The sequence below is a fragment of the Streptomyces tremellae genome, assembly GCF_039540215.1.
Taxonomy (GTDB): domain Bacteria; phylum Actinomycetota; class Actinomycetes; order Streptomycetales; family Streptomycetaceae; genus Streptomyces; species Streptomyces tremellae.
In genome coordinates, this window is record NZ_BAABEP010000017.1 from 1 (window position 1) to 57671 (window position 57671).

Below are 57671 nucleotides of genomic sequence, written 5' to 3' on the forward strand. Positions count from 1 at the left end.
GTGTGCCTCGCCGGCACGACGCGTCCCGGCCGTGCCTCAGGCCGGGGAGGTGCGGGGCGCGTGGGGGGCCGTGCCCGACTCCAGGAGGGCGACCGCGCGGGCCAGCCGGGCGGCCGCCTCCGTCGCCACCGGACCCGTGACCGTGAACGGCAGCCGTACGTACCCCTCGAACGCGCCGTCCACGCCGAACCGCGGCCCGGACGGCACCCGGACGCCCACGCGCTCACCGACCTCGGCGAGCCGCGAGCCCGAGAGGCCGCCGGTGCGCACCCAGAGCGTCAGGCCGCCGGACGGGACCTCGAACTCCCAGCGGGGCAGCGCCGCGCGCACCGCGGCGACCAGCGCGTCCCGGTTCTCCCTGGCCTGCGCGCGCCGCAGCCCCAGCGCCTCCTCCCAGCCCCCGGTCTCCATCAGCCAGTGCACGGCGAGCTGTTCGAGTACGGGGGTGCCGAGGTCGGCGTAGGCGCGGGCGGCGACGAGCGAGCGGACCACGTCGGGCGCTGCCCGCACCCAGCCGATCCGCATGCCCGCCCAGAACGCCTTGCTCGCGGAACCGACCGTGATCACCGTGCTGCCCGCCGGGTCGAAGGCACAGACCCGGCGCGGCATCGCGACGTACTCGTCGAGCGCGAGCTCCGACATGGTCTCGTCGACGACGAGCACCGTGCCGGCCGAGCGCGCCGCCTCCACCAGCTGCCTGCGCTGGTCCTCGTCGGCGAGCGCGCCCGTGGGGTTGTGGAAGTCGGCGACGACGTACGCGAGCCGCGGGGCCGCGTCCCGCAGCGCCTGCCGCCAGCGCGGCACGTCCCAGCCGCCCAGGCCCTCGGCCATGGCGACCGGCACCAGCCGCGCGCCCGCCTCTCGCATCAGCTGGAGGATGTTGGCGTACGAGGGCGACTCGACGGCGATCCGCTCGCCGCGCCCCGCGAAGAGGTGGCAGATCGCGTCCATGGCGCCCATCGCGCCCGTCGTGACCATGATCTGCTCGGGCATGGTGGGCACGCCGAGCGCCGTGTACCGCTCGGCGAGCAGCTGCCGCAGCACCGGCAGCCCCGCCGGATAGTCGCCGTGGGTGTGCGCGTACGGCGGCAGTTCGCCGAGCGCGCCGCCGACCGCGCGGGTGAGCCACGGCTCCGGCGCGGGCAGGGCGGCCGTGCCGAGGTCGATGAGGGAGCCGAGGGACTCGGGCGGCAGGGGTTCGAGGCCGCGGGCGGGCAGCGGGTTGCCCGCGGGCACCGCGGTCCAGCTGCCCGCTCCCCTGCGGGACTCCAGGAAGCCTTCGGAGCGCAGCGCCTCGTAGGCGGCCGCGACCGTGGTCCTGCTGACGCCGTGCGCCACGGCGAGCTCGCGCTCCGCCGGCAGCCGGGCGGCGACCGGCACGCGGCCCTCAAGCACGAGCAGCCTGATGCCGTCGGCGAGGGCGCGGTAGGCGGGCGGCCTGCGCCCGCCCGCGGGCGCCGCCGCACCTGCCGTGCGCTGCGCGGCGAGCTGCCTGGCGAGCTGGGTCGCGCCCACCGCGGACGTCCACTGGGCCATGACTGCGGTCCACCTTCCCCGAATTGGCCATGGTTGGCCCCGGCCGACCTGCCACAGGCTGGCGCTCACCGGTCCACCGATGCCATGGAAAGGGTACGCCGTGCCCCTTGCGCCTTACCGAGGCCGGCGGCTGCCGCGCCGCCTCGTCCAGCTGTACGCGGGTCTCGCCCTGTACGGCGCGTCGTCCGCGCTGATCATCCGCGGGAACCTCGGCCTCGAACCGTGGAACGTCCTGGGCCAGGGCGTCGGCGACCTGCTCGGCCTGCCGATCGGCACGGCCTCGATCGTCATCGGCGCCGCCGTACTGCTGCTGTGGATCCCGCTGCGGCAGCGGCCGGGGCTCGGCACCGTCTCCAACGTGTTCGTGGTGGGGCTCGCCATCGACGCGACGACCGCCGCGGTACCGGGGCCGCACTCCCTGGCCGCCCGGGTCTGCCTGCTCGCGGCCGGCATCGTGCTGAACGGCGCGGCGACGGGCCTGTACCTCGCGGCACGGTTCGGCGCGGGTCCGCGCGACGGCCTGATGACGGGGCTGCACCAGGTCACAGGGCGCTCCGTCCGGCTGGTGCGCACGGCGATCGAGGTCGCGGTGGTCGCCGCCGGGTTCGCGCTTGGCGGCTCGCTCGGCGTGGGCACGGTCGCGTACGCGCTGGCGATCGGCCCGCTCGCGCAGCTGTTCCTGCGCGTCTTCGCCCTCCCCGCGGCGGGCTGCCGCCCACCCGCGGTCGCCGGGACGACACCGTAGGGCGCCATACTGCGCCCGTGACCCGCACGCGCCCGCTCCACCCGTACCTCGACCGTCCGACGCCGCTCGCGTTCGCCCACCGGGGCGGCGCGGCCGGCGGCATCGAGAACACGGCGGCCGCGTTCCGCCGCGCCGCGGAACTCGGCTACCGCTACTTCGAGACGGACGTGCACGCGACGGCGGACGGCAGGCTCGTCGCCTTCCACGACGCGACGCTCGACCGGGTCACCGACGCGCGCGGCCGGATCGGGGCCCTGTCGTGGGCCGAGGTGGCGCGGGCGCGCGTCGCCGGCCGCGAGCCGCTGCCGCTCCTCGCCGACCTGCTGGCCGAGTTCCCGGACGCCCGCTGGAACGTCGACGTCAAGGCGCCGCCCGCGCTGCTGCCCCTGCTCGACCTGATCAGGTCGACGGACAGCTGGGACCGGGTCTGCGTCGGGTCGTTCTCCGAGGCGCGGGTGGCGCGCGCCGCCCGGCTCGCGGGCCCGCGGCTCGCCACCTCGTACGGGGTGCGCGGCGTGCTCGGGCTGCGCCTGTCCTCGCTCGGGGTGCCGTTCCCGGTGCGCCGCGGCGCGGTGTGCGCGCAGGTCCCGGTGGAGCAGGCGGGGGTGCGGGTGGTGGACCGCAGGTTCGTGGCGCGGGCCCACGCCCGGGGCCTCCAGGTGCACGTCTGGACGGTCAACGAGGCGGATCGGATGGAGGCGCTCCTCGACCTCGGCGTGGATGGCATCATGACCGATCATCTGGAGACGCTCCGGGCGGTGTTCGAGGCACGCGGAGTGTGGCGCTGACCGGAGGCGCGGGGCACAGGGGACGGAGAGGTGACGCAGGTGACGGTCGGGCCCGCGCACGAGACGGCAAGGGCGGACAGGTCGGCCGCCGACGAGGGCCCCGGGGCCCGCAGACGCGAGCAGCGCGGCTGGTACTTCTACGACTTCGCCAACTCGGTCTACTCGACGAGCGTCATCACGGTCTTCCTCGGTCCTTACCTCACCTCGGTGGCGCGCGCCGCGGCCGACGCAAGGGGCTTCGTCCACCCGCTGGGCATCCCGGTGCGCGCGGGCTCGCTGTACGCGTACACGATCTCGGCGTCGATCGTGCTTGCGGTGCTGGCGATGCCGCTGGTGGGCGCGGCGGCGGACCGTACCGGCCGCAAGAAGCCGCTGCTCGCGGCCTCGGCGTACGTGGGGGCCGCGGCCACGGCCGGGATGTTCTTCCTCAACGGGGACCGCTATCTGCTGGGCGCGGGGCTGCTGATCGTGGCGAACGTGGCGCTGCCGGTGTCGTCCGCCCTCTACAACGCGTATCTGCCGGAGATCGCCGGGCCCGAGGAGCGCGACCGGGTCTCCTCGCGTGGCTGGGCGTTCGGCTACACCTCGGGCGCGTTCGTCCTCGTCCTCGACCTGGTGCTCTACTCGGGCCACGACTCCTTCGGCCTCTCCCAGTCGACGGCGGTGCGGATCTGCCTGGCCTCCGCGGGCCTGTGGTGGGGCGCGTTCACCGTGGTCCCGCTGCGCAGGCTGCGCGACCGGCGGGCGGCGTCCCGCGGCGCGGACGGCGGGAGGACGGCGGCAGGGACGGCGGGCACCGGCTGGCGGCAGCTCGCGGCGACGCTGCGGGACATGCGCCGCCATCCGCTGACGCTGGCGTTCCTGCTCGCGTTCCTCATCTACAACGACGGCATCCAGACGGTGATCTCCCAGGCGTCGGTCTACGGCTCGGAGGAGCTGGGCCTCGGCCAGTCCACACTGATCGTCGCGGTGCTGCTCGTGCAGGTGCTCGCGGTCGCGGGGGCGCTCGCGATGGGGCGGCTCGCGCGGCTCTACGGCGGGAAACGGACGGTCCTCGGGTCGCTCGGCGTATGGGTCCTCATCCTTGTGGGGGGTTATTTCCTGCCCGCGGGGTCCCCCGTCTGGTTCTTCTTCCTCGCGGCGGCCATCGGCCTGGTGCTCGGCGGCAGCCAGGCGCTTTCGCGGTCGCTGTTCTCGCACATGGTGCCCGCGGGCAAGGAGGCCGAGTACTTCTCGGCCTACGAGCTCAGCGACCGGGGCCTGAGCTGGCTCGGGCCGCTCGCCTTCGGCCTCGCGTACCAGCTGACCGGCAGCTACCGGGTGGCGATCGTCTCACTTCTGGTGTTCTTCGTGGTGGGTTCCGTGCTGCTCGCGCGGGTACCGGTGAGGCAGGCGGTGGCCGACGCGGGCAACACCGTGCCCGAACGGATTTAGACGCCGGGGCGAAAGGGCGGTAGTGTACGCGTTTGGCCTGCCAGCCGTACCGTTCCTGCGTGGTTCAGTACGGAAAACCCCGGGGTGACATCTCACGCGAGAGGTGACGAAACGGACCACGGCGGGTACGCGAAGACCTAGTGAGGACCAGCGGTACGACGGGCGACGCAGCACCGGAACGGGAATCTTTACCGCCGACCGGACGTTGACCGGAAGACGACGACAGCGACATTTTGTCCTGTGGGCGACAAGCCCGGGAGGCACGATTCATGAGTGAGCGAGCTCTCCGCGGCACGCGACTCGTGGTGACCAGCTACGAGACGGACCGCGGCATCGATCTGGCCCCGCGCCAGGCGGTGGAGTACGCATGCCAGAACGGACATCGATTCGAGATGCCGTTCTCGGTAGAGGCGGAGATTCCGCCGGAGTGGGAGTGCAAGGCGTGCGGCGCCCAGGCACTCCTGGTGGACGGGGAAGGACCTGAGGAGAAGAAGGGCAAGCCCGCCCGTACGCACTGGGACATGCTCATGGAGCGGCGTACGCGCGAGGAGCTCGAAGAGGTCCTGGCGGAGCGGCTCGCCGTGCTCCGGTCGGGCGCGATGAACATCGCGGTGCATCCGCGGGACAGCCGGAAGTCCGCCTGATTCCGGACCGCTCCCCGGGCAGGGCACCGGGCGGCACAGACGACAAGCCGCGGGCTGCGACACGATCTCGGTGTCGCAGCCCGCGGCTTTTCCCTGCCCACGGCTTACCGTGCTCGGCCGGTCGGCGGGCCCCGGAGGTCCGGGAGATCTCCCGGCGCCCGGGTCTCCCGTCCGCGCCCCGGTCGTCAGGGGCAGGCCCCGGTCGTCAGGGACCCTGATCGTCAGGGACCCGATGTCAGAGAGGTCCCGTTCGTCAGGGGGTGAGGGGCGGGCGGGGTCCCTCGTCGTCGCGGCCGTCGCGGCGGCCGGAGCCCGGGGCGTCGTCGTCCCGCACGACCTCGCCCTGGACCACCGTTCCGTCCTGGGCCATCCGGGCCCGCTGGGCCTGCTGGAACGTGTCCCGGAGATCGCCGGGCACCGCGGCGCGCATCCGCCGCTCCACCGACCGGTCGGCGACGCGCCCCACGACGGCGCGGACCGGCGGGATCAGCAACAGCAGACCCGCCGCGTCGGTGATCAGCCCCGGGATCATGATCAGCAGACCGCCCAGCATCAGGAAGCCGTTCCTGCTGGAGTCGGCGCTCCGCTCGGGGGTCACCCCGCCCCGCTGCGCCTGCTGGAGGGTCGAGCGCAGGTTCTGGAAGGCGCGCCGGCCCGCCGTCTTCACAACGGCGGAGCCGAGCACGATGCCCGCCACGATGATCAGGAAGACCACGAACCCGTTCGTGGCGCCGCCGACGAGCGTCAGCAGCCAGATCTCCAGGGCGATCCAGACGAGGACGGCGAGCGGCAGCAGCCCCCGGGCGCGCGAACGCTTGGGGGCCGTCCCCTGCGGCATGGCGGTGGTCATGTCTCCAGTGTGCCTGGCGTCACGTCCGTACGGCATAAGGGGTGGGCGGGGGCGTACGGCGGGCGTGGGCGATCAGGAGGACTCGGCGGGCCGCGACTCGGCGGGGGACTCCCCCGCGGTGCGCGCGCGGCCGACGGCCCGTCTGCCGAGCAGCCGGTTGGCCCGGGTCTCCACGCCCCACGCGGTGACCCGGAAGAGGGCCTCCACGAAGATGTCGCGGCTCATCTTGGAGTCGCCGACCTCGCGGTCCACGAAGGTGATCGGCACCTCGACCACGTGGTAGCCGGCCTCGACGGCGCGCCGCGCGAGGTCGACCTGGAAGCAGTAGCCCTGCGAGGCGACGTCGTCGAGGCCGAGCCCTTCGAGGGTCTCCTTGCGGAAGGCGCGGTAGCCGCCGGTGACGTCCTTCATCGGGACGCCGAGCAGCAGCCGGGAGTACGTGCTGCCGCCGCGCGAGATGAGCTCGCGGGTGCGCGGCCAGTTGACCACCCGGCCGCCGGGCATCCACCGGGAGCCGAGCACCAGGTCGGCGCCCTTGAGCGCGGTGAGCAGGCGGGGCAGTTCCTCGGGCTGGTGGGAGCCGTCCGCGTCCATCTCCACCAGGACGCCGTAGCCGTGGTCGATGCCCCAGCGGAAGCCGGCGAGGTAGGCGGCGCCCAGCCCTTCCTTGCCCTCGCGGTGCAGGACGTGGACGTTGCCGTCGGCCGCTGCGAGGCCGTCGGCGATGCGGCCTGTGCCGTCGGGGCTGTTGTCGTCGGCGACCAGGATGTGGGCGTCGGGCACCGCGGAGCGCACACGCTTGACGATGGCCTCGACGTTCCCCGCCTCGTTGTAGGTCGGGATGATCACCAAGGCCGAGCCGAGCGGGCCGAACCGCCTCTGACCGCCGTCGTTCACTAGTGCCCCTTCGTCGTCCTGCGCCGGGGCACCACCATAGCGAGCACGGGCGCGGGGGTCGCTTCCACGGTGGCATGTCGGCGTGCGGCGCCGCCCCGCTCCCTCGCGGAGGGAGCGCTCGGCGGCACCGGGCCGGGGCGCCGGCTGCGGACCGGGACCCGGCGTCCTTCGGGCCGACCTGGGGCCCGCTGGCTGCGGGCCGACCGAAAGCCGTTGTCTACTGAACGCCGGGGCCCCGCCCGGGTCGCACCCGCCGACCGGCTGAAACCTTCCCGCTCCGCCGCCGCGCCGGGGCTGGGCCTGGCTCCCAGTGGAGGTGCGCCGGTGCGGCACGCCTCCCCTGACCCAGTGGCGTTCGGCGAGGGCGCGGGGAACGCCGGACGGTCGTCCTGTGGTGGACTCGCCGAACCTACCCGCCCTCGGCGCCCGGCTGTCAACACGCGCCCCACCTGCCCCGTCGCCGGGAACCAGCAGGTCAGCGACGAAGATCCGCAGGTCGCCGGGGAGCGCGGCGGCCCGGGTGGCGCGGCGCGGCGCGTCCCCACGTCACTCGTTCGGTCGCCTGAAGACGGTTTCCCCGCCGACGACGGTCTCCAGGCACTCCGGCAGGACGTGGCCGGGCGTCAGGTCGGGCAGCCCGGGCGTGCCGGAGCGCGGGTCGGTGGACCAGCGCGCCACCCGGTCGTCCGGCGCCTGGACGACGAGTTCCCCGGTGCGCCAGATCGCGTAGTCGGCGGGCGCGCCCGGCGCGAGGACCCCGGCGTCGTCACGGCCGAAGGCCCGCCAGCCGCCCCGGGTGTGGGCGGTGAAGGCGGCCCGTACGGAGACCCGGTGGGCGGGGGTGCGGTGGAAGGCGGCGGCCCGCACGGTGCCCCACGGGTCGAGCGGCGTGACCGGCGCGTCGGAACCCAGGGCGAGCGGCACGCCGGCCTTCAGCAGGGCCGCGTACGGGTTGAGGGTGCCGGCCCGCGCGGCGCCGAGGCGCGTCGCGTACATGCCGTCCTCGCCGCCCCAGGCCGCGTCGAAGGCGGGCTGCACGGAGGCGGTCAGGCCGAGTTCGGCGAAGGCCGCGACCGTCTCGGGGGTCATCATCTCCGCGTGCTCGATCCGGTGGCGCGCGGCCCGTACCCGGGCGGTCCCGAGGCGCTCCGCGACGGCCCGTACCCCGGCGACGACCGCGGCGAGCGCCGCGTCGCCGATAGCGTGGAAGCCCGCCTGGAGACCTGCTTCGGTGCAGGCGGCCACGTGCGCGGCGACGGCGTCCGCGTCGAGCTGCGGCTGCCCGGTGCCCGGGGCGTCCGCGTACGGCTCGCGGAGCCACGCCGTGTGGGAACCGAGCGAGCCGTCCACGAAGAGGTCGCCCGCCGCGCCGAGCGCGCCGAGTTCCCGCACCCGCCGCGCGCCCTTCTCGTCGGTGACGGGCTCGGCCCAGTACCCGCGCACCCGGGGTCCCGGCTCGGTCTCGGCGAGCGCGAGCAGCGCGGTGAAGTCGTCCTCGTCGGAGATCTCGGGGCCGCCGCACTCGTGCAGCGAGCCGATGCCGAGGGAGGCGGCGCGGGCGAGCGCGGCGCGCTGCGCCTCCGCGCGCCTGGCCGGGGTGACGGCGGCGTGCGCGGCGGCCCGTACGGCGTGGTGGGCCTCGCCGGTGACGGGGGCGTCGTGGGCGTAGCCCGGGCTGCCCGTGACGCCGGGGACCAGGTCGAGCAGGGCGGTGGTGACGACGGCGGAGTGCACGTCGGCGCGGGTCAGGTAGAGCGGCCTCCCGCCCGTGGCCTCGTCCAGCTCCGCGCGGCTCGGCGGCCGCAGGCCCGGCCAGCGCGAGGCGTCCCAGCCGTGTCCGAGGAGTACCCGGTCGGCGGGGCGGGCCGCGGCGTAGGCGCGCACGGCGGCGAGCGCCTCGGCCAGGTCCCGCGCGCCGGTCAGGTCGAGGCCGGTGAGCGCGAGCCCGGTCGCGGTGGTGTGGACGTGCGCGTCGGTGAAGGCGGGGGTGACGAGCGCGCCGTCGAGGTCCACGACCTCGTCCACGCCGCTCGCGAAGGAGTCGGCGGCGCCCTCGGAGCCGACCCAGGCGACCTGTCCGCGCTCGATCACCATCGCGGTGGCGAACGGATCTGCGGGGCTGTGGACCTCGCCGCGGCGCAGCAGCACGGTGCGGGAGTGGCTCTGGGGGGCGGTGCTCGGGTTCATGGGGACAGTCTCCCGCCTGTCCCACCGCGCTCAGATCCGGGGCGGCCGCGACTCGTAGGGCGTGGAGAGGACCACGGTGGTCCTGGTGGAGACGCCCGCGAGGGTGCGGATGCGGGTGAGCAGGTCCTCGAGTTCCACCGGTGCGGAGACCCGGACCTTGAGGATGTAGTTCTCTTCGCCCGCGACGCTGTGGCAGGCCTCGATCTCGTCGATGCCGGAGAGGCGCTCCGCGATGTCGTCGGGGGCGCTCGGGTCGAACGGCTTGACCGAGATGAACGCGGTCAGCGGCAGTCCCACGGCCTCGGGATCCACGACGGCGGCGTAGCCGCGGATCACGCCGCGCTGTTCGAGCCGCCTGACCCGCTGGTGCACCGCCGACGTGGACAGGCCCGTGGCCTTGCCCAGGTCGGTGTAGCTCATCCGGCCGTCCTTGACGAGCAACTCCACGATGCGGCGATCCAGCTCCTCCATGCGGGTCAACCTATTCCCCCAGGTCGCTCCCGGCACAGCCGGAACGGGGGTGGGATGATCCACGGACACCTCGTGTGACGAAGACCACAGCATCCGCCGGTGGCTCCGGCCGGCCACCGCGGTTACCCGGCGCACGCGGCGGGAAGTGCTTGCTGTGGTCGAGACCACACGATCCTGGTCGGCCCGTCCAAGGGGGAATGACTCCACATGCAGAGCCTCAAGCGCACCGGTACGTCCGGGGCCAAGTCCGCCGAGTTCGACGATGTCGCCGCGGAGGACGGCGGGTTCGACGACACCTTCGAGATGTACCGGGTCGTCTGCCCCTCCTGTGTGCAGCCGATCGCCCTGCTCGCGGACGAGGACACCCTCCCCGAGCACGCCCTGTGCCCCACCCGCTGGAGCCCGTTCACGCTCTCCGTCTGCCCGGGTACGGGCACTCCCGCCGCGGACGCCGGGTCGGCCGACGCGGGCGCCGGGGCCCAGGAGCAGGAGGCGGGGCTGCTGTTGACGCTGCCGCAGGGGCTCGACTGGCGCACCCAGCCCTTCTCGCACGTGGGCGGCCCCGGCTCGCGTCCGGTGCGCTGGACGGCGCCGGCGGGCGTGCGGGCGCTGCACGCGGCGCCGCGGGCCGCGGCTGCCTGACGCACCGTCAGGAGGCGTGTGCGCGGGCCGTGTCAGCCGTCCGTGCGCGCCGTGTTCAGCCGTGCTCGGGCCGCGCGCCGGGGTCCTGGCCGGTGTCCGTGTCCGTGTCCGTGGCCTGCCCCGTCTCCGTGTCCTGTCCGCCGTCCGCGGGCTCCCGGCCCGTCACGGGGTGCCAGTCGGGGTCGGGTGGCGGTGAGGGGCACTCGGGCGCGAACTCCTCGATGGTGTCGAGCGTGTGCCTGAGCATGCGCACCAGCAGGTCGCGCGGGATCTCCAGGGCGAGTTCCTGGTGCCCGAGCCATTCGAGCGTCAGCCACTCGACACTGCTGAGCCAGCCGAGGAGCGCGAGCCTGGCGATGGCGGGGATGTCCTGCGTACCGTAGGCGCCCTCGGCCAGGGTGAGGACGAGCCCCTGCCGCACGGCGTCCCTGATGGCCTGCACCTGCGTGTCGAACCCGACCCCGCCGTTGATGATGGTGCGGTAGGCGGACTCGTTCTCCTGCGCGAAGCGGAGGTACGCCTCGACGGTGCGCTGCACGCGTACCGCGCGCGGCAGCCCCGGGTCGCTCACGGCGAGTGTCACCAGCTCGTGGACCGAGTCCTCCACGATGGCCAGGTAGTAGCCGCGCTTGCTCTTGAAGTAGTAGTAGATCAGCCCCTTGGCGACCCCCGCGTGGCGGGCGATGTCGTCCATCGACAGGGCGTCGTAGGAGGTGTTCGCGAACAACTTCCGCCCGGTGGCGATGAGTTCGGACCGTCGAGCCTGCGACCGGGACGAAGCGCCGCTCTGCTGACCACGATTCACCTGCGCGTCCCGCCCTCCGGCCGTCACGGAACTGGCAGTATGTCAGAGACGGCAGCGCCGCAAGGCCCCAGGGGTTACCGGGGGACACCGCAGGTCGTACCGGGACGCGCACACCACTCGGTGTGTTCCGGCACACCGAGTGGTGTGCCGGAACACACCGGTTACGCTCAGAGCAGGCCGAAGGATTTCAGGGCGCGCTCCTGCGCCCGCGTCGGCCGGGGCGGCCAGTAGAGGTAGACGACACCGCCGGACCCGGAGGCCACGGCGCCGGTGTCGGTGTGGCGCTTGGTGCGCAGCCAGATGGTCTCGAACTCGGACCGCCGGTAGACGTTGCGCACGGCCGCGTCGTCCTCGGACGCCGGGTCGTTGGCGATCACGTCGCCGTCCGCGGTGAAACCGACGATCGCCATGAGGTGGCCCGAGGTGCCGTAGCCGGCGCCGGTCAGCTCCGAGGCGAGGAAGGACTGCGACGTGATGACCGGCATGCCCGCGGCGACGAAGGTCTCGATGTCGCTGAGCGAACCCAGCCTCGTCACGGCCGCGTTCATCCCGCGGCTCGCCGCGTAGGCCGCGTTGAAGGGCCAGTTGCCGCAGCCCTCGTACTGGTAGTCGTAGGTGTAGCGGGCGGCGGTGTCGACCTGCGGGTCGGCGTACGAGGGATCGACCCAGGCCGTCTCCGCGCGGGTGGGGCCGTGGCCCCAGTAGTCGAGGACCATCGAGGTGGAGGTGGGGCTGCACCAGGCCTCCCCGCCGTTGTCGTACTGCGGGTACTGGCCCTTGTGGATGTCCTGCGAGTAGGCGGGGACGCGCAGTTCGTGCGCGAGGCCCGGCTTCGAGGTGGGCACGGTGAAGCGGGCGGGCACGGCGGAGGCCATGGCGCCGAGCCGCCGCACGACGGGCGTCCCGCGGGTGCCCGGCTTCCGGTAGAGCGTCAGCCGCAGCCGGTACGCGGCGACGCGCAGCGCCCCCGCCTCGTCGTCGAGCGCGAAGGTGTCGGTGGAGATGGACGAGTGGCCGTCGGACTGGCCGTCGACCGAGGTGCGCCGGATGTCGCCGTCTGCGTCGCCCGCCGTCCAGCGGCCCATCACGTACCAGGGGGTGCGGGTGCCGTCGGTGTAGTGGCCCTGGAGTTCCACCTGGAGCCAGGTGCCGGCGGGGGTGTCGGCGTTCCAGTGGGCGACGATCTCGGTGGCGGGCACGGCGGGGCGGTGGAGCGGGCCGGTCCAGGTGGCGTACTCCCAGGTGGCGGTGGTGCCGGTGTGCGGGTCCGCATAGTCCGTGCGGCCCACGGCCTCGCCGAGGGTGATCCCCTGGGCGCCGCCGGGCGCGACGCGGGTGCCGCGGCCCGTGCCGGCGAGCCAGCCGTGGCGGCCGGACCAGAACGCGTTGTCCACGGTGCCCGCCGGGGGTGCGTCGCGGCCCGCGGCGGGGGCGGCGGACGCGGCCTGGGTTCCCGCCGCGGCTGCCGCCGCGATCGCTGCGGCAAGAACGGTTCTGCGCGAGGTGTGCATGGTCATACGACTCCTGTCGGAGTGGGCGCGACGAACGCGGTGACGACTGATCGAACAGTGCGGCTCGGGCCCACTATCGCCTCTCCCCCGGCCGTGAGGCCACACTTCCGGGGCGACTCGCCCCGACCGTCATTGGCATGGACCACTGACGCTGCCTGCGGCGATGCGGCGGCGCCGCCGTGCGCGGGGGCCGGTGGCCGCCGCCCGTAGGCTGGCCGGATGGACGACCTTCCCGCACTGGCCGACGCGCTCGCCGCGCTGCCCCCCTCGTGCGGGCCGGTGCGCCTCGTGGCGGTGGACGGGCACGCGGGCTCGGGAAAGAGCACCTTCGCCGGCCGGCTCGCGGCGGTGCTGGGCGGCGCGCCGGTCCTGCGTCTCGACGACCTCGCGAGCCACGACGAGCCGTTCGGCTGGCTGCCGCGGCTCACCCGGCAGGTGACCGGGCCGCTGGCGCACGGGCAGGAGGCGCGGTACGCGCCGTACGACTGGAGCGCGCGCCGCTTCACCGCGCCCCGGAGCCTGCCGCCGGCGCCGGTCGTCCTCGTCGAGGGCGTGGGCGCGGGCCGGGCGGGGCTGCGCCCCCTGCTCGCCGCGCTGCTGTGGATGGACCGGGGCGCCGAGGACGCGTGGCGGCGCGGCAGGCGCAGGGACGGGGCCGGCCTCGCGGACTTCTGGGACGGGTGGGTTCGCGCCGAGGCCGGGCACTTCGCCGCCGACCCGTCACGGCCGTACGCGGACGCACTGGTGCGGGAGGTTCCTGAGGGGTATCGCGTGGCACGAGTGAGCGGTGGGGCGCTCACAACTCATCGCGCGGGCGGCCCACTCACCCCTCCTTCTCACACACCGTGACGGTGTGTCGCGTCAGCGCGACGGTCTGCCGGAGCGGTCCGTGGCCGCCTCCGGCGCGGCTTGACCGCGGGGCGGTGGTGGTCTTACGTTCTCAATGTGCGGCTTCTCGAGCGGCCGCCCCAGACACGAAGCCCCCGGTCGTTCCCCCGTGACCGGGGGCTTCGTTCTGTCCGCGCACGACCGGGGCGCCTCCCACCGGCCGTTTTCGTCACGCGCCGTGACCGCTCGGCGGTCTGCCGGTGATCACGCCCGGCCGCTTGGAGCCCCGCCGTACGTGGGTACGATGCACTGCGGTGCGGTCAGATTCCGTCCGCCCAGAGGTGGTTGAGCAGGGGCTGGTGGGCAGCCGCCCGCCGGGACACCACGGGGCACGGCGTGTGTGGGGGACCTGGATGGACATCGGTACGCCGGGCATGATGGCCCCGGCCGACCTCGCGTGGGTGCGGGGCGTCGACGCGTACACGATGGGCGCCTACCAGCAGGCCGAGGAGGAGTTCAGGACCGCGGTGCGGCTCGACCCCGGGATGGCCGACGGCTGGCTCGGACTGCACGCCCTGCGCGCGGACACCGCCACCGCCCTGCTGCGGATGCACGCGGGCCGCGACCGCTTCGGCGAGCAGCGGGCCCGGCACGGACGCACCCTCAACTCCTGGTACTGGCTCGGCTGGTGGGTCCAGCCGATCCTGGAGACCGAGCGGGACCTGCTGCTCGCCCACGCCTCGCACTGGCTCGACAGCCGCCGGGTCCCCGAGCTCGACCAGGCGCTCGCCGCGCTGCCGCCCGCCCAGGCCGACCCCCAGGTGCGGTTCCTCCACGCCTGCCGCGCCTACCTCGTCAAGGACTGGGAGCTGCTGGCCCGGTGCACGGACCCGCTGCTCGACGACCCGCAACTCGGCACCGAGGCCGGTCTTTTCGCCGGCATGGCGCGCATCAGGCTGGAGATGTACGGGCAGGCGGAGCCGCTGCTCGCCACGGCCCTGATGCGCTGCCGCAGCGAGCAGCCGCAGCGCAAGGAGCTGCGCTACTGGCTGGCCCGCGCCCATGAGGGCACCGGGCGCACCGCCGCCGCCTTACCGCTGTACCGGGCGGTGCACCGGATGGACCCGTACTTCATGGACACGGCCGCCCGGCTGGCCGCCATAGCCGACGCCGACGGCTACGACCCGGAGGACGGCGGCCCCTACGACCCGGCGGACCCGGCGGGCGCGGTGCCCGTCGCGCTGGCCGGCCCGGGGATCGACGCCGTCTCCGAGCCGCAGGGCGAGCAGCAGGACGCCGCGTTCCCCACGGACCCGCGCTTCGGCTCCGCGGTGCCAGGCGCCGCGGGACCGCCCGCCCCCGCGCGCTCCCCCGACGAGATACGCGAGCGCACGGACCCGCCGCCGCGGCAGCCCTCCGCAGGCTCCGCCGTCCCGCTCGCCGCCGCCAACCCGGCCCTGCTCGCCGAGGCGCTCGCGGAGCTGGAGCGGATGGTGGGCCTGGAACCGGTGAAGCGTCAGGTCAGGGCGCTCTCCGCGCAGTTGAACATGGCCAGGCTGCGGGCCGGCGAGGGACTCCCGGTCCAGCCGCCGAAGCGGCACTTCGTCTTCCTCGGTCCCTCGGGCACCGGCAAGACCACCGTGGCGCGGATCCTCGGCCGGGTCTTCTACGCGCTCGGGCTGCTCGGCGGCGACCATCTGGTGGAGGCGCAGCGGGCCGACCTCGTGGGCGAGTTCCTCGGCCAGACGGCGGTCAAGGCGAACGAGCTGATCGACTCCGCGATCGGCGGGGTCCTCTTCGTGGACGAGGCGTACAGCCTCTCCAACGCGGGCTACAGCAAGGGCGACGCCTACGGCGAGGAGGCCCTCCAGGTGCTGCTGAAGCGGGCCGAGGACAACCGGGACGACCTGGTGGTGATCCTGGCCGGCTACCCCGAGGGCATGGAGCGGCTCTTCGCCGCCAACCCCGGCCTGTCGTCCCGGTTCACCACCCGGGTGGACTTCCCGAGCTACCGGCCGCTCGAACTGACCGCGATCGGCGAGGTTCTCGCGGCCGAGGGCGGCGACCACTGGGACGAGGAGGCGCTCGACGAGCTGCGCTCGCTCAGCCTGCACGTGGTGGACCAGGGCTGGATCGACGAGCTGGGCAACGGCCGCTTCCTGCGGACGCTCTACGAGAAGTCCTGCGCCTACCGGGACCTGCGGCTCGCCGGGTACGCGGGCACGCCGACCCGCGAGGACCTGTCGACGCTCCGCCTGCCCGACCTGATGCAGGCGTACGGCGAGGTGCTCGCGGGGCGCCGCGGGGACGGGCAGCCGGGCTGACCCCTGGCCCGGGCCGCGGTTCCGCGCGCCCGCCGCGGGGCCCGTTCGGTACGGGCCCCGCGGCGGGCGCGGCAGGTCACGGGCGCGGACTCAGCGCCAGGCCCGTACCGCCGCCCGTGACGGTGTCCTGGGTGGGCAGCGGCGCGGGCGCCTCCCGGTGCGACGGGTCGCGGACCTCGCCGACCAGGGTCTCCAGCACGTCCTCCAGCGCGACGAGGCCGATGACCCGGCCGGACGCGTCCGCGACCTGCGCGAGGTGCGTCGCGGCCCTGCGCATCACGGTGAGCGCGTCGTCCAGCGGGAGTTCCGCGCGCAGCGTGGTCATCGGGCGCCACAGGTACTGGGGCACGGCACGCTCCGGGTCCTCCAGGTCGAGGACGTCCTTGACGTGCAGGTACCCCATGAAGGCACCGCCCGCCGCCGCGCACACCGGGAAGCGCGAGTAGCCGGTGCGCACCGTCAGCTCCTCGATCTCCCGGGGTGTGACGGCCGCGGTGACCGTCACCAGGGACGCGCGCCGCAGCAGGACGTCGGTGACGGGCCTGCTGCCCAGTTCGAGCGCGTCCTCAAGCTGCTCCTGCGCCTCGGGTTCGAGCAGCCCCGCCTGGCCCGAGTCCTCGACGAGGCGCACCAGCTGCACGCTGGTGTACACCGCGTCGATCTCGTCCTTGGGTTCCACCCGGAACAGCCGCAGCACCAGCCGCGCGCAGGCGGCGAGCGCGGTGGTCACCGGGCGGCAGGGCCGCGCGAAGGCGACCAGCCAGGGGCTCAGCCACATCGCGGCCTTGTCGGGCGCCGCCATGGCGAGGTTCTTCGGCACCATCTCGCCGATGACGAGGTGCAGGAACGACACGAGGACCAGCGCGATCGCGTACCCCACGGGGTGCACGGCGCCCTCGGGCACGTGCACCGCCTGGAAGACGGGTTCGAGCAGGTGGGCCACGGTCGGCTCGGCGACCGCGCCGAGCGTCAGGGAGCAGATCGTGACGCCGAACTGCGCGGCGGCCATCATCTGCGGCAGGTTCTCAAGACCGTGGAGGGTCCTGCGGGCGCGCACCGAACCCTGCCGCGCGTACGGCTCGATCTGGCTGCGGCGCACGGAGACGAGGGAGAACTCGGCCGCGACGAAGAAGCCGTTGACGAGTACGAGGAGCACCGCGCAGACCAGTTGGAGGAGGCTCATCGCCGGCCTCCCGCCGCCGCGGTCTCGGGTGAGGTCGCCCCGGGCACGGCGGCCGTGCGGACGATCCGTACGCGCTCCGCGCGGTAGCGGTCGACCTGGCGCACGGAGAGCCGCCAGCCCGGCAGCTCCACCCGGTCGCCCGGCACCGGGATGCGGCCGAGGAGGTCGGCGACGAGGCCGGCGAGCGTCTCGTAGGGCCCGTCGGGTGCTTCGAGGCCGATCCGCCTGAGAGTGAGGACGCGGGTGCTGCCCTCGGCCTCCCAGGCGGCCCGCCCGTCCTCGGGTGCCACGGGCACGATCTCGGGACGTGCCTCGCCCTCGTCGTCGTGCTCGTCGCGCACCTCGCCGACGAGTTCCTCCACGATGTCCTCGATGGTGACGACGCCCGCGGTGCCGCCGTACTCGTCGACGACGACGGCGATCGGCTGCTGGGTGCGGAGCCGGGCCAGCAGTTGGCGCGCGGGCAGCGTCTCGGGCACCAGCAGCGCGGGGATGGCGACACGGGTGACGGGGGTGCGCTGCCGCAGGTGCGCGGGCACGGCGAGCGCGTCCTTGAGATGGACCATGCCGACGATCTCGTCGATCCGCTCCCGGTAGACCGGGAAGCGGGACAGGCCGGTGGCGCGCGTGAGGTTCACGACGTCCGCCGCGGTGGCATCGCTCTGGAGCGCGCTGACCTTCACGCGCGGCGTCATCACGTGCTGGGCGGTGAGGCCGCCGAGCGCGACGGTCCGTACGAACAGGTCGGCGGTGTCCTGTTCCAGGGTGCCGGCCTTGGCGGAGTGGCGGGCGAGCGAGACGAGTTCGCCCGGGGTGCGGGCGGAGGCCAGCTCGTCGGCCGGCTCGACACCGAGCGTCCGGACGATCCGGTTGGCGACGGCGGTGAGCAGGGCGATGACGGGCCGGAACAGCAGGGTGAAGCGGTGCTGCGGCCCGGCGACGAACCGCGCGACCTGGAGCGGCCTGGAGACCGCCCAGTTCTTCGGTACGAGTTCTCCGATGACCATCTGGGCACCGGAGGCGACGAGCATGCCGACCACCACGGCGATCGCGGAGACCGCGCCCTCGGGCAGGCCCGTCGCGGCCAGCGGCGGCGCGAGCAGGTCGTCGAGGGCGGGTTCGGCGAGCATGCCGACGACCAGGGAGGTGACGGTGATGCCGAGCTGGGTGCCGGAGAGCTGGAAGGACAGCTCGCGCACGGCCTTCACGACGACCGCCGCGCGCCGGTCGCCCGCGGCGGCGGCGCGCTCGGCGTCCGCCCTCTCCACGGTGACGAGACCGAACTCGGCGGCCACGAAGAAGCCGTTGGCGAGGATCAGGACGAGCGCCGCCGCGAGCAGGAGCAGGGGGACGATCATGCCGCCGCCTCCGGAGAGGGGGCGGCGCAGGTACTACAGGACGTTCCGTCCATTGCTGGAGGGAGTCACTCCTCTATTCGCAGGATTTCCCCGCGGGCCGTGACCGGCCGGGGATGCGGGGCGGGGCGCACCCGGCGCCCCGCACCACAGAGTAAACAAGACGGCGCCTGCGAGGGCATGGCTCAGCGGTCCCCCGGCGCCGCGCCGCCCGACTCGCTGCCCGTGCCGCGGGCCTCCACGAGGGCGCGCAGCGCGCGGGCGTCGCGGATCGCGGCCTGCCGTGCGATTCCGGGCTGGATGCCCATCACGGGCAGGCTGCTGCCGTCGCTGAGGTCGAGGAAGACCCAGGGGTCGCCCTGCCGCAGATTGACCCGCAGGACCTCCGCCCAGGCCAGCTTGCGCACCTGTGTGAGGTTCACCACGGTCACCCCGCTCTCCTCCGCGACGACCTTGGGCCGGCTGAGCACCGCGATGACGCAGAGGAACAGTGCGGCGAGCACGACGAAGCTCGCCTGCTCCCAGGGCGCGGCGCTGTCGAGGAGCAGGGCGAGCGCGGTGATGCTGACGAACATGACGACGCCGACGCACAGCGCCACGATCCGGGTGCGCCGCGGCCTGAACGTGACCGGCAGGACGGGCGGGCCCTGCGGGGCGGTGGTTGCGGGCATGGGGCCCCGGTCCTCCTCCTGCGGTGTGGTCGGCGGCATCGGCGCTCGTCCCCTCGGTCCTCGTGCTGCGGCGCCGTCAGAGCCGGCAGGCGTGGATGGCGGTGGTGAGGATGGCGCGGGCCCCGAGCGCGTACAGGTCGTCCATGATGCGCTGCGCGTCGACGGTGGGGACCATCGCGCGGACGGCGACCCAGCCCTCGTTGTGCAGCGGCGACACGGTCGGGGACTCAAGGCCCGGGGTGAGGGCGACGGCCCGCTCCAGGTGCTCGGCGCGGCAGTCGTAGTCCATCATCACGTACGTGCGGGCGACCAGGACGCCCTGGAGGCGGCGCAGGAACCGGTCGACCTCGGGGTCCTCGGTGGCGCCGGTGCGGCGCACCACGACCGCCTCCGAGGTCATGATCGGCTCGCCGACCACTTCGAGGCCCGCGTTGCGCAGCGAGGTGCCGGTCTCGACGACGTCGGCGATGACCTGGGCGACGCCGAGCTGGATGGCCGTCTCGACGGCGCCGTCGAGGTGGACGACGGCGGCGTCGATGCCGCTGTCGGCGAGGTGCCGCGCGACGATGCCCTCGTAGGAGGTGGCGATCGTCATCCCGCTGAAGTCCTCGATGCCCTTCGCGGCGCCGGGCCTCGTCGCGTAGTGGAAGGTGGAGCGGGCGAAGCCGAGGGGCAGGATGGCCTCCGCGTCGGCGCCCGAGTCGACCAGCAGGTCCCGTCCCGTGATGCCGATGTCGAGGCGGCCCGAGCTCACGTAGATCGCGATGTCCCGGGGGCGGAGGTAGAAGAACTCCACCTCGTTGGCGGGGTCGACGAGGACGAGTTCCTTGGACTCCTTGCGCTGCCGGTAGCCCGCCTCATGGAGCATCGCCGACGCAGGTCCGGACAGTGAACCCTTGTTGGGGATGGCGATGCGCAGCATGGGAAAGGCTTCCTTCGATGCGGGGTCGGATGTGCGGGGGCGGGCGCCGGCGCGGCGCCCGTCCGGTGGTGCGGGAGGCGGGCGCGCCGGAGCGCGGCGCGCGGGGCGGCCGCCGGGGTGTCCGGGCGGGCCGCGGGGAGGGGGCGGGCCGCCGCGCCGTCCGCGCGGCGGCCGGGGTGCCGGGGCGCGCGGAGGACGGCGGCTCAGAGATGGGCGTACACGTCGTCGAGGGCGATGCCGCGGGCGACCATCATCACCTGGACGTGGTACAGGAGCTGCGAGATCTCCTCGGCCGCCGCGTCCTTGCCCTCGTGCTCGGCGGCCATCCAGACCTCGGCGGCCTCCTCGACGACCTTCTTGCCGATGGCATGGACGCCCTTGCCCACCAGCTCGGCGGTGCGGGAGGTCGCGGGGTCGCCGTGGGCGGCCTTCTGCTGGAGCTCGGTGAACAGCTCCTCGAACGTCTTCTTGGACATGGTGCCGCCACTCTATCGGGAGGCGCCTGACGCCTGCCGCCAGGGTTCCGCGACGGTCCGCAGGATGGTCGCGGTGGCGACGGCCGCGGTGACGGCCTCGTGCCCCTTGTCCTCTGCGGAGCCTTCGAGGCCCGCGCGGTCCAGGGCCTGCTGTTCCGTGTCGCAGGTCAGCACGCCGAAGCCGATGGGGACGCCGGTGTCGACGGAGACCTGCGTCAGCCCCTGGGTGACGCCCTGGCACACATAGTCGAAGTGCGGTGTGCCGCCCCTGATGACGACGCCGAGCGCCACGACGGCGTCGTAGCCGCGGTCCGCCATGGCCCTGGCGACGACGGGCAGCTCGAAGCTGCCCGGGACCCGCAGCAGGGTGGGTTCGTCGATGCCCAGTTCGTGCAGGGCGCGCAGGGCGCCGTCGACGAGGCCGTCCATCACTTGCTCGTGCCAGCTGGCCGCGATCACGGCGATCCTGAGGTCGCCGCAGTTCTTGACGGTCAGTTCCGGCGCGCCCTTGCCGCTCACTTCTCTCCCTGTTCCTGCTGTCGCTCGCTTGGGTGGATGGTGCCCCGTGCGGGGCCGCTGCTCACTGGTTGCCGCAGGCCGAGGCCGGGACCGCGGTGTCGAGCCAGGGCAGGTCGTGCCCCATGCGGTCCCGCTTGGTGCGCAGGTAGCGCAGATTGTGCTCGCCCGCCGTGACGGGCATCGGCTCGCGTCCGCTCACGACGAGGCCGTGGGCGCTGAGCGCGTCGGTCTTGTCGGGATTGTTGGTCATGAGGGTGAGGCTGTGCACGCCGAGGTCCTGGAGGATCTGGGCGCCCGCCGCGTAGTCCCGGGCGTCGGCGGGCAGCCCGAGCTCGAGGTTGGCGTCGAGGGTGTCGAGGCCGCGCTCCTGGAGCTCGTACGCGCGGAGCTTGGAGAGCAGGCCGATGCCGCGGCCCTCGTGGCCGCGCAGGTAGACGACGACGCCGCGGCCCTCCTCCACGACGCGCCGCATGGAGGCGTGCAGCTGGGGGCCGCAGTCACAGCGCTGGGAGGCGAAGACGTCGCCGGTGAGGCACTCGGAGTGGACGCGCACGAGGACGTTCTCGCCGTCGCCGAGGTCGCCGTGGACGAGCGCCACGTGCTCGACGCCGTCGGCGGCCGAGCGGTAGCCGTACGCGGTGAAAGGGCCGAAGGCGGTGGGCAGCCGGACCTCGGCGGCGCGGTGCACCACGGGCTCGGCGCTGCGCCGGTAGGCGATCAGGGCCTCGATGGAGATGATCGTCAGGCCGTGCTTGCGGGCGAACGGGACGAGCTGCGGCAGCCGCAGCATCGTGCCGTCCTCCCCCGCGATCTCCACGATGGCGCCCGCGGGCCTGAGCCCGGCGAGGCGGGCGAGGTCGACGGCCGCCTCGGTGTGGCCGGCCCGCACCAGGACGCCGCCCGGGCGTGCGCGCAGCGGGAAGACGTGGCCCGGCCTGACGAAGTCGGCGGGGCCCGCCTCGCCGCTCGCGAGGAGGGCGAGCGTGGTGGCGCGGTCGGCGGCGGAGATGCCGGTGGTGACGCCGTGGGCGTGGGCCGCGTCGACGGAGACGGTGAACGCGGTCCGCATGGACTCGGTGTTCTCGCCGACCATCTGCGGTAGTTCGAGCCGGTCGAGCTCGGGGCCCTCCATGGGGGCGCAGATCAGGCCGCGGCACTCGGACATCATGAAGGCGACGATCTCGGGGGTGGCCTTCTCCGCCGCGACGACGAGGTCGCCCTCGTTCTCCCTGTCCTCGTCGTCCACGACGACGACGGGGCGGCCCGCCGCGATGTCCGCGACGGCGCGCTCGACCGGGTCGAGGGTGAGGCCCTCCGCGCGGTCCGCGGTGTACCAGGCGGGTGCGGTCGTTGCTGTCATGCCGTCGCGCCTCCAAGCGCCAGGGAGCCGGTGCGCCGCGAGCGCAGCCACCAGTCGCGCATGCCCCACAGGACGAGCGCCAGATAGATCACGTAGACGAAGCCGGAGAAGGCGAGGCCGCTGCTGAAGGCCAGCGGTACGCCGACGACGTCGACCAGCAGCCAGGCGAACCAGAACTCGACCAGGCCGCGGGCCTGGGCGACCATCGCCGCCAGGGTGCCGACGAAGATGTACGCGTCCTGCCAGGGACTCCAGGACAGGCTGGGGTAGGCCGTGAACAGGGCGCCGAGCGCGGCCGTGCCGACGGCGGTGCCCGCGATCAGCAGGGCGCGCTCGCGCCAGGTGGCGAACCGCACGGTGACGGCGCCGCCGTCCGCGGCACGGCCGTGGCCGCCGCGGACGCGCCACTGCCGCCAGCCCCACAGCGCCACCACGATGACGATGAGCTGCTTGCCCATGCCGCCGCTGAGGTGCGCGGAGAAGTACGCGGCGACGAGGATGGCGCCGGACAGGAACTGGGCGGGCCAGGTCCACACGGACCGCCGCCAGCCGAGGGCGAGCGCCAGCAGCCCCATGGTGTTGCCGATCATGTCGGACCAGAGGATGTGCTGGCCGAAGGCCGTGAAGGCCTCGCTGTTGAGCCAGGAGACCGTACTCACCGCGTGGGCTCCTCTACGGGTAGGGAGGGTGCGCCCGCGGGCCGCCGTCCGTCGCCGAGCAGCCGCTCGACGTACTTGGCGAGGATGTCGACCTCCAGGTTGACCGGGTCGCCCGGCCCCTTGGAGCCGAGCGTCGTCAGCGCGAGCGTGGTGGGGATGAGGCTGATGGTGAAGTAGTCGGGGCCCGCGTCCACGACGGTGAGGCTGACGCCGTCGACCGTGATGGAGCCCTTCTCGACGACGTAGCGGCTCAGGCCCTCGGGGAGCGCGATCTTGACGATCTCCCAGTGCTCGGAGGGCGTGCGGGCCACGAGGCTGCCGGTGCCGTCGACGTGGCCCTGGACGATGTGGCCGCCGAGGCGGCCGCCGACAGCGACCGTGCGCTCCAGGTTGACCGGGGAGCCCACGGTGAGCGCGCCGAGGCTGGAGCGCCCCAGCGTCTCGGCCATCACGTCGGCCGTGAACCGGTCGCCGCCGTGCTCGGCGACGGTGAGGCAGACGCCGTTGACGGCGATCGAGTCGCCGTGTTTCGCGCCTTCGGTGACGAGGGGCCCGCGCAGCGTGAAGCGACAGGAGTCACCGAGGTCCTCGACTGCGGTGACCTCACCCAGTTCTTCGACGATTCCGGTGAACACTCAGCGCTCCTTCTGTGCGGGGGCGGCCGGCCTGGCGGCCGCCTCGGGTACCGCGGTGATCCGCAGGTCGGCGCCGACGCGGACGCTCTGCGTCATGCGCAGGCGCAACGCGTCGGCGATGGTGGGGATTCCGGCGTCGGCGAGGGCGGCGGGCCCGGCGCCGAGCAGGACGGGTGCGAGGTAGCCGACGACCCGGTCGACGGCTCCCGCGGCGACGAAGGCCCCGGCGAGCGCGGGTCCGCCTTCGAGCAGTACGCCGCGCACGCCGCGGGCGTACAGGGCGTCGAGCAGCGCGGCCACGGAGACACCCTGTCCGGCGCGGGGCAGCGGGACGACCTCGGCGCGGGCGCTCAGCGCGGCGACGGCCCGGGGGTCGGCGTCCTCGGCGACCGCGATCAGGGTGGGTGCCTCGGCGTCGAGGATGCGGGCGCCGGGGCGCACGGCGGTGGCGGTGGTGTCGACGCCGACCCGCAGCGGCTGGACGGCGCCGGGGCGGCCGCGCACGGCGAGGTGCGGGTCGTCGGCGCGCAGCGTTCCGGCGCCGACGACGACGGCGTCCGACTCGGCGCGCAGGCGGTGCACGTCGGCGCGGGCCTCTGCGCAGGTGATCCAGCGGCTGCTGCCGTCCTCGGCGGCGACCCGGCCGTCGAGGCTGGCCGCGTACTTCCAGGTGACGTGGGGCCGGCCGCGGCGCACGGCGGTCAGCCAGGCGGCGTTGCCCTCCTCGGCCTCGTCGGCGAGCAGCCCCTGCTCGGCGTGGACGCCCGCGGCCCTGAGGGTGGCGGCGCCGCCGGTGGCCTGCGGGGTGGGGTCGGCGACCGCGTAGTGGACGCGGGCGACGCCCGCCGCGATCAGCGCCTGTGCGCAGGGCCCGGTGCGGCCGGTGTGGTTGCAGGGTTCGAGGGTGACGTACGCGGTGCCGCCGCGGGCCCGTTCTCCCGCCGCGCGCAGGGCGTTGACCTCGGCGTGGGGGCCGCCGGCCCGCTCGTGGTGGCCCTCGCCCGCGAGGCGTCCCCGGGCGTCGAGGACGACGCAGCCGACGACGGGGTTGGGACTGGTGGCTCCGAGACCGCGGGCGGCGAGCGCCACGGCGCGCCGCATGGCGTCGATGTCGGCCTGGTCCGTCGCCCGTCCCACCGGGTCCTCCTGCCTCTCGGGCACGGACTCCGGGGCCTGTCGTGACGACAGAGAAGCGGGACCTCTCCAGCGGGTACACCTGCTCGCGGTGCTGTCCGCCGGGTGGCGGACAAGCCGCACAGGCGTGCCCCGCAGGGGCCCGCCGCGCACTGCCTCCCATCCGGACTTTAACCGTCGGTCCAGGAATTTCACCTGGTCAACCGTCCGCTGGAGGCGGACGGGTCGCGGACTGTAACCGCCGGTTCGGAGTTTCACCGACCCCGGAGTGCGCTGCTTCTTGTACGCGACCAGTGTGCCACGGACGTCCGTCACCCGGGTGGGTGATTGCTGTGCCCTGGCTCACAGTGCGTACGGCGCCACGGTCGGTCACGCGCGGGGGCCGAACAGCTCCTCCTGGGCGGCGTCGCGTGCGGTGAGGAGGGCGCCGCGCAGGACGGCGGCGCCGCCGAGCGCGCTCGGGGCGACGTCCGTGCGCAGCGGGCAGAGGGCGGCGAGGCGCCGCTCGACGCGGGCGGCGAGCCCGGGGCCGCCCGCGTGGCCGAGTTCGCCGGAGAGCACGACGAGGCCGGGGTCGAGGACGGCGGCCAGGGCGGCGGCGCCGAGGGCGACGCGGTCGGCGAGCTCGTCGAGGAAGCGCGTGCCCGCGCCACCCGCGCCCGGTGCGGCCCTGATGTACGCGGCGGCGGGCGGTTCGTGCGGCGCGGGCTCGGCGGTCAGGCCGTGGAGCACGGCGAGCCGGGAGACGGCGGCGGAGCCGACGAGGCCGTGCAGCCCGCCGTCGCAGCCGGCCGCGGAGGGCAGGGCCTCGGTGCCCGGTACGGGAAGGAAGCTGATCTCGCCCGCGCCCCCGGACACGCCGCGGCGCAGCCTGCCGCCGATGACGACGGCGGCGCCGACGCTCAGACCGAGCCAGAGCAGGGCGAAGTCGTCGCGTCCTCGGGCCGCGCCGATGCGGTGTTCCGCGACGGCGGCGAGGTTGGTCTCGTTCTCCACGAGGACGGCGGCGGTGAGGCGCCGGGGCAGGGCGGTGACGAGCCTGCGGTGCCAGGCGGGCAGCCCGGAGGTGTCCCGCAGTTCGCCGGTGGCCGGGTCCACGAGGCCCGGGGCGCCGACGGCGACGCTGTGCAGCCGGGTGGCTCCCGCCTCCTCGACGGTGTGTTCGAGGAGGGCGACGGCCTGCTCGGCCGCCTCGCGGGGGTCGCTCTCCTCGTCGACGGGCGCGGCGGCCTCGGCGAGGGTCTCGCCGAGCAGGTCGGCGACGACGGCGAACGCGCTGCCCGTCCTGATGTCGAGCCCGGCGAGGTGGGCGCGGTCGGCGGCGATCCCGTACACCCGCGCGTTGGGGCCCCGGCGGTCGCTGCCGCTCTCGCCGACGACCCTGACGAGGCCTGTGTGCTGGAGCCGGTCCACGAGGTCGGCCACGGTGGGGCGGGAGAGCCCGGTCAGCTCCCTGAGCTGACCTGCCGTCAGAGGGCCCCGGCGCTGGAGGTGTTCCAGGGCGAGCCGGTCGTTGATGACCCTCGCGGTACTCGGGGATGCGGGCATACCGAAATCCTTCCAGACCGGCCTGGCAGCGGGAACGCGCTATTTATCAGGGAGGGTTCCTGATAGTTTACGTCGCGCCGGCCGCCCGGTCGTCGGCGTTCCGGCGCGCCCGCGCGCCACCCGGCCCGCGCGCCGCCCGGTGGGCCCCCGTACCCCCCAGAACTCCGGTGGAGGACGTATGGCACGGCAAGCGCTCGCCGGCGCCGCGGGCGAGAGCACCCGCAGGACCCGGCAGGCCAGGATCGCGCTTGCCGTGGTCTTCTGTGCGCACGGCGCGGTCACCGGCAGCTTCGCCACCCGGGTGCCCTGGATCCAGGAGCACACCGGCATCGGCGCGGGCGAACTCGGGCTCGCGCTCGCCTTCCCCGCCCTCGGCTCGCTGCTCGCGATGCCGCTCGCGGGCCGCGTGGCCCACCGGCTCGGCGCGCGGGCCGCGCTGCGGGTCCTGCTCGCGGCCTGGACGCTGTCGCTCGCGCTGCCCTCGCTCGCGCCGAACCTGGGGACGCTGTGCGCGGCGCTGTTCGTCTACGGCGCCTCGTCCGGCATGTCCGACGTGGTGATGAACGGCATCGGGGTGGCGACCGAGGACCGGGCAGGACGGTCGATCATGTCCGGGCTGCACGGCATGTGGAGCGCGGGGGCGCTGGTCGGCTCCGCGTCGGGCGCGCTCGCCGCGAACCTCGGCGCCGACGCCCGCGTCCAGCACGAGCTGGCCGCCGCCGCGCTGACCGCGACCGGCCTCGCCGCCTGCCACTGGGTGCTCGACGTGCGCAGCGCGCCGGAGGCCGAGGCGCCGCCGCGCTTCGCGCTGCCGCCGCGTTCCGCGCTGCTCATCGGACTCGTCGGGTTCTGTGCGGTGTTCGGCGAGGGCGCGAGCCTCGACTGGTCGGCGGTCTACCTGAGGGACGTGCTCGGCGCGTCGGCGGGTCCTGCCGCCGCGTCGACCACGGCCTTCACACTGACGATGGCGGTGACCCGGATCGCGGGCGACCGGCTGGTCGACAGGTTCGGCCCGGTGCGCACGGTGCGGGCGGGCGGCGCCTGCGCGACGGCGGGCGGCCTCCTGGTGGTCCTCGCGCCCGTCCCCGCGCTCGCCATGGCCGGGTTCGCGCTGCTCGGCGTGGGGGTCGCGGTCGTGGTGCCGCTGGCCTTCGCGGCGGCGGGGCGCAGCGGCCCCCACCCGAACCAGGCCATCGCGGGCGTCGCCACCATCACGTACACCTCGGGGCTCGTGGCGCCCTCGGTGATCGGCGGGGTGGCGCACGCGAGCTCGCTCCAGGCGTCGTTCGCGCTGGTGACCGTGTGCGCCGCGGGCCTGCTCGCCGGGGCGGGGGTGCTGCGGCGCGGCGGCCGGGGCGCAGGCGGGGCCTGCGGTTCCCCGGCACCGGCCGGGAAGGACGGGGCGGCGGGGACGCGGGACGCCGGAAGCTGAGGCGCCCGAGGACGGGCGCGGGACGCCGGAAGCTGACAGCCCGCCGGCAGGGTGCGGGATGCCGGGAAACTGAGCGCCCAAGGACGGGACGCAGGACGCCGGGAACTGAGCGCCCGAAGACGGGACGCAGGGGGCCCGGCGCCCCCCTTCCCCCACCGGTGCCGGGACCCCGGACACGACCCAACTCGTCTGACGCGCGCGCCCGTTGTTCACCCATCAACTTCATGCCCTACGGTGAGCGTCTCGATCTTCTTCGAAGGAGAAGCGCATGCCGATCAAGCTCGGTCTGTCCCTTCCGCAGATGAAACAGTTCAGCCTCGCCCGCGACCTGGTCCCGGTGGCCAGGGCCGCAGAGGAGACCGGGTACGAGAGCCTCTGGGTCTTCGAGCGCTCCCTGTACCCGACCCCGGCGACGCAGGGCCTCTACGGCGTCCCCGGGCTGCCCTGGCCCGACGCGTACCGCAGCGTCGCCGACCCGCTGGTGACCCTGGCGATGGCCGCCGCGGTCACCGGGCGTGCCAGGCTCGGCACCAGCGTGCTGGTCGCCCCGTACCACGTGCCGTTCCAGCTGGCGCGCTGGTTCTCCACGCTGGACGCGGCGACCGGCGGGCGCGCGGTCGCGGGCCTCGGCACCGGCTGGTCCCACGACGAGTACGCCGCGGGCTCGGTGGCGCCGTTCGAGAAGCGCGGCGCGGTCCTCGACGAACTGCTCGACGTGTTCGCCGCCGTGCAGGGCCCCGACCCGGTCTCGTACGAGGGCGAGCTGAGCCGGATCGCCCCCTCCGAGGTCGGCCCCAAGCCGGTGCGCCCCGTGCCGGTGTACCTCGCCGCGTCCGGCGGTCCCGCGCTGCGCCGCCTGGTGGACAGGGCCGACGGCTGGATGCCGGTGGGCATGACGGCCGAGCAGCTCGCGGGCGCCTGGCAGGGTGTCAAGGACCTGGCCGCCGAGCGTGGCCGCACCCGGCCGCTCGACGTGTGCGTGCGGGCCAACGTGCAGTACTCACGGCAGCCCTTCGAGGGCGAGGGCCGCCAGCCCTTCCAGGGCAGCGTGGCGCAGATCGTCGAGGACGTGGCCGCGCACGCCGCGGTCGACGGCGTCCACGAGATCCTGCTCGACCTGTGCCTGAGCACCCGCGACGGCGACGAGCTGATCGACGTGTCCCGCGAGGTGTACGCGGCGGTGCGCGCGGCCGGCGTCTGACCCCGCCGCTCCCCCGCACGACCGGGGTCCGGCCGCGCCGCCACGCGCGCCGGCCCCTCCGGGCCCGCGGCTCAGCGTGCGTCCCGCAGCAGGACGGGGAGCGCGTCGAGCGCGTTCATGGTGACCGAGGGGGTGCGGGTCAGGGTCCGGCGGGGGACGGCGAGGCGCAGTCCGGGGAAGCGGGTGACGAGCCCCGAGACGGCCACCCGGGTCTCCATGCGCGCCAGGGACGCCCCGAGGCAGTGGTGCATGCCGTGGCCGAAGGCGAGATGGCCCCGGTCGGCGCGGCCGGGGTCGAAGCGGTCGGGCTCGGGGAAGCGCGCGGGGTCGCGGTTGGCCGCGAGGAGCGAGACGAAGACGAGGTCCCCGGCGGGGATCGTCGTACCGCCGATCCGCACGTCGGCCGTCGTCCGCGCCGGCATGGTCGTCTGGGACGAGCCGTCGTGGCGCAGCGCCTCCTCGACGACACGGCCGGCGGCTTCGGAGGGCTCCGGGTCGCGGCGCAGGGCCGCGAGCCGGTCCGGGTGCGTGAGCAGGGCGAGGACGGTGTTGGTGATCAGGTTCACCGTCGTCTCGTGGCCGGCGAGCACCAGCAGGTAGGCCATGGAGGTCAGTTCGTCCTCGCTGAGCCGGTCGCCCCCGTCCCGCGCCTGCACGAGCGCGGAGAGGAGGTCGTCCGCGGGGTGCGCGCGCTTGCGCGCGATCAGCTCCCGCAGCAGGCCGAGGAGGGGCACCGCCGAGGCGACGTACGCCTCGTAGCCGACGAGTTCGGGCGACATCAGGGGCGCGGTCCAGGCGTGGAAGTCGGCCTGCCGGCCGGCGGGGACGCCAAGCAGCGTGCCGATGACGGCCATCGGCAGCGGATACGCGTACCGGGTCACCAGATCGACCTCGCCGGTCTCCCCCGCCGTCTCGCCGAGCCGGTCGAGGAGGCTCGCGGTGAGGTCCCGTACGTACGGTTCGAGGCGCTCCACCCGGCGCCTGGTGAAGGCGGCGGTGACCAGGCGGCGCAGCCGGGTGTGGTCCGGCGGGTTCAGGTACAGCAGGTGGCTGTGGATGCCCCGGGCCACGTCCTCGGGGAGCTTGCGGGCGAACGCGCCCGACGAGGGTCCGAGCTTGGCGAAGCGTGCGTCGGCGAGCGCGGCACGCGCCTCCTCGTAGCCGGTGATCAGCCAGGCGGGGGCGCCGTGCGGAAGCACCGCGCGGTGCACCGCGCCCGTCGCGTTCAGCCAGGCCCACAGGACGTGCCTGCGGCCCTCCTCCACGGCGTTGAAGGGGTCGGCGGCTGTGTGGTGTGCCATGGGACGGTGTCGCCCTCCCTGAGGCGCGGGGTACGCGCGGAACGAGATGCTTGCTCCCCCGTACACGGGTGGGAGCGGCCGGGTGTTCACCGGGGTTCGGCGACCCGCCCTGCGGCTGTCGGAAAAGCCGCAGGTGACGGCGGGAGCACGGGCGCGTGCAGGGATGAGCGGCTCCGCGGGCGGAGAACCGGGTGGCGCCCCGCCGCGGCGGGCGCCCCGGCCCTCAGTCCTCGGGCAGCTCCACCGGCGCGAGCTCGTCGAAGAGGTCGCCGGGGCCCGGGTTCGACGGGTCGGTGCCGCCGCCGAAGTGGTGCAGCACCCCCCACACCGCGTTGAGCGCCGTCTGCACGGCGCCCTCCGCCCACCCCGCGGTCCACGAGATGTCGTCGCCCGCGAGGAAGATCCCGCGCTTGTCCGCGGGCAGCGCGTCCTGCATGAAGTGCGTGAAAAGCCGCCGCTGGTAGCGGTAGTGGCCCGGCAGGTTGGCCTTGAACGCCCCCATGAAGTACGGCTCGTTCTCCCACGACACCGTCACCGGGCTGCCGATCACATGGCGTCTGATGTCGACCCCGGGGTAGATCTCGCCGAGCGAGGCGAGCATGACCTCCATGCGCTCGTTCGCCGAGAGCGGCAGCCACTTCAGGCTGTCGTCGCACCAGGTGTAGGAGAGGCAGATGACGGCGGGCGCGCCCGGGTCGCTGCCGAGCAGGTAGGTGCCGCGGGTCATCCGGTCCGTGAGCGTCATCGACATCGTGTCGCGGCCGGTGCGCGGATCGCGGTCGAGCCAGAACGGCCGGTCGACGGGGACGAACAGCTTGCTCGACTCCATGTAGTGGGTCCGCTCGATCGCCGTCCAGTGGTCGATCGGGAAGAGGCCCTCGTCGCAGGCGATCTTGGAGAGCAGCATCCAGGACTGCGCGGTGAAGACGGCGGCGCGGTAGGTGCGGATGGCGCCCGAGGCGTCGGTGACGGTGATGCCGCCGCCCGCCGTGCGCCGCAGCCCGGTCACCGCGGGCAGCGGGGTGCCGTCGTGGAGCGACGCGAGGGAGGTGCCCTGCGCCCAGTGCGTGATCTTGTCCGGCGCCCGCTCCCACAGCCGCTCGGGGAGTTGCCGGCTGCCGCCGACGATGCCCCGGTGGTCGTCGTCGGCCTCCGTGTAGACGACCCGGAGGATCTCCAGGATGGAGTTGGGGAAGTCGGTGTCCCAGCCGCCCGTGCCGAAGCCGACCTGGCCGAAGATCTCCCGGTGCCTGAAGGAGGCGAAGGCGGGCGAGTCGCAGAGGAAGCCGTAGAACGTCTGGTCGTCCAGCTCCCGCACGAGCCGCGACCAGATCGCCCGGATCGCGGGGACGTCGCGCTCGCGCAGCGCGCGCTGCATGGCGGAGAAGTCGGCGCCCTCCTCCAGGCAGGTGTGCCACGCGTCCATCACGTCCCGGTACACCTGCGGCAGGTCGGCGATCGTACGGGCGTAGTGCGGCACGCCCTTGAGGTCGACCACGGTCGAAGGGGTGCCGGGCGCCAGCGGGTTGGGGAACGGCTCGGTCTCCAGGCCCGCCAGGTCGATGTAGTGCCGCAGTGCGGTGGACGACGGCGGGAAGCGCATGGCGCCGAGTTCGGCCGTGAGGCGCGGGTCGCAGCCGTCGAAGCCGACGGTGCGCAGCCGCCCGCCGATCCGGTCCGCCTCGTACAGCACGGGCCGCAGCCCGGTCTTCATCAGCTCGTACGCCGTGACGATGCCGGAGAGGCCGCCGCCGATGACGGCGACCTCGGTGCCGTGCTCGGTGGCGGGCACCTGGCCGAGGCCCGCGGGGTGCGCGAGGTAGTCGTCGTAGGCGTAGGGGAAGTCCGGGCCCGACATGGTGAGGGGCCGCTGCCCCGGCCGGGTCTCGGCGTGCGATACGGCGGTGGGCACCGTGGACGTCATGGCGCGATGCTCCTGGGTTGTGAGGTGGCGCGGGGTTCTTCGGGGCGGGGGCCGGGCGGCCGCGGGTCAGCCGGCGGGGTGCGCGGCGTGCGGGCCGGGGTAAAGACCGGGCCGCCGGTCTTCGAGGTACGGGTTGGCCCGGCGCGACGCCGCGAGCAGCTCCGGGTCGACGTCCGCGACGAGCAGTTCCTCGCCGCGGCCCGCACGGGCCCTGGCCGTGCCGTCGGGCCCGGCCAGGCAGCTCAGCCCGACGAAGTCGAACTGGCCTTCGAGCCCTGTCCTGTTGACGTACGCGACATAGAGCTGGTTCTCGAACGCCCTGACGGGCACGACGGATTCGGCGACGAACTCGAAGGGGTGCATCTGCGCGGTGGGCACGAGCAGCAGGTCGGTGCCGGCCAGGGCGTGCGCCCTGACGTTCTCGGGGAACTCGACGTCGTAGCAGATCATGATGCCGACGCGGAGCCCGTCGAGGTCCGCCTGGACCACCGGCTGCTCCCCCGGCGTGAAGTGCTCACGCTCGAACGCGCCGAACAGGTGCGTCTTGCGGTAGCCCGCGGCCCTGGTGCCGTCCGCGGCGATGAGCTGGGCGCTGTTGAAGACGCGGGGCCCGTCGCGCTCGGGGTAGCCGTACAGCACCGCGAGGCCGTGCCCGCGGGCCGTCGCGGCGACCGCCTCCGCCGCCGGGCCCCCGGCGGGCTCGGCGAGGCGCGCCACGTCGTCGCCGATGGCGTAGCCGGTGAGGAACATCTCCGGGCAGACCAGCAGCCGGGCGCCGGCGGCGGCGGCGCGAGCCGCCGCCGCGTCGAGCGCCCGCAGGTTCGCGGCCGGGGAACCGGGCTGCCCCGAGCTCTGGAGCAGAGCGGTACGCAGTGCGGACATGGCGCGGTCCTCGCAGGTCACAGGCGGTCGGACGGGGGCGGGGGGCTGCGGCCGGGCGCGCCGGGCCCCTTGGAGACAGTACGGTCAGCCGCGGCGCGGCGACAAGACGCCACCGTGGCGTCCCCAGGGGCGATTCGTGCGTGTACGGGCCGCTCGGCGGCGGATCGGTGCACGCCGCCGAGCAGAGGGTGGTCAGGAGCGGGGCCCCGGCCACTGCGGGGCGCCCGCCGTGGAGCGGCTCAGCAGCGGCGAGAGGACGAGGACGCACTTGGTGCGCTCGACGTACGGCTCGCTCGCGATGCGTTCGGGTACCTCTTCGAAGTGGCGCATGTCGGCGGCGAAGACCTGGGCGACCGCGTCGGCGTCGCCGGTGACGGTGGACGCGGCGACGACCTCGGGGAAGCGTTCGAGAGCCTCATTGAAAAGAGGGGCATGTCGTCGGGCGAGGTGTTGCGGCCGCAGTAGATCTCGGTGAACCCCTCGGTGCGCCAGCCGAGGGCGGTGGGGGCGACCCGTACGGTGAAGCCGGTCACCGCGCCCTCGGCGCGCAGCCGGTCCACGCGCCGTTTCACGGCGGGGGCGGAGAGGCCGACGAGGGCGCCGATGTCCGCGTAGGAGCGGCGGGCGCCGTCCGCGAGGGCGTGCAGGATGCGTTCGTCCAGCTCGTTCAGTCACACCGGTGCAGTAGACCACGCGGGCCGCGCGCCTCCCCGCTGCGGGCGCGCGCCCGGCCGCAGGGCCGGGCGCGCCGGGGCTCAGCCCTCCGCCAGCAGGCCCTTGCGCAGCCGGTTGGTGACGCGGGCAAGCAGGCGGGAGACGTGCATCTGGGAGACGCCGAGCACCTCGCCGATCTCCGACTGGGTCATCTCCTCGCCGAAGCGCATGCGCAGCAGCCTGCGCTCCCGCTCGTCGAGCGACTGGATCAGCGGCTTGAGCGCCTGGACGTTCTCCGCGATCTCCAGGCCCGCGTCCAGCTCGCCGAGCCGGTCGGCGAGCGGGGTCACGGTCTCCGCCGAGTCGTCGGCGGGCATGTCGATGGAGCCGGCCGTGTAGCCGTTGCTCGCGACGATGCCCTCTATGACCTCGTCCTCGTCGATGCGCAGGTGCTCGGCGAGCTCGGCGGTGGTGGGCGTGCGGTCGAGCCGCTGCGCGAGCTCGTCGCTGGCCTTCGCCAGGTCGATCCTCAGCTCCTGGAGGCGGCGCGGCACGTGCACGGCCCAACTGGTGTCCCGGAAGAACCGCTTGATCTCGCCGATGATGTACGGCACCGCGAAGGTCGCGAACTCGACCTCGCGGCTGAGTTCGAAGCGGTCGATCGCCTTGATCAGGCCGATCGTGCCGACCTGGACGATGTCCTCCATCTGGTCGGCCCTGTTGCGGAACCTGGTGGCCGCGTACCGCACCAGCGCCAGGTTCAGTTCGATCAGCGTGTTGCGCGCGTACTGGTACGCGGCCGTGCCCTCCTCGACCTCGGCGAGCCGGGCGAAGAACAGCCGGGACAGCTCCCGCGCGTCCTTGGGCGCCACCTCGGAGGGCGACTCGACCTGCGGCAGGCCGTAGGGGGCGCCGACAAGGGCCGCGGGTCCGTACCCGTCGGGGAGCCCGTGGTCCTCGGGACCCGCTCCGCCGTCTGCGTGCTCGGTACGTTCGTACGGGACCGCACTGGCCGTCGTCGTCACATCGCCCTCCCCTTGGATCCATGGTTCAGTGGGTGGCGTGTACCCGGTGCGGGCGGCGTCATGCCTGCGAATTCCTGGGAATGTTCGGCACGGCCGAAGAACCGCAGGACAGCGGAGAAGAACGCATATGCCGGTGCGCCGGGGCCCGTTGTCCTCCCGGGCCGCCGGCGCACCGTGAACGGGCGTCAGGTCCAGCTGGACGACAGCGGCTTGCCCTCCGCGTAGCCCGCCGCGCTCTGCACCCCGACGATCGCGCGCTCGGCGAACTCGGCGAGCGACGCGGCGCCCGCGTAGGTGCAGGACGAGCGGACCCCGGCGACGATCGAGTCGATCAGGTCCTCCACGCCGGGCCGCGCCGGGTCGAGGAACATCCGCGACGTGGAGATGCCCTCCTCGAACAGCCCCTTGCGCGCGCGGTCGTAGGCGGACTCCTCGCTGGTGCGGTTGCGCACCGCGCGGGCCGACGCCATGCCGAAGGACTCCTTGTACAGGCGTCCGTCCGCGGACTGCTGGAGGTCGCCCGGCGACTCGTACGTACCGGCGAACCAGGAGCCGATCATCACGTTGGACGCCCCGGCGGCGAGCGCCATCGCCACGTCGCGCGGGTGGCGGACGCCGCCGTCCGCCCAGACGTGCCTGCCGTGCTTCGCGGCCTCCGCCGCGCATTCGAGGACGGCGGAGAACTGCGGCCTGCCGACGCCGGTCATCATCCGGGTGGTGCACATCGCGCCGGGGCCCACGCCGACCTTGACGATGTCGGCGCCCGCCTCGACCAGGTCGCGCACGCCCGCCGCCGAGACGACGTTGCCCGCGACGACGGGGACGCTCGGGGACAGGCCGCGGATGGCGCGGACCGCGGAGATCATGGACTCCTGGTGGCCGTGCGCGGTGTCCACGACGAGCGTGTCGATCCCGGCGTCGAGGAGCTGCGCGGCCTTGCCCGCGACATCGCCGTTGACGCCGACGGCCGCGGCGATCCGCAGCCGTCCCCGCGCGTCGGTCGCGGGCGTGTAGAGCGTGGCGCGCAGGGCGCCCTTGCGGGTCAGGATGCCCACCAGTCGCCCTTCGGCGTCGACCGCCGGCGCGAGCTTGCGGTGGGCGCCGTCGAGGACGGTGAACGCCTCGCGCGGGTCCGTGTCGGCGGAGAGCACGAGCAGCTCCCGCGACATCACCACGGACAGCTGCGTGAAGCGGTCGACGCCGCCGAGGTCGTGCTCGGTGACGATGCCGATGGGCCGCCGCTTGTCGTCGACCACGATGCCGGCGCCGTGCGCGCGCTTCGGCAGCAGCGCGAGCGCCTCGTCCACGGTCTGCGTCGGCCGCAGCGTGATGGGCGTGTCGAAGACCAGGTCGCGAGTCTTCACCCAGGATGTGACGTCCGCGACCACGTCGAGCGGGATGTCCTGCGGGATGACCACGAGGCCGCCGCGCCGGGCCACGGTCTCCGCCATGCGGCGGCCCGCGATGGCGGTCATGTTGGCCACGACCAGCGGGATCGTGGTGCCGGTGCCGTCGGGCGAGGAGAGGTCCACGCCCTGCCGGGAACCGACGGCCGACCGGCTCGGGACCATGAAGACGTCGTCGTAGGTCAGGTCGTACGACGGCACAAGATCGTTGAGGAAACGCACGTACGGAACATCCCAGTCGCTCGGAGCTGGCCGCCGGTCGATGGGCCCGGCGGCAGACGCACGTACTTCATTCTCCCACGTGCTGACCGGGTCCTGCCTCGCCACGGGCGCGGAGAAACGTCCAGCCCGGCGGGGGCGCGCCTGGAGGAACCTCCAAGGCGCGGGGCCGCCGGGCGGGTGTGGAGCGGTCCACGGGCCCTGGCGTGGGCGGGCGGGTCAGTCCCCGTCCGGGTCGGCGCGCTCCAGGGCGGGGCGGGGCGCCGGGGTGAAGTCCTTGAGCAGGAAGTCCGCGGCGACGGTGTCCGTGACCAGGCTGGTGACGAGCCCGGAGCGCAGCACCGCGCCGATCGCCTCGGACTTGCGCCGCCCGCCCGCGATCGCGACCACCTCGGGGATGCGGCGCAGCCGGTCGGCCTCCACGGTGATGCACCGCTCGCCGAGGTCCCTGCCGACCCTGCGGCCCTCTGCGTCGAAGAGGTGCGCCGACATCTCGGCGGCGACGCCGAGCGAGGAGTAGTGCGCCCGCTCCTCCTCGGGGAGCATGTCGTGCACCGTCGAGATGCCCGCCTCCCAGGAGCCGATGGACACGGCGGCGACGGTCACCTTGTCGAAGTAGTCGAAGGCGCGGGCGATGCCCGGCTGGTTGCGCAGCGCGGACGCCGTCGCCGGGTCGGGCAGCAGCATCGGCGCGTAGATGGGGTGCGCCTCGCCGCCGGAGACCTGCGCGGCGCGGCGTACGGCCTCCACGGAGCCGCGCTCGGCCGTGCCCGCGTCGTACACGCCGGTCAGCTGGACGACCGTGCACGGCGGAAGGCGGTCGAGCGCCGCCGCCATGTGGATCGTGGAGCGGCCCCAGGCGAGGCCCAGCACGTCGCCCTCGGTGACCAGCTCGCCCAGCAGGTCGGCTGCGACCTCGCCGAGGTTCTCCGGGTCGGGCGACTCGTCGGCGCCGTCCGCCGGCGACTCCACCACCACCGCGTGCCGCAGGCCGTAGCGGGCCCGCAGCGCGTCGGAGCGCTCCGCGTCCAGCTCGGCGGGCACGCGGATCTCGATCCGCACCAGGTCGCGTTCGAGGGCGGTCTCCAGGACCCTGGCCACCTTGAAGCGGCTCACGCCGAACTCCTCGGCGATCTGGATCTTGGACTTGCCCTCCAGGTAGAACCGGCGCGCCATGGCCGCCGCCTGTACCAGCTCCGCGGGTCCCATGCGCAGGGCCGGCCGCCCCGCCGAGATTCCAGGCACCGCGTTCTCCTTCACTCTGCGCACCCTCAGGACTCGCCGTTCATCCTGTCAGATACGTCGGTAGTCGATCAGCCCTGTCGGGCCCCGTTCACTTGACCGTGGCGCACCGGCCGCACGGCCGCCTCGCCCGCGCGGCCCCGCGCCGCCGCCCCGCCGCGCTCAGTGGCCGCAGGACCAGGACGCCCTGGCGGTGGCCTCGTCGGCCTGGTGGCGCAGCATCCGCACCGCGGCCGCGGGGTCGTCAGCCCCGTAGACCGCGGAGCCCGCGACGAACACGTCCGCCCCGGCGTCCGCGCAGCGCTCGACGGTGTCGGCGGAGACGCCCCCGTCGACCTGGAGCCACAGTTCCAGGCCGTGCCGCGCGATCAGCTGCCGCGCCCTGCGGATCTTCGGCAGCATGATGTCGAGGAACGCCTGGCCTCCGAAGCCCGGCTCCACGGTCATGATCAGCAGCATGTCCAGCTCGGGCAGCAGGTCCTCGTACGGCTCGACCGGCGTGGCCGGCTTGAGCGCCATCGAGGCGCGGGCGCCCTTGGCGCGGATCTCGCGCGCGAGGCGCACCGGCGCCGCCGCGGCCTCCGCGTGGAACGTCACGGACCCCGCGCCCGCCTCGACGTACTGCGGCGCCCACCGGTCCGGCTGCTCGATCATGAGATGGCAGTCGAGCGGGGTGCTCGTGGCCTTGCCCAGCGCCTCCACCACGGGGACGCCCAGGGTCAGGTTGGGCACGAAGTGGTTGTCCATCACGTCGACGTGCAGCCAGTCGGCACCGTCGACGGCCTTGGCCTCCTCGGCGAGCCGGGAGAAGTCGGCGGACAGGATGCTGGGGTTGATCTGTGCCATGGCCCAAGCCTCCCACGGACCGGGGGCCGTTCCTGCCCCGGTCCACGTTTCGGTACGGACCACACGAGGCTCGGCCAGGACGGTGAGCCCGCCGGCACCGTCCGCCGCACCGGACATGTCCCCTCGGAGGCGACCGCCGACCTGCCGGGTCTGGAAGCCGTGCTCCACGTCTTCGCGCTCGTCGTCGTGCTGCTGCGCGGGCGGCGCAAGCGGGCGGCGGCGGCTGTCCTTTCGGCCTTGCCCACGGGGGGTGACGCCCGGCGAGCCGACACCCACTGCCCTCTCGGAGCGAGAGAACGACCATGCGCAGGACCTGGCTCGCGGTGCTCGCCGTCACAGTAGCCGCGGCGGCGGTGGCCTTCTGACATCGCAGACGACCGCGGCGGGCGCGCCGTCCCGGGCCGCAGGCCGACACGACACCCCGGTCACCGCTGCGGTGGGGTGCGTGCCCCCGTCCGAAGGAGGCGGGCGTCGGAAGGACCGGCCCTGCCGGGCTGGGAGGCCGGTCCTTCCCACGAGACGCGCGCGGCGCCTGCCGGGCGAAGGGCGGGCGAGGTGGGGGGGGCGGCGCGGGTCAGGACGTGCGGCGCAGCAGCGCGAGGTACATGGCGTCCGTGCCGTGCAGGTGCGGCCAGAGCTGGATGTCCGGGCCCTCGCCGAGGGCCGGGACCCCGGGCAGCAGCGGGCGCGCGTCGATCAGCTCGGCCCCGGTGCGGCCCTCGCGCAGCACGTCGTCCACCACGACGCGGGTCTCCGCGAGGTGCGGCGAGCAGGTCGCGTAGCCGACGACGCCGCCGACCCGCACGGACCGCAGCGCTTCGCGCAGCAGGCCGCGCTGGAGCGGCGCGAAGCCCTTCAAATCGTCAGGGCGGCGGCGCCAGCGCGCCTCGGGCCTGCGGCGCAGCGCGCCGAGCCCCGAGCAGGGGACGTCGACGAGCACCCGGTCGAAGGCGCCCTCGCGCCACGGCGGCCTGGTGCCGTCCGCCGTGACGACCTGGGTGGGTCCGGGGTTGCCCGCGAGGGCGCGCTCCACGAGGCGTGCGCGGTGCGGCTGCTTCTCGGCCGCGAGGAGCGCGGCCCCGCGCTCGGCGGCGAGCGCGGCGAGCAGCGCCGCCTTGCCGCCTGGCCCTGCGCAGCCGTCGAGCCAGCGGGCGTCGGGGCCTTCGAGGGGCGCCTGCGCGAGGGCGAGCGCGACGAGCTGACTGCCCTCGTCCTGGACGCCCGCGCGGGAGTCCTTCACGGCCTGGAGCGCGCCGGGCTCGCCGCCCTCGGCGAGCCTGACCGCGTACGGCGACCAGCGGCCCGGCAGGCCGCCCTCGTCACCGACCGCGTCGAGCAGCTCGCCGGTGGTGGACCGGCCGGGCCTGGCGACCAGCGTCACCTCGGGCCGCTCGTTGTCCGCGGCGAGCAGGTCCTCGATCCCGGCGCGGCCGCCGCCGAGCGCGTCCCACAGCGCCGAGACCACCCAGCGCGGGTGCGCGTGCACGACGGCGAGGTGGTCCTCCGGGTCGTCGTCGTACGGCGGCGCGACCCGGGCGAGCCAGGTGTCCAGGTCGTCGGAGGAGATCTTGCGCAGCACGGCGTTGACGAATTTGGCACGGCCGTCGCCGAGCACCACCCGGGCCAGCTCCACGGTCGCGGAGACGGCGGCGTGGGTGGGGATGCGCATGCCGAGGAGCTGGTGCGTGCCGAGCGAGAGCACGTCGAGCACCGGCGGGTCGACCTCGCGCAGCGGCCGGTCGACACAGGCGGAGATGACGGCGTCGTACGTGCCCTGCCTGCGCAGCGTCCCGTAGACCAGCTCGGTGGCGAGCGCGGCGTCGCGCGCGTCGAACCCGGGCTGCTCGCGGGCCTTGCCGAGCAGCGGCGGCAGGACGAGGTTCGCGTACGCGTCGCGCTCGTCGACCGCGCGCAGCGCCTCGAAGGCGAGGCTGCGCGCGGGGTCCTTCTTGGGTCGCCGGTACGGCTTGCCGGTGCGGCGTCCCCCGCCCGGCGTGTGCGGCTGCCTGCGGGCCCGAGGGGCCTGGTCGTTCAAAGGTGCTCCGGAGGTACGGGGTTGGCGGGCGCGGACCGCGGCTCACGGATACCCGGCCGTCCGCGGCCACCGGGCCCGGGACCGACGGCGCTGCCAGGGCGGCTCGCCCGCGCCGCGGGTCCTCGCGTCCCAGCGTACGCGGGCTTCGGCGGCGCCGTGCGGGCGGTGTGCGGGGGTCTGCGCGCCCCGTGCGGGGCCCGGGGCGGCGCGCGTCCGCGGGCCGGGCGCGGGGTCAGGCGGCCGGGGTCTCGCCGAGGTGTTCGCCGGGGGCGATGCGGACGCCGCGGGCCCAGTCGGCGGCGCGCATCGGCTTCTTGCCCTGGGGCTGCACCCACAGGAGTTCGACCGCGGTCGAGCCGGTGCCGACGTGCACGGTGTTCTTGCCGGCCGCGAGCGCGCCGGGCGCCAGGTCGGTGCGGTCGGGCGCGGGCGCCAGGTGGACCAGCTTCAACCGCTCGCCCCTGAACAGGGTCCACGCACCGGGCGCCGGGGTGCAGGCGCGCACGACGCGGTCCACGCGCAGCGCGGGCGCCGTCCAGTCGACCCGGGCGTCCTCGACGGTCAGCTTGGGCGCGAGGGTGACGCCCTCCGCGGGCTGCGGCACGGGCTTGAGCGTTCCGTCCTCGATGCCGTCCATCGTGGCGACGAGCAGCCCCGCGCCCGCGAGCGCGAGCCGGGTCAGCAGGTCGCCGCTGGTGTCGGTGGGGCGCACGGTCTCGGTGAGCACGCCGTAGACCGGGCCGGAGTCGAGCCCCTCCTCGATCTGGAACGTGCTCGCGCCCGTCACCTCGTCGCCCGCCATCACCGCGTGCTGCACGGGCGCGGCGCCGCGCCACGCGGGCAGCAGTGAGAAGTGGAGGTTCACCCAACCGTGTGCCGGCACGTCCAGGGCGACCCGCGGCAGCAGCGCCCCGTACGCGACGACGGGGCAGCAGTCGGGGCCGATCTCCCGCAGGCGCGCGAGGAACTCCTCGTCGCGGGGTTTCGCGGGGCGCAGGATCTCGATGCCCGCCTCCTCCGCGCGCTCCGCGACGGGGCTCGCGACGAGCCTGCGGCCGCGGCCCGCGGGCGCGTCGGGCCGGGTCACCACGGCGGCGACCTCGTGGCGCTCCGAGGCGATGAGGGCGTCGAGAGCGGGTACGGCGACCTCGGGGGTCCCTGCGAAGACGAGCTTCATCGGTGGCGTGCTGCCTCTCGGAAGGGGGCGGTGGCGTACGGGCGCGGCGCTGCCCGTGCCACGGGTCCGCGGGAGCGCACCAGTTTATGGCGCCCGCGGCACGGCCGCCCCACCGGCGCCCCGTGGGGCGCGCGGCCACCCACGCGCCCCACGCATATGCCCCTACGCCCCCGCAGCGTGACCACAGCCCAGGTGCCGCGTTGTCAAGAGAGATTGACCACATCGGGCCGCACCGGTACGGCCCGATTCCTCATTCCACGCCGGTCCGAGAGGCTCGTCCATGGCCGACCACGCAACCCACGACGCACAGGCCCGTGCAAGTCTGCACATGTTGGTGCGGGACATCGAGCGCGTCCGCCGCCAGGTGGACGCGCTGCGCACCCTCACCGCCCAGTTGGGCAATGTCTACCGGCCCCGGCGGACGGGCCCCTCCACGGGCTTCGTCGTCTACGGGCGCGCGCCCGCCCCGACCGTACGGCTCGCGCAGGAGCTGCGCGACAGCGTCGAGACCCTCGTGACGGCCGCGGTGGACTTCGACCGCTCGCTCGGCTTCTCCTGGGACGCCGTCGGTTCCGCACTCGGCGTCACCAAACAGGCGGTGCACCGCCGTTACGGGGCCCGGCGCACGACGCCGCGCCCGGGGGCCGTGGAGGCGGCGGACGCCGCGGCGCCGCGCAGGCAGCTGCCCGCGACGGGCGCCCTGCCGTCGGTGCCCGCGGCCCGTTCGATGCCGCCGCAGCCCGGGGCCGAGCCGCGCGAGGCGCGTGACGGCCACCGTGACCCCCACGAGGAGCGCGAACTCCACGAGGAGCAGCGGCCGCCGGTCTTCCCGAGCCCGCGCGGCAGCTGACGGCGCGGCCCGGAACGGCCGCCTCGCCGAACTCGCGGCGCGGCCCGGAACGGCCCGGCCGCCTTGGCCTGGCGCGCGGCGCGGCACGGAGCGGGCGATGTGGCCCGGGTACGCACCCCGGACCCGCGGGCCCAGGTACGCACCCCGGACCCGCGGGCGGGATCCGGGCACGCGCGACCGAGCGTCGGCCGTGGCCGCCTTCACCGTCCCCGGCGCGCGGACGGGTGCCGCACCGCACGCCGCACCGCGCGGACCGGGCTCCTTGGCGCACACCGCCGCACCGTGCGGACCGGGTGCCGCACCGCCCGGGTGCCGCACCGCGCGGACCTGCTCGGCCACCGACCGCCCGAGCCGGTCCGCGCGGCGACCGGGCGACCGGTGCCGGCAGTCGGCGGCCCGAAGCGGTGCGCGGGCCCGTCGGGCGCCTGGGCCGGACGGGCCCGCCCGAGTCGGCGCCGGGGGCCGGCCGTCCGAGCCTGCGCCCGAGGCCGGAGGGGCCCGCCCTGCTCGAAGACCCGGGGCCGGAGCAGTGCCCTGCTCGAAAACCCCAGGGCCGGCGGGGCCCAGAACGACGCCGCCCCGGGGCCGCGCCGTCCGGCCGGGGCATCCCCGCCGAAACCCCCACGCGTGCGGCGTCAGCCGATGTCGGGCGGGTCGATCCGCACCCGCACCGCCGGTGCGGCGGCGCCGCGCGCCAGCCGGGCGGCCTGGGCCTCCTTGAGCGCGGCGGCCAGCGCGGCGCCGCTGCCCGGGGGCACCCGGAGCAGCACACGCTCCCAGCGCTCGTCCGGGGGCGCGTCACCGCGCCGGGGCGCGCCCCTGGGGGCGCTGCGCACCGGCACGGGCCCCAACACCTCGGCGTCCCCCGGCAGTCGGGTGCTCGCGACGAACGCGGCCACGGCCTCCGGGGGGCCCGTCACCGACGCCATCCGCGACACCGGCGGGAAGCCGAGCTCCGCGCGCTCAGCCAGCTCCCGGCGCGCGTGCCCCACCGGGTCCCAGCGGACCAGCGCCTGCACGGGGCGCAGCGTCGGCTCGGCCACCACGACGACCCTGCCGCCCTCCGTCTGGCCGCGCACCAGTGAGGCCGCCTGGAGCCAGCGCCGCAGGGCCTCCTCCCCGGCCCGCAGGTCGGGCCTCGACACCATGGCCCAGCCGTCGAGCAGCAGGGCCGCGGCGTATCCCCCCTCGGCGACGGGTTCCGCGCCTGGCGTGCTGACGACGAGCGCGGGGCGGCCCGGCACCGCGTCGAGCACGTGGTCCCGGCCCGAGGTGCGCACCGGCACGGCGGGGAAGGCCCGGCCCAGCTCCTCGGCCGTCCGCCCGGCACCGACGACCCGGGCCCGCAGCCTGGGGCTGCCGCACTCGGGGCAGTGCCAGTCCTGGGCCGCCCTGCCGCACCACGCGCAGCGCAGCTCGTGCGCCCCTGCCGCCTCGACGGGCCCCGCGCAGCGCGCGCACCGCGCGGGGGTGCGGCAGCGCTCGCAGGCGAGCCGCGGCACGTATCCGCGGCGCGGCACCTGCACCAGCACGGGCCCGGAGGCCAGGGCGTCCCTGACGGTCTGCCAGGCGAGGCTGGGGAGCCGGGCGGCGCGCGCCGCCTCGTCGCGGGCGAGTTCGGCGTCGCCGACCGTGCGGACCAGGGGCGCCGCGGCCCGCACCTGCTCGCGGGGGGCGGCGAGGGGCGCGGCCCAGCCGGTGGCGACGAGCTGCGCGGCCTCGACGGTGCAGCCCGTACCGCCCAGCAGGAACGCCGTACGGTCCTGCCGGGCGCGGAGCAGCAGCACCTCGCGCGCGTGCGGCTGCGGCGCGTGCTGCTCGCTGTGGCTGCCGTCGCCGTCGTCCCAGAGCGCGACGAGCCCCAGGTCGCGCACGGGCGCGAACATCGCGGCCCGGGTGCCGACCACGGCCCGTACGGAGCCGCGGCGCACGGCAAGCCACTCGCGATAGCGCTTCTCGGGCCCCGCCTCCGCCGTGAGCAGCGCGTGGCTGCCCTCCCCCAGGATCTCGGTGAGGGCCGTGTCCACCCGCGCGGAGGCCCTGCCGTCCGGCACGACGACGAGGGCGCCGCGCCCCGAGGCGAGCGTCGCGGCGACGGCGCGGGCCAGCTCCGCGGCCCAGTGCGGTCCTGGCAGCGCGCTCCACACGGCGCGGGGCGCGCCGCCCGCGGCGAGCGCTTCGAGGAACGCGGGCCCCGTCTCGTACCGCTCCCAGGTGCCGGGGTCCGGTGCGGGGGGCGGCGGCGCGGGCTCGGGCGACGGCCTGCCCTCGGCGCGGGCGCTGCGCGGGGGCACGGCGAGCTGGAGCACGTCGGCGAGCGAGCCCGCGTAGCGGTCGGCGACGGCGCGCGCGAGCCGCAGCAGCTCGTCGCTGAGCACGCGCTCGGGCGAGACGACGTCGGCGAGCGCGGCGAGGGGGCCCGCGTAGTCGGAGGTGGCGCGCCGCTCGACGAGGAAGCCGTCGATGAGGCGCCCGCCCTCGCGCCGCCCGCCGCGCACGGAGCGCGCGCCCGCGCCGAACCGCACGCGCACCCGCACGCCGGGCTGCGCGTCCGCGTCGAGTTCGGCGGGGACCGCGTAGTCGAAGAACTGGTCGAGGTGGAGTACGCCCTTGTTGACCACGACGCGCGCGACCGGCAGCCGCTCCGCGAGCGCGGCGCCGCGCCAGGTGCGCGGCTTGGCGCGGGGCGCCTTCGCCTCGCGCACGGTCTCCCTGATCAGCGCGAGCTGCTCCCCCTCGGTCCCCTGCTCCCGCTCGTCGCCGCTGCTCACAGCCCCATACCTACCAGACGCCTGTGACACCGCGCCCGGCCGCGCGGGCGGGCGCGGCGGTCCGGGCCCTCGCCCGTCGGCCCAGGACGCCCCGAGCCCCGAGCCCTGGCCCCGGGGCCCCAGGCTCCCGCCCCCTCCCCGCGCTCCCGGCTCCCGGCTCACCTTGGCAAGCAGGTACGGACCAAGCCCGGCCACCCTGGCCTTTCGAGCCAACAGAAGGCAAAGCCGACGCAAAGGCGGCTTAGAGAGTCACCCATGAGCCGGTTCGATCTTCCGCGCTGATCCGGCGCGCTCGCGGGCGGCGGCGCCGGCCGGGGCGCGTCGGCGGGCGACGCCGGTCCGCGCAGGCAGGAGCGGGGGCGCGCGCCACCGCGCGGCCCCCTCGCCGGGGTCCGGCGACCGTGCCGGGCGGGCGGCACGCGGCGCCGGGACGGCTCTTGACAGGGCGTCGATGTCGTCCTGTCATGAGCACGCGTACGGGCCGCGGCAGCGAGGTCCGCAGCACCGCGAAGTACCGCGAACGAAAGGGTGGTCCGTCAGCGTGCGAGATCTCCTTTCCCGGCGGGAGACCGCATACCGGGCGGAGTCCCGCCCTCCGCTCCTGCTGCGCGGCCAGCAGGCACCCCTGGGCGCCGCGGACGTCGCGCTGCGCGGGGGCCGCGGCGTCCTGCTGTACGGGCCCACGGGCAGCGGCAGGACGACGCTCGTGGCGACCCTGGCCGCCCGGTTCGCGCCGGACGGCGCGCCCGTGCTCTCCTGCACGCCCGCCGAGGAGGACACGGGGCTGCCGTACGTCGGCCTCGTCGACCTGTTCGGCCAGCTCCCCGGCGAGGTCTTCGACGCGCTGCCGCCCGAGCGTGCCCGGGTGCTGCGCCAGGTGCTTTTGCACTGCCGGGTGACCGTCGAGGAGCGCGACAGGCTGGCGCTGCGGATGGCCGTGACCGAGGCGCTCGCCCTGTTCGCCCAGGACGGGCCCGCGCTCCTCGTGCTCGACGGGCTGCACTGGCTGGACGAGCAGAGCGCGGACGTGCTGTCGTTCGCCGCGCGCCGGCTGCGCGGCAGCGCGCTGCGGGTCCTCGCGGCCGAGCGGGTGGCCCCGGGCGGCCAGCCGGCCCGCCCCTGGTGCTGCCCGCCGGGCACCGCCGAGATCCCGCTGCCGCCGCTGCCCGACGACGACATCGCCGCGCTGCTCGCCGCGGCGGGCGGCGAGCCCCTGCCGCCGCAGGCGCTCCGGGTCGTACGGCGGCTCGCCGCGGGCAACCCGGGCTACGCTCGCGAACTGGCCCAGGGGGCACGGCTCGAAGGGGCGCTCGACGCGGACGGAAGCCCCCGCGTTCCCGTCAGGCTACGCGCGTCGACCCTTACGGGCGCCAGGGAGTTGCCCGCCGCCGCCCTGCGCACGCTGCTGGTGTGCTGCGCAGCCTCGCGCCCCGACCTCACGCTCCTGCGGGCCGCCGGGATTGCCGAGGCCGAAGCCCACCTCGGCGCGGCGGAGAAAGCCGGTGTGGTGGCCCTGGGCGCGGACGGTGCCGTGGTCTTCACGCATCCGCTGCTGCGGGCCTCGCTCTACGCGGACGCGCCGACCCGGGAGCGCCGCGCGGCGCACGCGCTGCTCGCGGACGCCGTCACGGACCGGCGGCGCGGCGCCCGGCACCTGGCGCTCGCACACCCCTACGAGAACGAGAAGGTCGCGGCCGCGGTGCTGGCCGCGGCGGAGACCGCTCACGCGCAGGGCGCCCTCGACGACGCCGCGGAACTGGCCAGACTGGCCGCCGACCGCACCCCCTCGGAAACCGGCGCCCGCGACGCGCGCCGCCTGCGGGCCGCCGAGTACGCCTGTGACGCGGGGCGCCGCGACCAGTGCGCGCAGCTGGCCCGCGCGGTGCTGCGCTCGTCGTCCTCGCCGCGCCTGCGGGTCGCGGCCAGGATCGTGCTGCTGCGCAACGCGGGACAGGCGCTCGAAGGCCTCCAGGACGTGCTGTCCGGCGGTTTCCGGGACGCGGCGGGCGACGGTGTGCTCACCGCGCGGCTGCACCACTGGGCGGCGCTGCGCAGCCTGGTGCTCGGCGACCCCGCGGAGGCCGAACGGCACGCCTTGTGCGCCACCGCCGGCGACGCGGTCGCCGCCGACCCGGTCACCGGGCTGAGCGCCCTGACGACGCTGGCCCGGGTCCACTCGCTCACCGGCAGGACCGACGCGGCGAGGGCCACGCTGGACCGGGCGCTCGACCTCGCGGTGCGCGAGGGCGACCCGCGCCGCCGCGGCATGGTCCGCATGCGCGCCATGCTCACGCTCGACGACGACCAGGTGGCCCGGGCACGCTCCCAGCTCGGCCCGCTCCTGCGCGACGAGGGCGGGAGCGGGCGGGACGGCGCCGAGTACACCAGCGTCGAGGACCATGTGGCGACCCTGCTCGCGCTGGTCAGGATCCAGGTGCGCGCGGGTGACTGCCGCGCGGCCCTGCGGGACGCGCAGCGCTGCGCCCGCGCCGCCGCCGAGGCCGGCCTCGTGTCGGCGCCCGCCCTGTACGCCCGCGCGCTGGCCGCGTCCGTGGGCGCGCCGGCCGAGGAGGCGAGGCCGCTCGCCGCGGATGCCGTGCGCGCCTCCGAGGCGGACGGCGACCGCCTCTTCCTGCTGCGCGCGCTGGCCGCGCAGGCGCAGACGGCCCTCTTCGAGGGCTCGCTCCAGGGCGCGGCCGACGCGGTGGGGACGCTGCTGCGGGTGCGGGAGATCGGCGGCGCCATGGGGGTCGCGGACCCGCCGCTGCTGCACTGGACGGCCGACCTGGCCGAGGCCCAGGTGATGCTGGGGGACACGGAGGCCGCGGACGCGGCTCTCGCCGAGGCGCGCGGCCATCTCCATGGCGGGACGCCGCAGAGCGTGCTCGCGGCGCTCGAACGCGCGGAGGGCCTGCGCGAGGCCGCCTGCGGGCGCGCCCGGGAGGGCGCGGAGCTCCTCGTCGCCGCGGCCGGCAGGCTGCGGCCGCTCGACCTGCCCGTCGACCTGCTGCGTACCCTGATCGCCCTCGGCACCGCGGAGCGCAGGGCGCGCCACAGGACGGCAGCGAACCGCGCGCTCTCCGAGGGACTCGAACTCGCCGAGGCGCACGGCGTCGTCCCCCTCACGGCCCGCGCCCGCGCCGAACTCGCCCGCCTGAGCGCCCTCGACGGCGGTGGCGCCGCCACCCTGACGGCCACGGAGACCCGGATCGCCGAGCTGGTGACCAGCGGCGCGTCCAACCGGGAGGTCGCGGCGAAGCTGTTCATCAGCGTGAAGACCGTCGAGGGCAACCTCTCCCGCGTCTACCGCAAGATCGGCGTGCGCTCCCGCACCGCGCTGGCCCGCGCCATGACCTCCCCCGAGGCCTTCGCCGCCCCCGGCCCCGGCACGCCGGGCGGCCGCCGGGCCTGACGCCGCCGCGCGCCCGTCCCGATCATCCGCTGCGCCGGGGCCCGGCGAACTCCCGTACCGGCACGACACCGTGACAGCCCGTACGCCGCCCGGCGCGCAGACGCGTACGCCGTACGCCCCGGACAGCCCCGGTCCCCCGGAGCCCGTCCCCGGACCCGACGCACGCGCCCCGACGCGCCGTCCCCGCACGGACCGGTCCCGGCGAACCGCCTCGCGGTCACGGCCCCGTGACGGCCGCGTACGCCTCCCGGCACGCGCGTACGCCGTACGCCTCAGGCCCGGCGACGCCCCCTTGCGCCCCGGCGCCTCCCCGCGCCCCGACCCGGCACCCGCCCACGCCCGGACGCAACGCCCCCCGCCACGGACCGGTCCCGCGGCGTGTCCGCCGCCGGGAGCCCGCCCCCACGCGACGGCGACGGCCAGATCGGCAGCCGCCCTGACGCGGCCTCAACGCCCCTCTCCCCTTCTCCCCTCCGTGCCGGCCGTGCCCCACGGGCGACGGTCCGGGCCCCGCGACGCACCGCCGCAACGCTCCGGCCACACGAAACACCGTCTCAACACGGCGAGCAAGGGTTCCCCCGCTTATGGACAAGTCCCCTTTCTCCCTAGCGTGTTCCACGTCACCCTTTCGAGACTCGAACTTCCCCCCGGAGGCTGTTCGTGACCCCACGTCTCAAGTTCCTCGCCCTCGCCGCCGCACCGGCCCTGCTGGCCGTGGCCGTCCCCGTCGCCGCCGCCGGCACCCCCAGCCCCTCGGCGACGCGTGCCGCGGTCGCGGGCGACGTCGTCCCCGGGCTCACCGCCCACGCCGCACGCACCGGTTCGGTCGCCGCGGACAAGTCCGTGTCCGTGGCCGTGAGCCTGGCGCCGAGAGACCACGCAGGACTCGCGGCGTTCGTCTCCCGCGTCACCGACCCCGCGTCCGCGGACTACGGCCACTACCTGACCAAGGCACAGTTCGCGGCCCGTTACGGCCGCACCGACGCCGAGGTCGCCAAGGTGAAGGAGTACCTGAAGTCCCAGGGCCTCACCGTCGGCAAGGTCCACTCCGGCAACCTGCTGGTCGACGCCCACGGCACCGCGGCCCAGGTGCAGAAGGCGTTCGGCACCAAGCTGTCGACGTACAAGGACAAGTCCACCGGCCGCTCGTTCTACGCGAACGAGGCCGCGCCGACCCTGCCCGCGTCCGTCGCGTCCCTGGTGAGCGACGTCTCGGGCCTCAACAACCACGTGGTCCTGCACCACCAGGCCGCCAAGGTCACCCCCCACAACGGCCCCGGCGGCGGTTACACCCCCGCGCAGATCAAGGGCGGCTACAACGTCTCGTCGTCCACGACCGGCAGCGGCCAGAAGATCGCCCTGCTGGAGTTCGACGGCTTCCAGCAGTCCAACATCACGAAGTACGACAACCAGTACAGCCTGGGCTCCGCCGCCCCGACCGTGAAGAAGGTCGACGGGGGCTCCGGCTCCCTCGGCGACGGCCAGGTCGAGGTCGAGCTGGACATCGAGGTGCTGAACGCGATCGCGCCGAAGGCCGCGGTGACGGTCTTCGAGGGCCCGAACTCGGACGCCGGTGAGGTCGACACGTACCAGGCCATCGTCGACAGCGGCATCCCGACCACGTCGATCAGCTGGGGCGCGGCCGAGACGCAGCGCACCAGCTCCAACCTGAGCGCGGTCGACGCCGTGTTCCAGCAGGGCGCTGCCGAGGGCCTCGGCTTCTACGCGGCGTCCGGCGACAGCGGCTCCGACGACGCGGGCAACGGCGGCACCTCCGTCGACTTCCCGGCCAGCGACCCGTACGTGACCGGCGTGGGCGGTACGACGCTGACCGTGACGTCCTCGAACGCCTGGAGCCGCGAGACCGCGTGGAGCGGCGGCGGTGGCGGCAAGTCCAGCACGTTCTCGATACCGAGCTGGCAGACCTCGGTGCAGCAGAGCCAGGGCGGCGGCAAGCGCCAGGTGCCCGACGTCTCGGCGCTCGCCAACCCGAGCCCCGGCGTGTCCATCTACTCGCAGGGCCAGTGGGGCCAGGTCGGCGGCACGAGCGCCGCGGCGCCCGAGTGGGCCGCGTACGCCGCGCTCTACAACCAGCAGGCCGCCGCGGCCGGCAAGCCGAACCTCGGCTTCGCCAACCCGGCGCTCTACGCCACGGGCGGCACCGGCTTCCACGACATCACCAGCGGCAGCAACGGCGCCTACTCCGCAGCCAAGGGCTGGGACTTCACCACGGGCTGGGGCTCCTACAACGCCTCGACCCTGACGACGAAGCTCCTCGGCCAGTGATCTGACCGGCCCACGGGCCGCAAGAGACGCGAGGGGCGTGTGCCGCCGGTCCCCACCGGTGACACACGCCCCTCGTTCATGCCCGCACACCCCGCACACCCCGCACACCGCACCAACTGCTCCGTACTCCAGGGGCGTTGAAGCTCCAAGTGGAAACGGGAAACACCCACACGCCCTTGTGGCCCCCGAGCGCCCCGCCGACCCTGGTCGAGGGGCCTGACGGCCTGCGCGACGATTCGACATCGGGAGCCCAGGTGCTTGAGGGACAGCATGCGTTCGGCAGCGAACTACGCCGGGCACGGCACGCGGCAGGGCTGACGCTCAGCCGGCTCGCGGCCCGCGTCCACTACAGCAAGGCGCAGCTCAGCAAGGTCGAGACGGGGCAGAAGCGCCCGTCCGAGGAACTCGCACGCCTCTGCGACGCCGCACTCGGCGCCGAGGGAGCGCTGCTGCGCCTCGTACCGGTTCTGTCCGTGCCGCACACGGAGCGGGAACCCGCCGCCGGCGAAGCGGGAGGAAGCGGCGGAACACCCGCACGGCGCGGCCTCCTCGCCGCGGGCGCGGCGGCCGTGCTCGGCACGGCGGCGACGCCGTCCGCGACGGCGTCGCCCGCCGCTGACGGCGCCCTGCTCGACATCTCGCGGAACCTCTTCGCCGAGTTCCGCCGCCTCGGCCAGTCCGCGCCGCCCGGCGCCGTGCTGCCCGCGCTCGCCGAGCAGACGCGCGTGCTGCGTCTGCTGGCGCGACGCAGCGGCGCCCGCACCCGGGACGGGCTGATCGCGCTGAGCTCGCGGTACGCCGAGTTCGCGGGCTGGATGGCGCAGGAGGCGGGCGACGAACAGGCCGCCCTGCGCCTGACGGACCAGGCAGTGGAGCTGGCCGCAGCCGCCGGGGACAGTGACCTCGCCTCGTACGCACGGGTCCGCCGGGCCCTCGTCTCGTACTACCGCGGCGACGCGGCGGAGACGCTCGCGCTGACCGCCACCGTCCGCTCCCCCGCCCTGCCGCCCCGGATCCTCGGCCTCGCAGCGGTGCAGGAGGCCGAGGGCCACGCGCTGGCGGGCGACCACGGCTCCAGCATGCGCGCACTCGACCGCGCCCGCGCCCTGCTCGCCCGGGCTCCGGCCGATCCGGCGCAGCCGGTGCTCGGCGCGAGTCATGTCCCCGACCAGGTCGCGATGATCACCGGATGGTGCCTGCTCGACCTCGGCAGGCCGCGCGAGGCCGCCGAGGTCTTCGACCGCGAGATGTGCCGCGTGGCACCCACCGCGCTGCGCACCAGGGCGCGTTACGGCACCAGGCAGGCGCTGGCCCACGCGCTCGCGGGCGACATCGACCGTGCCTGCGCCCTCACCCACGACGTGCTGAGCGCCGTCCACACGGTCGGTTCCGCGACCGTCGCCCTGGACGTCCGCCGGCTGTCGCGCACCCTGGCCCGCCACCCGCGCCACCGGGCGGTCAAGGAGGTCGAACCGCTTCTGGCCTTCGCCCTCTCCCCCGCCGCGCGCCTGCTCTGACCCGTCACTCCACACCCCACTGTCACCCCCTCACCGAGGAGAGGTCCGTCCGCCATGCCCTACAAAGCCGATGTCTTCATCAACTACCGCACCAAGGACGGCGAGCACGTCGCCGGACAGCTGTACGAGAACATCACGAAGCGGTTCGGCGAGGGCCGCGCATTCCGCGACGGGAGCACTCTGACGCCCGGCCAGCCCTTCCCCACCGGGCTCATGGACGCGCTGCACGCGTCCTCCGTCTGCATCGCCGTCGTCGGCGACGGCTGGGCGGCGTCGCCGCTGCTGCGGCGCGAGGACGACTGGGTACGGCGTGAGCTGCTCGAAGCCCTGGAGCGCGGCATCACGGTACTGCCCGTACTGGTCGACAAGACGCCCTGGCTCAAGGCGGCGGAACTGCCGCCCGAGCTGGCGCGCCTCGCCGAGATCCAGGCGATGCGCCTGCGCGCCTACGACTCCAGGCACGACCTGGCGGAAATCGGCGACTACCTCTCCGACATGGTCCCCGCGCTCCGCGAATCCGACCGGGAGGCCGGGCAGAGGGAGGACAAGCCCAGCGGCTCGGTCCACAACGCCGCGGGCGACAACACCGGCAGCGGGACGCTGATCCAGACCCGCGACACGGGCGACATCGATACCAGCACCCACACCAACACGACGTCCATCGGCCGGGCGGGGCACGTCAACAGCGGCTCGGGCGACCAGCACAACACCGCCCCGCAGCACGCGCCGCGCCTCGGTGACGGCTCCTCCTACGTGGCCGGGGACCAGTCGGGAGGAAGCGGCAACACCAACACGTTCTACCGCGGTGAGCGGGACCGGGACGGTGATCGGTGAGCGTCGCCATGACGGCCGTCGGGACGGCGGGCAACCTGCACGCGGGGTCCGGCAACCAGTACATCGTCGAGATGACCCGCGCCGCTGTCGAAGCCCTGGCCAGGGACCACGCCGGCCGTACTCCCGGACAGGTCGCCAAGGATCACCTGCTCCACCTGCTTCCCCGCTTCGAGCCGCCCACAGGCTATGCCAGGGCGCACCGAAGGCTGGAGGAGGAGGGAGTGGTCCTGCTGGACGGTGCGCCGGGTACGGGGCGTACCGCCACGGCCCAGGTACTACTGCGCAACCATGCCCCGCGCAGGGTTACCTTCCACGAGATCGTCCATGACGATACGCGACAACGGCTGTTCGACCCCGAGCGGATCGGTGAATACGACCGCCTGCTCTTGGACCTGTCCGGCGCGCCCCTCACCAGCACACAAGGGTTCGAGGGCGAGCTCTCGTCGGTCCTCGGCCTGCTCAAGCAGCGGAGAGCGGCGCTGGTGGTGATCCTCCCCACGAGCGCGGCGCGCGGGCTCCCCTCTTCCGTGGCCCACTTGGCGGTCACGATCACACGTCCTCCGGATGCCGAAATCAGGGTCGTCAGACGCTTCCTGCGTCTGTCCGGCAACAGTGAGCGTGAGACGGTTCCCCTTCCAGCGTCGCTAAAGCAATTTGTCGATGACTGTCACTCGCTCGACGACGTTGCAGGCTTCGCACGTGTGGTGTCCGAGGCGGTCGCTGACGGCACGCCGTTCGACGCCGCGTGCGACATGGCAGTCGACGCGCTGCGCGACCGGTCCGGGGACGCCGCTGTGCTGCTCGGCACCGTACGCGATTCCCGGACGCGGGGGCTGCTCGTCGCATCGGCCCTCATGGAGGGGGCACGTAGTGATGCCGTGCACGAGGCGGCGAGCGCCCTGCACAGGCGCGCAGGCGGCGAGGCGGGACCGCCTCTCGTGCTGGCCGCCCGTCCCCTGTCTGTGCGCTTCGGCGCCATCAAGGTCGAAATCGACGCCGCAGGTCGTGTGCACTTCGCGGACCGCGGCCTAGCGGACGCTCTCAGCCGTCAAATCTGGCGTGATTTCCCGGATCTCAGAGGCACTCTGCGCGCGTGGGTCGAGGAGATCCTGCTCCTGCCGCGTCTCGACGGCCCCGAGCGTGAGGCACTGGTGCACCGGTTCGCCGCGCATTCGCTGCGGGAGGGCCACCACGCCGATCTGGAAAGGCTGTCGGAGTACTGGTCGAAGTCCTCGAACCCCCGCGAGCAGCGCGCTGCGGTCGGCGTACTCAGCGCCGCACTCAGCGACCGCGCGGCAGCTGCCGACTTCAGGGCCTATCTCCTCAGGCGAGCGAGACAGGAAACACTGACGCGGCCCGAACGGCAGGTTCTCGTTGCGGTCTGCCGGGGCGACCTGGCCGTGCACCACCCGTTCGCCGCCGTCGTCCGCCTGCACCATCTGGCGCGGCGCGAGGCGCCGGGGACGGTGGCGGGTGACGCGCTCATGGGGCTGGCAGGCGAGGGGCGGCGGCTCCTGCGCTTCCTTCTCGGACGGCTCACACACAGCTCCGACGAGGAACGCCACCGGGTGCCCGACGCGGAACTCTTCCTCCGCTGCGTGGACTCACCGCACGTCCACGGCGGCTCAGGGGCCGAGGGCCGTCCGCTCGCCGTGGATCCCGCCGTCCGGGCCGACCTGGCCACCGGCTGGGCCGGGGCCTTCGCGTGCCTCGACGCCGGCCGGTGGTTCCCGTGCGCACGTGGCTGGTTCGATGCGGCCGCACGGGACGGCGACGCCCTCGGCCTGGTGGACGTGCTCCTCGACGCGTGCCGGGGCCGCAGCTCCGCGCAGGGGCTGCTCTACCAGGCGGCCCTGCGCTGGGCGGCCACGCGCCCCGCGGAGGATGCCGCGGCGTCCGCGCTGCCCGGCGCGGTCCTGCGGCGGGTCAAGGAAACCCACTCGCACCGAGCCGCCCGCGCACGAGGGACCTCCACGCCATGAGTTCCGGAACCAAGACCGTGTCCGTCTTCCTGACCCTGCTCGGGGCTCTCGTCCTGGCACTCGTGGGCTTCTGCGCCCGCTGGCCGCTGTGGGCCTGGGGGTTGGGCGCCTGCGGGGTCGCCGTGCTCCTGTCGGCGGGCGGGGCGGTGGCGCGGCGCAGGACCGAGCGGTTCCCCCGGCACCTGCTCGCGGAGCCGGACCTCCCGATCCCCCCGGTCGAGCGGCGCGAGGTGCGGGTGCGGGACGTCGCCCTCCCCAGCGTGCTCCCCGACTACGACTTCCTCTTCTCTGCGACCGTCCGCTGGTGCCCGGTCAGCGGGCCCGACCACGCTCCGCTCGTCAACCCGGGCGCGCTGGCCGTCGACGCCGTCCTCACCCGCGCGCAGGAGGTCACGGCGGCCAGGCACCCCTCCAGGGCGTCCCTCGTACAGCACGAGCTGAACGGAGCGCTGGGCACGATGTTCACGGTGCGGGACGGCAGGGCCGAGGCGATGGCGGTCGACGTGCGGCTGTGTCTGTCGGACGCCGACCAGGAACGGCTCGTCAAGCTGGCCGAGGTGCGCAAGAACGAGGCGGTGTGGGAGCACGAGCGCAAGTACGAGCAGAGCCGCCGCGCCTATCTCGGCGAGGACGTCCTCAAGGACACCGGGAGCGCGGTGGTGTGGGCGCTGCACCGCAACGACGACAAGGTCGACAGGACGGTGCAGGACATCGGCCTGCTGGCCGAGTTGACTGCCGCGGCCAACAATGAGGAGCTCGCCGAGCGGTTCCACCGCTTCGTCCCCTCCCTGGCCTCGGCACTCGCCGAGCCGAACGGCGCGCCGGCCCTGGATCCGGAGGAGGCGTTCGACGGGGGCGCGTTCGCGGTGTTCAGCCGGTTCGTCGAGGACCTGGGTCCCGTGGCGACGCCGGGGGACCTGGTGATCGTCGCGGGCGTCGTCGCGGACTTCGTGGCCCACAAGGACCCCGAGGAGGCGGAGCGGATCAGGGACCGGTTCGTCCGTGAGGGGCCCGCGGGCCCGGAAGGCCCTGAGGGGCAGGAGGGCGCGGGCGGCCCCGGCGGCGCCGCGGGCCCGCCGTCGCCCGCCGGGACGTCGCCCGACGGGGCGGGGCCGCGCCCCGGCGCCGCGCCGGAGGTCGAGCCGCCCCTGTGACCTGCCGCGGGGCCGGGCGGCGCCGGGCGGTGGCAGCGCCGTGGAGGGACCGGCACCTCACGGGGCGTCAGCCGCGTGCCGCTTCCCGGTACTCCGCGAGACCGGCCGCCGTCTTCGTGGGGGTGAACTCCGTGATGCGGTACGTGCACACCCCGGCCCGGGTGAACGGGTCGGACGCGGCGAGGCGTTCGGCCGCGGCGCGGTCCTCTGCGACGGCGAGGAGCACGCCGCCGTCGCGGGGGACCTTGCGGCCCGAGGCGATGACGTGGCCCGCCGCGATGTGTTCGTCGAGCCAGGCAACGTGGTCGGCGAGCGCGGCGTCGACGCGGTCCATGGGGGCGGTGTAGGTGAGTTCCAGTACGAACATGGGTCCAACGTAACGGGGCCCGGTGCCCCGCCGTGGCGGAGGGCCGGGCCCCGGTGGCACGTGACGCGGCGCGGTCAGATGCCCGCTGCCTCGCGGAGCGCGTCGACGCGGTCGGTGCGCTCCCAGGTGAACTCGGGCAGCTCACGGCCGAAGTGCCCGTACGCGGCGGTCTTGGCGTAGATCGGGCGCAGCAGGTCGAGGTCGCGGATGATCGCGGCGGGCCGCAGGTCGAAGACCTGGCTGATGGCCTTCTCGATCTTCTCGTGGTCGACGGTCGCGGTGCCGAACGTCTCCACGAAAAGGCCCACCGGCTCGGCCTTGCCGATCGCGTAGGCGACCTGGACCTCGCAGCGGGCGGCCAGGCCCGCGGCGACGACGTTCTTCGCGACCCAGCGCATCGCGTAGGCGGCGGAGCGGTCGACCTTCGACGGGTCCTTGCCGGAGAAGGCGCCGCCGCCGTGGCGCGCCATACCGCCGTAGGTGTCGATGATGATCTTGCGGCCGGTGAGGCCCGCGTCGCCCATGGGTCCGCCGATCTCGAAGCGGCCCGTGGGGTTCACCAGCAGCCGGTAGCCCTCGGTGTCGAGCTTGATGCCGTCCTCGACGAGCTGCTGGAGCACGTGCTCCACGACGAACTCGCGGATGTCGGGGGCGAGCAGCGAGTCCAGGTCGATGTCGGAGGCGTGCTGCGAGGAGACGACGACCGTGTCGAGGCGGACGGCCTTGTCGCCGTCGTACTCGATGGTGACCTGCGTCTTGCCGTCCGGGCGCAGGTAGGGGATGGTGCCGTTCTTGCGGACCTCGGACAGGCGGCGGGAGAGCCGGTGCGCGAGGTAGATGGGCAGCGGCATCAGCTCGGGCGTCTCGTCGCAGGCGTAGCCGAACATCAGGCCCTGGTCGCCCGCGCCCTGCTGGTCGAGCTCGTCGACCTCAGCGCCCTCGGCGCCCGCGGCGACGCGCCGCTCGTAGGCGGAGTCGACGCCCTGGGCGATGTCGGGCGACTGGGCGCCGATGGAGACGGAGACCCCGC

Annotated in this window: 45 protein-coding genes, 2 pseudogenes and 1 riboswitch (1 of these 48 running past the window's edge); of the genes and pseudogenes, 16 read left to right on the forward strand and 31 right to left on the reverse strand. The window is 74.7% G+C overall.

The features are described 5' to 3' along the window. Positions 1–36: 36 nt before the first annotated feature. Positions 37–1536: an SCO1417 family PLP biosynthesis transcription factor gene (locus tag ABEA77_RS14530; RefSeq protein ID WP_345646447.1), complete on the reverse strand. Its 1500-nt coding sequence runs from the start codon at positions 1534–1536 to the stop codon at positions 37–39. Between the two features lie 100 nt (positions 1537–1636). Between ABEA77_RS14530 and yczE the strand changes: the two genes are divergently transcribed. From yczE to ABEA77_RS14550, 4 genes are all read left to right on the forward strand, one after another. Continuing rightward, positions 1637–2281 (forward strand): membrane protein YczE, encoded by a 645-nt coding sequence (gene yczE / locus ABEA77_RS14535; RefSeq protein WP_345646450.1) that lies wholly within the window; start codon positions 1637–1639, stop codon positions 2279–2281. A gap of 17 nt (positions 2282–2298) precedes the next feature. Further along, positions 2299–3069 (forward strand): glycerophosphodiester phosphodiesterase family protein, encoded by a 771-nt coding sequence (locus tag ABEA77_RS14540; protein ID WP_345646452.1) that lies wholly within the window; start codon positions 2299–2301, stop codon positions 3067–3069. 39 nt (positions 3070–3108) lie between these two features. Then, complete coding sequence (locus tag ABEA77_RS14545; protein WP_345646683.1) at positions 3109–4503, forward strand: MFS transporter; 1395 nt, start codon at positions 3109–3111, stop codon at positions 4501–4503. Between the two features lie 269 nt (positions 4504–4772). After that, the gene (locus ABEA77_RS14550) at positions 4773–5147 is read left to right on the forward strand and encodes an RNA polymerase-binding protein RbpA (RefSeq protein ID WP_030757047.1); all 375 of its coding nucleotides are present in this window, start codon (positions 4773–4775) and stop codon (positions 5145–5147) included. A 253-nt stretch (positions 5148–5400) separates the two neighbouring features. On the opposite strand, the gene fxsA is transcribed toward ABEA77_RS14550, so the two are convergent. The 4 genes from fxsA to ABEA77_RS14570 all read right to left on the reverse strand — a co-directional run bounded on the left by fxsA (position 5401) and on the right by ABEA77_RS14570 (position 9552). Continuing rightward, a complete protein-coding gene (gene fxsA / locus ABEA77_RS14555) occupies positions 5401–5997 on the reverse strand; it encodes an FxsA family membrane protein (RefSeq protein WP_345646455.1) in 597 nt (198 codons plus the stop codon). A gap of 72 nt (positions 5998–6069) precedes the next feature. After that, entirely contained in the window at positions 6070–6894 is an 825-nt protein-coding gene (locus tag ABEA77_RS14560) for a polyprenol monophosphomannose synthase (RefSeq protein WP_345646457.1), read from the reverse strand. A 546-nt stretch (positions 6895–7440) separates the two neighbouring features. Beyond that, positions 7441–9081, reverse strand: coding sequence for an amidohydrolase (locus ABEA77_RS14565; RefSeq protein WP_345646460.1), 1641 nt, complete (start codon positions 9079–9081; stop codon positions 7441–7443). A gap of 30 nt (positions 9082–9111) precedes the next feature. Continuing rightward, positions 9112–9552, reverse strand: a complete 441-nt coding sequence (locus ABEA77_RS14570; protein ID WP_345646463.1) for an Lrp/AsnC family transcriptional regulator — start codon at positions 9550–9552, stop codon at positions 9112–9114. Between the two features lie 207 nt (positions 9553–9759). On the opposite strand from ABEA77_RS14570, the gene ABEA77_RS14575 reads away from it, so the two are divergent. Then, positions 9760–10194, forward strand: coding sequence for a hypothetical protein (locus ABEA77_RS14575; RefSeq protein ID WP_345646466.1), 435 nt, complete (start codon positions 9760–9762; stop codon positions 10192–10194). Positions 10195–10378: 184 nt separating this feature from the next. Here ABEA77_RS14575 and ABEA77_RS14580 read toward each other — a convergent pair. Together ABEA77_RS14580 and ABEA77_RS14585 are read right to left on the reverse strand one after the other, a co-directional pair. Further along, positions 10379–10999 (reverse strand): annotated as a pseudogene (locus ABEA77_RS14580) (TetR/AcrR family transcriptional regulator); the annotation flags it as partial. A 167-nt stretch (positions 11000–11166) separates the two neighbouring features. Then, positions 11167–12516, reverse strand: a complete 1350-nt coding sequence (locus ABEA77_RS14585) for a peptidase C39 family protein (protein WP_345646469.1) — start codon at positions 12514–12516, stop codon at positions 11167–11169. 213 nt (positions 12517–12729) lie between these two features. Here ABEA77_RS14585 and ABEA77_RS14590 point away from each other — a divergent pair, with 213 nt between their 5' ends. Both ABEA77_RS14590 and ABEA77_RS14595 read left to right on the forward strand, forming a co-directional pair. Next, a complete protein-coding gene (locus ABEA77_RS14590; protein ID WP_345646472.1) occupies positions 12730–13359 on the forward strand; it encodes a uridine kinase family protein in 630 nt (209 codons plus the stop codon). 392 nt (positions 13360–13751) lie between these two features. Further along, positions 13752–15662: an AAA family ATPase gene (locus ABEA77_RS14595; protein WP_345646474.1), complete on the forward strand. Its 1911-nt coding sequence runs from the start codon at positions 13752–13754 to the stop codon at positions 15660–15662. 76 nt (positions 15663–15738) lie between these two features. Here ABEA77_RS14595 and ABEA77_RS14600 read toward each other — a convergent pair whose 3' ends face one another. The 11 genes from ABEA77_RS14600 to ABEA77_RS14650 all read right to left on the reverse strand — a co-directional run bounded on the left by ABEA77_RS14600 (position 15739) and on the right by ABEA77_RS14650 (position 26124). Beyond that, complete coding sequence (locus ABEA77_RS14600; RefSeq protein WP_345646475.1) at positions 15739–16845, reverse strand: hemolysin family protein; 1107 nt, start codon at positions 16843–16845, stop codon at positions 15739–15741. Beyond that, a complete protein-coding gene (locus ABEA77_RS14605; RefSeq protein ID WP_345646478.1) occupies positions 16842–18203 on the reverse strand; it encodes a hemolysin family protein in 1362 nt (453 codons plus the stop codon). The genes ABEA77_RS14600 and ABEA77_RS14605 overlap by 4 nt, the downstream gene beginning before the upstream one ends. Positions 18204–18385: 182 nt before the next feature. After that, positions 18386–18871, reverse strand: a complete 486-nt coding sequence (locus ABEA77_RS14610) for a PH domain-containing protein (RefSeq protein WP_345646481.1) — start codon at positions 18869–18871, stop codon at positions 18386–18388. A 76-nt stretch (positions 18872–18947) separates the two neighbouring features. Then, positions 18948–19793: an ATP phosphoribosyltransferase gene (gene hisG / locus ABEA77_RS14615; protein ID WP_345646484.1), complete on the reverse strand. Its 846-nt coding sequence runs from the start codon at positions 19791–19793 to the stop codon at positions 18948–18950. Positions 19794–19996: 203 nt separating this feature from the next. Continuing rightward, positions 19997–20269: a phosphoribosyl-ATP diphosphatase gene (locus tag ABEA77_RS14620; protein WP_345646486.1), complete on the reverse strand. Its 273-nt coding sequence runs from the start codon at positions 20267–20269 to the stop codon at positions 19997–19999. A gap of 12 nt (positions 20270–20281) precedes the next feature. After that, the gene (ribH, locus tag ABEA77_RS14625) at positions 20282–20788 is read right to left on the reverse strand and encodes a 6,7-dimethyl-8-ribityllumazine synthase (RefSeq protein WP_345646487.1); all 507 of its coding nucleotides are present in this window, start codon (positions 20786–20788) and stop codon (positions 20282–20284) included. 61 nt (positions 20789–20849) lie between these two features. After that, positions 20850–22148 (reverse strand): bifunctional 3,4-dihydroxy-2-butanone-4-phosphate synthase/GTP cyclohydrolase II, encoded by a 1299-nt coding sequence (locus ABEA77_RS14630; RefSeq protein ID WP_345646488.1) that lies wholly within the window; start codon positions 22146–22148, stop codon positions 20850–20852. Beyond that, positions 22145–22807 carry a nicotinamide mononucleotide transporter family protein gene (locus ABEA77_RS14635; RefSeq protein WP_345646490.1) on the reverse strand — a complete coding sequence of 221 codons (663 nt, stop codon included), beginning with the start codon at positions 22805–22807 and terminating at the stop codon, positions 22145–22147. The genes ABEA77_RS14630 and ABEA77_RS14635 overlap by 4 nt, the downstream gene beginning before the upstream one ends. Beyond that, complete coding sequence (locus ABEA77_RS14640) at positions 22804–23442, reverse strand: riboflavin synthase (RefSeq protein ID WP_345646492.1); 639 nt, start codon at positions 23440–23442, stop codon at positions 22804–22806. The genes ABEA77_RS14635 and ABEA77_RS14640 overlap by 4 nt, the downstream gene beginning before the upstream one ends. Further along, complete coding sequence (ribD, locus tag ABEA77_RS14645; RefSeq protein WP_345646686.1) at positions 23443–24543, reverse strand: bifunctional diaminohydroxyphosphoribosylaminopyrimidine deaminase/5-amino-6-(5-phosphoribosylamino)uracil reductase RibD; 1101 nt, start codon at positions 24541–24543, stop codon at positions 23443–23445. Between the two features lie 178 nt (positions 24544–24721). Further along, a riboswitch (FMN riboswitch) is annotated at positions 24722–24852 on the reverse strand. Between the two features lie 93 nt (positions 24853–24945). Then, positions 24946–26124 carry an ROK family transcriptional regulator gene (locus ABEA77_RS14650; RefSeq protein WP_345646495.1) on the reverse strand — a complete coding sequence of 393 codons (1179 nt, stop codon included), beginning with the start codon at positions 26122–26124 and terminating at the stop codon, positions 24946–24948. Positions 26125–26302: 178 nt separating this feature from the next. Here ABEA77_RS14650 and ABEA77_RS14655 point away from each other — a divergent pair, with 178 nt between their 5' ends. Together ABEA77_RS14655 and ABEA77_RS14660 are read left to right on the forward strand one after the other, a co-directional pair. Then, positions 26303–27556, forward strand: a complete 1254-nt coding sequence (locus tag ABEA77_RS14655) for an MFS transporter (protein WP_345646498.1) — start codon at positions 26303–26305, stop codon at positions 27554–27556. A gap of 268 nt (positions 27557–27824) precedes the next feature. Next, positions 27825–28757 (forward strand): LLM class F420-dependent oxidoreductase, encoded by a 933-nt coding sequence (locus ABEA77_RS14660; RefSeq protein WP_345646501.1) that lies wholly within the window; start codon positions 27825–27827, stop codon positions 28755–28757. Between the two features lie 71 nt (positions 28758–28828). Here ABEA77_RS14660 and ABEA77_RS14665 read toward each other — a convergent pair whose 3' ends face one another. From ABEA77_RS14665 to fmt, 10 genes and pseudogenes are all read right to left on the reverse strand, one after another. Continuing rightward, positions 28829–30058, reverse strand: coding sequence for a cytochrome P450 family protein (locus ABEA77_RS14665; protein ID WP_345646504.1), 1230 nt, complete (start codon positions 30056–30058; stop codon positions 28829–28831). A gap of 223 nt (positions 30059–30281) precedes the next feature. Beyond that, the gene (locus ABEA77_RS14670; RefSeq protein ID WP_345646507.1) at positions 30282–31982 is read right to left on the reverse strand and encodes a flavin monoamine oxidase family protein; all 1701 of its coding nucleotides are present in this window, start codon (positions 31980–31982) and stop codon (positions 30282–30284) included. A 66-nt stretch (positions 31983–32048) separates the two neighbouring features. Beyond that, positions 32049–32864, reverse strand: a complete 816-nt coding sequence (locus tag ABEA77_RS14675; RefSeq protein ID WP_345646510.1) for a carbon-nitrogen hydrolase family protein — start codon at positions 32862–32864, stop codon at positions 32049–32051. A gap of 192 nt (positions 32865–33056) precedes the next feature. Continuing rightward, positions 33057–33535, reverse strand: a pseudogene (locus tag ABEA77_RS14680) (Lrp/AsnC family transcriptional regulator). A gap of 84 nt (positions 33536–33619) precedes the next feature. Further along, a complete protein-coding gene (locus ABEA77_RS14685) occupies positions 33620–34417 on the reverse strand; it encodes a SigB/SigF/SigG family RNA polymerase sigma factor (protein WP_345646689.1) in 798 nt (265 codons plus the stop codon). A gap of 311 nt (positions 34418–34728) precedes the next feature. Further along, positions 34729–36171 (reverse strand): GuaB1 family IMP dehydrogenase-related protein, encoded by a 1443-nt coding sequence (locus ABEA77_RS14690; protein ID WP_345646513.1) that lies wholly within the window; start codon positions 36169–36171, stop codon positions 34729–34731. 216 nt (positions 36172–36387) lie between these two features. Beyond that, the gene (locus ABEA77_RS14695) at positions 36388–37404 is read right to left on the reverse strand and encodes a sugar-binding transcriptional regulator (RefSeq protein ID WP_345646692.1); all 1017 of its coding nucleotides are present in this window, start codon (positions 37402–37404) and stop codon (positions 36388–36390) included. A 168-nt stretch (positions 37405–37572) separates the two neighbouring features. Further along, positions 37573–38256: a ribulose-phosphate 3-epimerase gene (gene rpe, locus ABEA77_RS14700; protein WP_345646515.1), complete on the reverse strand. Its 684-nt coding sequence runs from the start codon at positions 38254–38256 to the stop codon at positions 37573–37575. Positions 38257–38830: 574 nt separating this feature from the next. Beyond that, a complete protein-coding gene (locus ABEA77_RS14705) occupies positions 38831–40291 on the reverse strand; it encodes an RsmB/NOP family class I SAM-dependent RNA methyltransferase (protein ID WP_345646518.1) in 1461 nt (486 codons plus the stop codon). A gap of 232 nt (positions 40292–40523) precedes the next feature. Continuing rightward, on the reverse strand, positions 40524–41468 hold the full coding sequence (gene fmt / locus ABEA77_RS14710) for a methionyl-tRNA formyltransferase (RefSeq protein ID WP_345646519.1): 945 nt from the start codon (positions 41466–41468) through the stop codon (positions 40524–40526). 280 nt (positions 41469–41748) lie between these two features. On the opposite strand from fmt, the gene ABEA77_RS14715 reads away from it, so the two are divergent. After that, positions 41749–42318 (forward strand): hypothetical protein, encoded by a 570-nt coding sequence (locus ABEA77_RS14715; RefSeq protein ID WP_345646521.1) that lies wholly within the window; start codon positions 41749–41751, stop codon positions 42316–42318. 635 nt (positions 42319–42953) lie between these two features. On the opposite strand, the gene ABEA77_RS14720 is transcribed toward ABEA77_RS14715, so the two are convergent. Then, the gene (locus tag ABEA77_RS14720; protein WP_345646523.1) at positions 42954–45089 is read right to left on the reverse strand and encodes a primosomal protein N'; all 2136 of its coding nucleotides are present in this window, start codon (positions 45087–45089) and stop codon (positions 42954–42956) included. Between the two features lie 541 nt (positions 45090–45630). Between ABEA77_RS14720 and ABEA77_RS14725 the strand changes: the two genes are divergently transcribed. The 6 genes from ABEA77_RS14725 (at position 45631) to ABEA77_RS14750 (ending at position 56274) form a co-directional block, all read left to right on the forward strand. Further along, on the forward strand, positions 45631–48501 hold the full coding sequence (locus tag ABEA77_RS14725) for an AAA family ATPase (protein WP_345646525.1): 2871 nt from the start codon (positions 45631–45633) through the stop codon (positions 48499–48501). A gap of 660 nt (positions 48502–49161) precedes the next feature. Continuing rightward, positions 49162–50787: a S53 family peptidase gene (locus ABEA77_RS14730; RefSeq protein WP_345646528.1), complete on the forward strand. Its 1626-nt coding sequence runs from the start codon at positions 49162–49164 to the stop codon at positions 50785–50787. Positions 50788–51041: 254 nt separating this feature from the next. Continuing rightward, positions 51042–52304, forward strand: coding sequence for a helix-turn-helix domain-containing protein (locus tag ABEA77_RS14735; protein WP_345646530.1), 1263 nt, complete (start codon positions 51042–51044; stop codon positions 52302–52304). 54 nt (positions 52305–52358) lie between these two features. Next, positions 52359–53138 (forward strand): toll/interleukin-1 receptor domain-containing protein, encoded by a 780-nt coding sequence (locus ABEA77_RS14740; protein ID WP_345646533.1) that lies wholly within the window; start codon positions 52359–52361, stop codon positions 53136–53138. Further along, positions 53135–55120, forward strand: coding sequence for a hypothetical protein (locus ABEA77_RS14745; protein WP_345646536.1), 1986 nt, complete (start codon positions 53135–53137; stop codon positions 55118–55120). Before ABEA77_RS14740 ends, ABEA77_RS14745 begins: the two co-directional genes overlap by 4 nt. Further along, positions 55117–56274, forward strand: a complete 1158-nt coding sequence (locus ABEA77_RS14750; RefSeq protein ID WP_345646539.1) for a hypothetical protein — start codon at positions 55117–55119, stop codon at positions 56272–56274. The genes ABEA77_RS14745 and ABEA77_RS14750 overlap by 4 nt, the downstream gene beginning before the upstream one ends. 67 nt (positions 56275–56341) lie before the next feature. On the opposite strand, the gene ABEA77_RS14755 is transcribed toward ABEA77_RS14750, so the two are convergent. Continuing rightward, a complete protein-coding gene (locus tag ABEA77_RS14755; RefSeq protein WP_345646542.1) occupies positions 56342–56641 on the reverse strand; it encodes a YciI family protein in 300 nt (99 codons plus the stop codon). Between the two features lie 74 nt (positions 56642–56715). After that, positions 56716–57671, reverse strand: partial view of a methionine adenosyltransferase gene (gene metK, locus ABEA77_RS14760; protein WP_345646544.1) — the 3' portion only. Its footprint extends 268 nt past the window's final position; the window shows 956 of its 1224 coding nt (coding positions 269–1224); its start codon lies beyond the right edge, outside the window; the stop codon is at positions 56716–56718.

Bases quoted from the DNA above. Each gene is read 5' to 3' on its own strand.
- fxsA (WP_345646455.1), bottom strand. From the start codon at position 5,997: ATGACCACCGCCATGCCGCAGGGGACGGCCCCCAAGCGTTCGCGCGCC.
- ABEA77_RS14655 (WP_345646498.1), top strand. From the start codon at position 26,303: ATGGCACGGCAAGCGCTCGCCGGCGCCGCGGGCGAGAGCACCCGCAGG.
- ABEA77_RS14585 (WP_345646469.1), bottom strand. From the start codon at position 12,516: ATGACCATGCACACCTCGCGCAGAACCGTTCTTGCCGCAGCGATCGCG.
- ABEA77_RS14665 (WP_345646504.1), bottom strand. From the start codon at position 30,058: ATGGCACACCACACAGCCGCCGACCCCTTCAACGCCGTGGAGGAGGGC.
- ABEA77_RS14740 (WP_345646533.1), top strand. From the start codon at position 52,359: ATGCCCTACAAAGCCGATGTCTTCATCAACTACCGCACCAAGGACGGC.
- ABEA77_RS14575 (WP_345646466.1), top strand. From the start codon at position 9,760: ATGCAGAGCCTCAAGCGCACCGGTACGTCCGGGGCCAAGTCCGCCGAG.
- ABEA77_RS14670 (WP_345646507.1), bottom strand. From the start codon at position 31,982: ATGACGTCCACGGTGCCCACCGCCGTATCGCACGCCGAGACCCGGCCG.
- ABEA77_RS14590 (WP_345646472.1), top strand. From the start codon at position 12,730: ATGGACGACCTTCCCGCACTGGCCGACGCGCTCGCCGCGCTGCCCCCC.
- ABEA77_RS14530 (WP_345646447.1), bottom strand. From the start codon at position 1,536: ATGGCCCAGTGGACGTCCGCGGTGGGCGCGACCCAGCTCGCCAGGCAG.
- fmt (WP_345646519.1), bottom strand. From the start codon at position 41,468: ATGAAGCTCGTCTTCGCAGGGACCCCCGAGGTCGCCGTACCCGCTCTC.
- ABEA77_RS14660 (WP_345646501.1), top strand. From the start codon at position 27,825: ATGCCGATCAAGCTCGGTCTGTCCCTTCCGCAGATGAAACAGTTCAGC.
- ABEA77_RS14650 (WP_345646495.1), bottom strand. From the start codon at position 26,124: ATGCCCGCATCCCCGAGTACCGCGAGGGTCATCAACGACCGGCTCGCC.
- ABEA77_RS14715 (WP_345646521.1), top strand. From the start codon at position 41,749: ATGGCCGACCACGCAACCCACGACGCACAGGCCCGTGCAAGTCTGCAC.
- ABEA77_RS14675 (WP_345646510.1), bottom strand. From the start codon at position 32,864: ATGTCCGCACTGCGTACCGCTCTGCTCCAGAGCTCGGGGCAGCCCGGT.
- ABEA77_RS14600 (WP_345646475.1), bottom strand. From the start codon at position 16,845: ATGAGCCTCCTCCAACTGGTCTGCGCGGTGCTCCTCGTACTCGTCAAC.
- ABEA77_RS14570 (WP_345646463.1), bottom strand. From the start codon at position 9,552: ATGGAGGAGCTGGATCGCCGCATCGTGGAGTTGCTCGTCAAGGACGGC.
- hisG (WP_345646484.1), bottom strand. From the start codon at position 19,793: ATGCTGCGCATCGCCATCCCCAACAAGGGTTCACTGTCCGGACCTGCG.
- ABEA77_RS14610 (WP_345646481.1), bottom strand. From the start codon at position 18,871: ATGCCCGCAACCACCGCCCCGCAGGGCCCGCCCGTCCTGCCGGTCACG.
- ABEA77_RS14620 (WP_345646486.1), bottom strand. From the start codon at position 20,269: ATGTCCAAGAAGACGTTCGAGGAGCTGTTCACCGAGCTCCAGCAGAAG.
- ABEA77_RS14755 (WP_345646542.1), bottom strand. From the start codon at position 56,641: ATGTTCGTACTGGAACTCACCTACACCGCCCCCATGGACCGCGTCGAC.
- ribD (WP_345646686.1), bottom strand. From the start codon at position 24,543: ATGCGGCGCGCCGTGGCGCTCGCCGCCCGCGGTCTCGGAGCCACCAGT.
- ABEA77_RS14630 (WP_345646488.1), bottom strand. From the start codon at position 22,148: ATGACAGCAACGACCGCACCCGCCTGGTACACCGCGGACCGCGCGGAG.
- ABEA77_RS14550 (WP_030757047.1), top strand. From the start codon at position 4,773: ATGAGTGAGCGAGCTCTCCGCGGCACGCGACTCGTGGTGACCAGCTAC.
- ABEA77_RS14565 (WP_345646460.1), bottom strand. From the start codon at position 9,081: ATGAACCCGAGCACCGCCCCCCAGAGCCACTCCCGCACCGTGCTGCTG.
- ABEA77_RS14595 (WP_345646474.1), top strand. From the start codon at position 13,752: ATGGACATCGGTACGCCGGGCATGATGGCCCCGGCCGACCTCGCGTGG.
- ABEA77_RS14750 (WP_345646539.1), top strand. From the start codon at position 55,117: ATGAGTTCCGGAACCAAGACCGTGTCCGTCTTCCTGACCCTGCTCGGG.
- ABEA77_RS14605 (WP_345646478.1), bottom strand. From the start codon at position 18,203: ATGATCGTCCCCCTGCTCCTGCTCGCGGCGGCGCTCGTCCTGATCCTC.
- rpe (WP_345646515.1), bottom strand. From the start codon at position 38,256: ATGGCACAGATCAACCCCAGCATCCTGTCCGCCGACTTCTCCCGGCTC.